Origin of the sequence: Microbacterium sp. MYb62 (assembly GCF_002979475.1) — a bacterium.
In the GTDB taxonomy this organism is placed as follows: Bacteria; Actinomycetota; Actinomycetes; order Actinomycetales; family Microbacteriaceae; genus Microbacterium.
Genome location: NZ_PCOY01000026.1, coordinates 1 through 53,220, shown reverse-complemented (window position 1 = coordinate 53,220; position 53,220 = coordinate 1). Strand labels below are relative to the sequence as shown.

The window sequence follows — 53,220 nt, the reverse complement described above, 5'->3', positions numbered from 1 at the left end:
TGTTGAGTTCTCAAGGATCGGATGCTCCCACGACCCAGCCATCACAGCCAGGCCCGCAGGGCAACTTCTCTATCTTAGCCACCCTCTCTCGCTTGTCAAATCGGCGCGCCGTGCGAATCTTCGATCCGCTGCGCAGCTGATGACAGCCGCAGATGGGGTGGATCTCCCATCCTAGACGCAAGCGCCTGAACTCTCAAGTGAGAGCGGATCGGGAGGTGGTTCTCCGCTTGAGGGGGGTGAAGCTCTTGGCTCCTCCGCTTCCCTGTGGGGCGAACAAGTAATAAGTTACGCGGATCCCGGGGTTCTGGCAAATCGAGCCATACTGCCCGGGCGTGTCGTCGCACGCCCCCTGTCGGTTTCCTCCGGGTCACGGGTGATTTCCGAGGCCTGGGACCGTCGGGAGTACGATCGCCCCATGCATATCCCCGCGGATGACCGGCCGCATCCGCCTCCGCCGGGAGCCGACGGTATCGGGGATATCAATCGCCCGACGGCGGGCGAAGGACTGCTCGATCGCGTGCGGGGCGAGCTCGACCTCCCCGCGTGGGGTGAGCGGTCTCGCCGGGGCGTCGCCGTCCCGCTGCCTTCACGGCTGGCGACCGCAGATCTCGCCTGGGCGAGTGTCGCCGCCGCCATGCTCGCGGCCGGGCGCTCCCCCGCGGCGCTCGACCCCGACCGGGTGGCCACCGCCTATCGGAGCGACCGCGTGCTGATGATCGACGGTTCCGCTCCCCCGGTGTGGTCACCCTTCTCCGGGTTCTGGCGCACGACCGACGGCTGGATCCGCACGCATGGGAACTACCCGCATCATGCGCGCGGTCTGCGCGCGGGCCTGCTGCTGCCCGACGACGCGGATGCCGGCACCGTTCGCGAAGCCCTCGCCATGCGGACGACAGCGGATGCCGTCATCGGCATCATGAGCGCCGGCGGATTGGCGGTCCAGGTCTCGGCCGAGACCCCCGCCACCGATCGGGTGCTCCGCGAGGGTCCTCTCCTCGACATCCGCCGGGTCGACGCCTCACGGCATCCGGGCTCGCGGGCCGCGCGTGCGACCGCGGTGCGTCGCGCCGAGCTCCCACTGCAGGGCATCCGCGTGCTGGATCTGACCAGGGTCATCGCCGGCCCGGTCTGCACCCGGACTCTCGCACTTCTGGGCGCCGACGTGCTGCGCATCGATCCCCCGCACCTCCCTGAGCCCGGGTGGCAGCATCTCGACACCGGGCACGGCAAGCGCTCTTCACTGCTGGACGCCCGATCCCTCCGCTTCCAGGAGCTGCTCGCGGAGGCGGATGCCGTCGTCCTCGGGTACCGCCCCGTCGCTCTCGCCCGTCTGGGGCTGCAGCCGGAGATGCTCGCCCGCCGGCATCCGGGACTGGTCGTGGCGCAGCTCAGCGCGTGGGGAGCAGCGGAACCGGACCGCGCCGGATTCGACAGCCTCGTCCAGGCCGCGTCGGGGATCGCGATCATCGAGTCACCCGACGGCGTGCGCCCCGGAGCTCTCCCCGCACAGGCGTTGGACCACAGTGCCGGGTACCTCCTCGCGGCGGCGGTGACCACGTTGCTCGAACGTCGCTCCCGGGAAGGCGGGTCCTGGTATGTCGGCACCTCGCTCCGCCGCGTCGCCGCGGAGCTGCTCGGGATGCCGCGTCGTCGAGAACCCGGCCCCGACGTCGAACGGGATTTCCGGCCGCATCTCGCGCAGTTCCACGTCGACGGTCGAACCGTCGTCACGTCGCGTCCGGCGTTGGCGGGTCTCGAGTTCGAAGCGCCGCACGCCTGGGGGTCGGATCAGCCCGTCTGGTGACGACGTCCGCGCACCGAGATCACGAGACACAGCACGAAGGTGGCGGCTCCCCAGAGCGCGCATGCCGGAGGAAGCACCCGATAGGCGAGGTGCTGAACGGTGAACTCCGCGTCGAACGGGCCGAACGCGACGTAACCCCCGACCCACGCGGCGACGAGGATCACCGGGAGCGACACCCACCACGCGACACGCACACCGCGTGGCAGCGACGGCGTGACGCCGGGACGCGCATCGCGACGACGCAACCACAGCAGCGCCCAGACCCCGATGATGACGAGGCCGATCACGCTCGACCCGTGCTGGAGCCATTTGAATCCGGGAAGCGGACCCCACATCGCATCGAGGCCGGGGAGCAGCTCCACACCCGCGCGCCCCTCGTGCGTGAAGAGGTCCCACAGGATGTGCGAGAGCACGCCGATCACGAACGATACCGCGAGCAGGATCGGGTACGAGTGCTTCTGCCCGACGCCGACCGCCGCCCCCGCGGCCGTGACACCACGCTCGGTCCAGTCCTCGGGGAGACGTCGCGCGAGCCACACCGGAGCGAGCGCGGGAACCGCCGGACGCAGGACGACGCGCCACACCAGGAACAGGGCGAAGGCGAGAAGCGCCGTCCACAGCACATTGCCGAAGGTGTGCGTGAACGAGTAGTTCAGCCCGATGCCGCGCACGAACAGCGGCAGGTCCGGCGTCATGGCGCCGATCGCGATCGCAGCGGGCACCAGCGGCGTCCTCACGAACGGCAGCGCGACGAGTGCGTGACTGGGAGTGAACGGCATCCGTCTCTGCTATCCGACGACCGCAGGCTCAACCGAGGAAGACGCCGGCGAGCGTCTTCTTGCCGCGGCGGAGCACGGAGACTCCGCCGGGAAGAGTGCCCTGGACCGTGGCCGCCTCGTCGTCGACACGTTCTCCGTCGAGAGTGACACCGCCCTGACCGATCGCGCGTCTCGCCTCGGAGAGGCTCGCCACGAGACCGGTCGCGACCAGTGCTTCGACGACCGGAGTGCCGATGACGATCGTTGCGTTCGGAAGCTCTTCCAGCGCGGTGCGGAGGGTGTCCGCATCGAGCGCCGTCAGGTCACCCTGTCCGAACAGCGCCTCGGATGCCGCGATCACCGCCGCGGTCGCGTCGACGCCGTGCACCGTCGCGACCACTTCGAGCGCGAGCCGCTTCTGGGCCGCACGACGGAACGGCTCCGTCGCCACGAGCTCCGCGTACTCCTCGATCTCGGCTCTGCTGAGGAACGTGAAGACCTTCAGGCGATCGACCACGTCGACGTCAGCGGTGCTCAACCAGAACTGGTACATCCGGTACGGGCTGCACATCTCGGGGTCGAGCCAGATCGCGTTGCCCTCGCTCTTGCCGAACTTGGTGCCGTCGCTGTTGGTGATCAGCGGGGTGCCGATGGCGTGCGCGGATGCCCCCTCGGCGCGACGGATCAGGTCGGTGCCGCTGGTGAGGTTGCCCCACTGGTCGGATCCGCCGGTCTGCAGCACGCAGTCGTACTGGCGGTACAACTCGAGGAAGTCCATCCCCTGCAGGATCTGGTAGCTGAACTCGGTGTAGCTGATGCCCTCGTCGGAGTTGAGCCTCGCGGCGACCGCGTCCTTCTTCAGCATCGTGCCGACGCGGTAGTACTTGCCGATCTCACGCAGGAAATCGATCGCGCTCAGCGGCGCCGTCCAGTCGAGGTTGTTGACGATTCGCGCGGCGTTGTCGCCCTCGAAGCTGAGGTAGCGCTCCACCTGGGCACGCAGGCGACCGACCCATTCCTCGACGGTCTCCCTGGTGTTCAGCGTGCGCTCCGCCGTGGGGCGGGGGTCGCCGATGAGTCCCGTCGATCCGCCGACGAGTCCGAGGGGCTTGTGGCCGGCCAGCTGGATGCGACGCAGGGTCAGCAACTGCACGAGGTTGCCGAGGTGCAGGCTCGGAGCCGTCGGATCGAACCCGCAGTAGTACGTGATCGGGTCTCCCGCGAGCAGGGCGCGCAGCGCCTCCTGGTCGGTGGACACATGGACCAGGCCACGCCACACGAGTTCGTCCCACACGTTCTCGAACGTGGGATCGATCGCCTGGGGTGCGGTCGTCAGATCGGGAGTTGACACGCGTTCCAGGCTATCAGCGCGCCGCCGCTCAGCTGTGCGCGGCCCACCACACGAGGAAGGCGGCGCCGAGCGCGATCACCCAGCTCACCAGGCTGCCCACGAGGAAGTACTCGGCGCGGGCGCCGGTCTCCCCGTCGCGGGAGATCTCCGGGAACCGGACGATGCCCTTCGCCGCGAGCATCGCAGCCAGGATCGGATACGCGGCCGCCAGCGTGAGGATCAGCACCAGGACGCGCTCCAGCGGTCCGATCAGCCGTCCGCCCTGAAAACCGCCGCGCGGATCGGAGGGCCTCGAGGTCTCCTCGCCGGCATCGTCGATCCCGGCGACCGCAGCCTCGGTCTCGGGAACGGGCGTCGGCGCAGGCGTCGGCACGGGTGCCGGCGTCGACGCCGGGTCTGCAGGACGCCAGGTGTGTTCGCCGTCGAGCGCCGCACGCACCACGAGGTTCGAGGATTCGAGGAGGAAGACCCCGGCGCCCAGCGCGAGCATCGCGAGATCGAAGGACACCTCTCCGAACGGCGATCGCAGGTGCCAGACGGCTCCGATCAGTCCGGAGTCCGTGCGGGCACCGAGCCAGACGACCGCACCGATGCTGACGGCGGCGAGCAGGACCGCGGGCCAGAAGCCCAGCGGCGCCGGGCGTTCGGTGGGCATGCACCACACCCACAGCGCTCCCGCGATGAGTGCGGCCACCATGGGCAGCAGCGCATCGCTCACGCTGCCGAGCAGAAGCAGGATCACGGCGGCGGCGAGGTATCCGATCCACCGGCGCGGAACGAACTGACGCACCAGGTCGGCCGCGCCGATCGACAGGAGGATGAAGCCTGCGACGATCATGCGCCCTCTCCTCGGAGCGCGGCGATCCCCTCGATCAGGGCGGCGGTTCCGGCGTTGCGCAGCGACTTCGACACGCTCGGCTGGGTGATGCCCTCCTGCGCCGCGAGCTCCTGTTGCGACCGGCCGAGGACGCGTCCGTAGGTGAGGCGACGCTCCCGCTCGTTCATCGCCCCGACGAGCTCGTCGCGCACGAGGAGGTAGGCGTTCGAGGCGGCGATCGTGCTCTCCATGACCTCATCCTGCCCCGGGGATCCGACAATCCATGTCCGCGTACGCGGCACGGCGCGACCCTCGCGCGCATGCACGGTCTCGATCGCTGCTCTGGCGGCGTACCAACCCGGCCCGTCCGCCAGCTCGCCGTGCACGGATTCCACCGGCCGCACCTCCCCCACTCCGATGCCGAAGCGGAAGGCGATGCCGTCGGGCAGGCGCAGCTGGATCATCAGGAGCGAGACCATCGCGTCGCCCAGATCGAGGTAGACGCCCTGCTGCTCGTCCCCCACGGTGGGCGTGAGCGGCCGGGTCGCGAGCGGGAGATCGGCCTCGACGCCGGCGATCGTCTCATCCAGCACGCGCTGCGCCACCGTGCGATCGTCGAGCTTGCGAGAGCCGACGATGTCCGCGAGAACGGCGATGACCATGCCATAACCGTAGCATGAATAACTCTCGACTTATGCCGTATTTAGCTATATCTTGAGAACATGCCTGAATCGCACATCATCTCGTGGTCCGAGGGCACCTGGACCCACGCCCCCGTCTCGTCGTCCGCAGCGCCCGGCCATGCCGACCATCTCGACGTCACAGCCGCCGAAGGCAGCGACGCGTGGCGCCGAACCGCGTACGGCTTCGTGCACGACTCCGAGCACGCTCTGCTCGCCCCCTTCCCCGTGGGCGAGGCGATGGAGGTCTCGTTCCGCGCCCCGTGGGACGGCCAGTTCGACCAGGCGGGCGTGTTCGTGCGGATCGATGACGAGCACTGGGTGAAGACCGGACTCGAATACGCGGACGACCACCTCGGGCTCGGCGCCGTGGTCACCGACGGGAGCTCCGACTGGTCGGTCGGACACGTCGACGACTGGCACGACAGCGAGATCACCGTCCGGGTCAGCCGCTGGGCGGATGCCGTGATCGTACGGGCACGCGCCGACGACGGCCCCTGGCGCCTGGTCCGCGTCGCCCCGTTCGACGGGCAGGCCGCGGCATCGGCCGGGCCGTTCCTCGCGGCGCCGACCCGTGCCGGACTCACCGTGCGGTTCACCCGCTGGGAACGATCGGCGGCCGACACCGAGCTGCACTGAGCCCGAGCGGCCGCCGACGGATCGCGGTCTACAGGCCGAGAGCGTGCGCGGCCGCCTGCGCGCGGGCCACGAGCTCGGCGCGCTGCTCCGCGACCCGGGCCGGGGCGGTGCCGCCGACGCCGGTCCGGGACGCCACCGAACCCTCGATCGTGAGCACTTCGCGCACTTCGGGCACGAGATGCGGCGACACCGACAGCAGCAGCTCGTCCGAGGCGTCCTCCAGGCCGATCCCCTGCTCCTCGCAGGCGCGCACGAGCGCGCCGGAGATCTCGTGGGCGTCGCGGAACGGCACTCGACGCTTCACGAGCCATTCCGCGACGTCCGTCGCGAGGGAGAAGCCCTGCGGTGCCAGCGCCGCCATCCGCGCGGTGTCGAAACGCAGCGTCGCGATCATGCCCGCGAACGCGGGGAGCACGACCTCGAGCGTCTGCACCGAGTCGAAGACGGGCTCCTTGTCCTCCTGCAGATCGCGGTTGTATGCGAGCGGGAGGCCCTTGAGCGTCGCCAGCAGTCCCGAGAGGTTGCCGATGAGCCGACCCGACTTGCCCCGGGCCAGCTCGGCGATGTCGGGGTTCTTCTTCTGCGGCATGATGCTCGAACCGGTCGAGTATCCGTCGTCGAGCGTGACGAATCCGAACTCGCGGGTGTTCCAGAGGATGATCTCCTCGGACAGCCGCGAGATGTCGACACCGGTCATCGCGGTGATGAAGGCGAACTCCGCCACCACGTCACGGGCTGCCGTGCCGTCGAGCGAGTTCTCGGCCGGGCGGTCGAGGCCCAGCTCGGTCGCCACGAGAGCGGGATCGAGCCCGAGGGTGGAACCGGCCAGCGCTCCCCCACCATAGGGCGAGACACCGGCGCGGCGACGCCAGTCCACGAGCCGTTCGAGCTCGCGCACCAGCGGCCAGCCGTGCGCCTGCAGGTGGTGGGCGAGCAGCACCGGCTGCGCGTGCTGCAGGTGCGTGCGTCCGGGGAGGATCGCCGTCGGATGCGCCTCGGCCTGGGCGACCAGCGCGTCGATCACCCGCAGGATGTCGCGCGCGATGACCCGTGCGTGGTCGATCAGGTACATGCGCACGAGGGTGGCGATCTGGTCGTTGCGGCTGCGGCCTGCGCGCAGGCGTCCGCCCAGCTCCGGACCGAGCTCGGCGATCAGCGCCTGCTCGAGCGCGCCGTGCACGTCCTCGTCGGTCGGCACCGGACGCAGGGTGCCGTCGGAGACCTTGCCGGCCACGGCATCCAGTCCCTCGTGCATACGCCGCGCCTCATCGGGTTCGAGATACCCGGCGGCCTCGAGCGCGGTGGCGTGCGCATGCGAGCCGGCGATGTCGTACGGCGCGAGGATCCAGTCGAAGTGCGTGGAGCGGCTGAGCTCCACCAGCTCGGGCGAGGGCCCGGTGGCGAAGCGGGCGCCCCAGAGCGCGCCCTCATTGGTGCCTTCGTGCGTCGACTCGCTCATCAGGCGTCCTTCTTGCCGAGCAGCCAGACCAGGAGGGCCTTCTGCGCGTGCAGCCGGTTCTCCGCCTCGTCCCAGACCACGCTCTGCGGACCGTCGATCACGCTGGAGTCGACTTCGTAGCCACGGTCGGCCGGGAGACAGTGGATGAAGATCGCCTCGGGGTCGGCGAGGGTCATCGTCTCGGGGGTGACCTTGTAGCCGCCGAGATCGCGGATGCGTGCGAGCTTCTCCTCTTCCTTGCCCATCGACACCCAGGTGTCGGTGACGACGACGTCGGCACCGGCAGCAGCCTCGACCGGATCGGTGTAGAGGGTGATCGAACCGTCGGTCTCGGCAGCACGGCGATCGGCGGCCTCGATGACGTCGGCGCGCGGGGCGTAGTCCTCCGGCGAGGCGATGCGCACGTGCATGCCCGCCGTCACGCCTGCCAGGGCGTAGGAGTGCGCCATGTTGCTCTGTCCGTCGCCGAGGAAGGTGAGCGTGAGCCCCTTCAGATCGCCCTTGTGCTCACGGATCGTCAGCAGGTCGGCGAGCAGCTGGCACGGGTGGAAGTCATCCGACAGCGCATTGATGACCGGCACGCGCGTGCCTGCGGCCATCTCCTCGAGGCCGGACTGCGCGTAGGTGCGCCACACGATGGCGGCGACCTGACGCTCGAGCACGCGCGCGGTGTCGGAGGGCGTCTCCTTGCCGCCGAGCTGGCTGCTCGCGGTCGAGATGATCAGCGGTGAACCGCCGAGATCGGCGATGCCCACCGCGAACGAGACGCGGGTGCGCGTCGAGGACTTGTCGAAGATGACCGCGACCGTCTGCGGACCGGCGAGGCTCTTGTCGGCCCAGCGGTCCTTCTTCAGTTCGATCGCGAGATCGAGGATCTCGGCCTGCTCGGCAGGGGTCAGGTCGTCGTCACGCAGCAGGTGGCGGGTCATGCGGATACCTTTCCGGCAACAGAGGCCTGGACGTCGGCGAGGGAGGCCGTGAACAGCTCGCGGAACTCGGTGAGCTCGGCGTCGCCGATGGTGAGGGCCGGCGCGATGCGAACCGTCTCGGGGTTGGCGGCGTTGACGATGAGGCCGCGCTCCTGAGCGGCCGCGACGACCGCGCCGGCGACCGGAGCGGTGAGCGCGACGCCGACGAGCAGACCACGTCCGCGCACGCCGTCGATCAGCGGGGAGTCGATGCCGAGGAGGATCTCGCGCAGCTCCGCGCCGCGGCGGGCCGCGTTCTCCACCAGGCCGGCGCTCTCGATCTCGGCGAGCACGGCGTCGGCGACAGCGGTCGCGAGCGGGTTGCCGCCGAAGGTCGAGCCGTGCGAGCCCGGGGTGAAGAGCGCACTGGCGGCGCCGTAGGTGACCAGCGCGCCGATCGGGAAACCGCCGCCGATGCCCTTCGCGAGGGTGATCGCATCGGGCGTGATGCCCTCGTGGCTGAATCCGAACCATTCGCCCGTGCGGCCCGCGCCGGTCTGGATCTCGTCCACGATCAGCAGCGCGCCATGAGCGAGGGTCAGGGAGCGGGCAGCCGCGAGGTAGCCCTCCGGGAGTTCGACGACTCCGGCTTCGCCCTGGATCGGCTCGACGATGACGGCGGCGACGCGGCCGTCCATCGCGGCCTCCAGCGCCTCGATCGTGGCCGGGATGTGCTCCACACCGGCGGGCATCGGCTCGAACGGCGCGCGCATCGATGCCTTCGCGGTCAGGGCGAGGGATCCCATGGTGCGGCCGTGGAAGCCGTTCTCGAGCGCCAGGATGCGCGGCCGTTCGGCGCCCCCGTGCAGACGGGCGAGCTTGAAGGCGGCTTCGTTGGCCTCGGCGCCCGAGTTCGAGAAGAACACCCGCCCGTCGATGCCGGCACCCGCGAGACGCTTGAGCCGTGCGGCGAGTGCGAGCTGGGGCGGGGTGGCGAAGTAGTTCGACACGTGGGCGAGCGTGGCCGCCTGGGTCGAGACCGCTTCGACGAAGGCGGGGTGTGCATGGCCCAGCGAGGTGACGGCGATCCCGGCGAGGAAGTCGAGGTGGCGTCGATCGTCGGCGTCCCACAGGTACGAGCCTTCGCCGCGGACCAGCATCGCGAGCCGATCCCCCGCGTTGAGCACCAGATCGCGTGCCGCATCGTCCTGCCAGACGGTCATCCCGTCACCTCCGTCTTTCCCAGAACCACTTCGGTTCCGATTCCTTTGCTGGTGAAAAGTTCGACGAGCACCGAGTGCGGCACCCGGCCGTCGATGATCGCGGCGGCGTCCACTCCGCCCTCGACCGCATCGAGGCATGCCCGCATCTTCGGGATCATCCCCGACTCGAGCGTCGGCAGCATCTCGATGAGAGCTTCCGAGGTGAGGTGCGAGACGAGCGAGTCACGGCGGGGCCAGTCGGCGTAGAGCCCCGGCACATCCGTGAGGATCACGAGCTTGCGCGCGTGCAACGACACCGCGAGAGCCGCGGCCGCGGCATCGGCGTTCACGTTGAGCGACTGGCCGGGGTGGTCGAGATCGGGCGCGATGCTCGACACCACCGGGATGCGGCCGGCCGCGAGGTGATCGAGCACCGGCGTCGGATCGACTTCGACGACATCGCCGACCCGGCCGAGATCGACCTCTTCGCCGTCGATCACGACACCGCGGCGGCGTCCGCCGAAGAGTCCGGCATCCTCCCCGCTGAGCCCCGTCGCGATCGGACCGTGCGAGTTGATCTTGGTCACGAGCTGCGGGTTGACCTGGCCGGTGAGCACCATCCGCACGACGCTGATCGCCTCGGTGTTGGTGACGCGATAGCCGCCCTTGAACTCACTGGGGATCTCGAGGCGCTGCAGCATGTCCGATATCTGCGGGCCGCCGCCGTGCACGACGACCGGCAGCACTCCGACGTAGCGGAGGTAGGCGATGTCCTGCGCGAAGGCGTCCTGCAGCTCCTCCGACACCATGGCGTTCCCGCCGTACTTGATCACGACGATCTGGTCGCGGAACTTCTTCAGCCACGGCAGCGACTCGATGAGGGTGGTGGCCTTCTGGGCGGCGACCTCGGCCGGGGTGTCCTGGATGTCGGTCATGAGGCGTACGCGCTGTTCTCGTGCACGTACTCGTGGGTGAGGTCGTTCGTCAGCACGGTGGCGGTCGCCTCGCCGAGCCTGAGGTCGATCACGAGGTGAGTGGCGCGCGGGGTGAGGTCGACCTCCTCCCGAGGACGGTCGGGGCCGCCCTCGGTGCAGACACGGACGCCGTTCATCCAGACATCGACGTCGTACGGGTCGAACTGCGCATTCGTGGTGCCGATCGCGGCGAGCACGCGTCCCCAGTTCGGGTCGTTGCCGAAGATCGCCGCCTTGAAGAGGTTGTTGCGCGCGACGGACCGGCCCACCTCGACGGCATCCTGCTCGGACACCGCATGCTGCACCTCGATCGTGATGTCGTGGCTCGCGCCCTCGGCGTCGCCCTGCAGCTTGACCGCGAGTTCCCGGCACAGCTCGGTGAGGGCGGCCGTGAAGTCATCGAGGTCGGGCGCGACCTCGGACGCGCCGTTGGCGAGGAGCGTCACCTGGTCGTTCGTCGACATGCAGCCGTCGGAGTCGAGCCGGTCGAAGGTCTGGCCCGTCGCGCGGCGCAGCGCCTCATCGGCCTGGAGGGGCTCGAGGACCGCGTCGGTCGTGATCACCACGAGCATCGTGGCGAGGCCGGGGGCGAGCATGCCCGCGCCCTTCGCCATGCCGCCGATCGTCCAACCGTCGCGGCTGATCACGGCGGTCTTCGCCACGGTGTCGGTGGTCATGATGGCGTGCGCGGCACTCTCGCCGCCGTCGGCGTCGAGCTCGGCGATCGCCTGCTCGGTCCCGGAGAGCACCCGCGAGCGGAAGGTCTCGTCACCGGTGCCGATGAGACCGGTGGAGCAGATCAGCACGTCGCCGGCGCTGACTCCCAGGAGCTCGGCCGCCTTCTCGGCGGTCTGATGGGTGGTCTGGAACCCGAAGGCCCCGGTGAAGCAGTTCGCGCCTCCGGAGTTGAGCACGACGGCCTCGACCACCCGGTCGGCGACGGCCTGCTGCGACCAGATGATCGGATTGGCCTTGGCACGGTTGCTCGTGAAGACGGCGGCACCGACCTTGCGCGGTCCGCGGTTGACGACGACGGCGACATCCGGCTTGCCGGTCGACTTGAGCCCTGCGGCGACACCGGCCGCCTCGAATCCTGTGGGGGCGGTGACGCTCATTGCATTGCCTCGACGTTCATGGTGCGACTCCGTTGACTGAGAGGGCGCGGTTCTCGGGAAGCCCCAGCGCGATGTTCATGGATTGGATGGCAGCGCCTGCGGTGCCCTTGACGAGATTGTCGACCGCGGTGACCACGGTCACCCGATTCGCCGCACGATCGACCGCGAGGCCGATCAGCGCGGTGTTGGCGCCGAGCACGTCGGCGGTGCGCGGGAAACGTCCCTCCGGCAGCAGCTGCACGAAAGTCTCGTCGCCGTAGGCGCTCTGCCACGCGTCACGGATCCGCGCGTCGGTCGCCCCCTCGACGATCGGCGCGGTCGAGGTGGCGAGGATCCCCCGCGACATCGGGACCAGCACCGGCGTGAAGGAGATCCGGATGCCGTCGCCGTCCGCCCCGGAGGCCGCGGCGAGCGCCTGGCGGATCTCGGGGATGTGCCGGTGAGTCCCTCCGACCGCGTAGGGGTTCGCTGTGCCGAGGATCTCGCTGCCGAGCAGGTTCGTCTTGAGGCTCTTGCCCGCACCGGACGGGCCGACGGCCAGCACGGAGACGATGTCGGAGGGATCGATCACGCCGGCGGCGACGCCGGGGGCGAGGCTGAGGCTCACGGTCGAGGCGTTGCAGCCGGGGGCGGCGATGCGCGTCGCCCCGCGCAGGTTCTCGCGCTGCTTGACACCGTCGACCAGGAGCTCCGGGACGCCGTACGTCCACGGCTCGTGGAAGGCGCCGCCGTAGAACGCGTCCCAGGCCGACGACGACGTGAGGCGGTGGTCGGCGCCCGCGTCGATCACGAGCGGAGCGTCGCCCAGGGCATCGGTGTACTGCCCGGACTGCCCGTGCGGGAGCGCGAGGAACACGATGTCATGGCCGGAGAGGATCTCGGGCGTCGTGTCCTGCAGGGTGAGATGTGCGAGGGAGCGCAGGTGCGGCTGGTGATCGACGAGAGGCTGTCCGGCGTTCGAATGCGCCGTGACGGTGCGGATCTCCATGTCGGGATGATCGGCCAGGAGGCGGAGGATCTCGCCGCCCGCGTAGCCGGATGCGCCGGAGACGGCGACGGAATACGTCATGCTTCTACCTTAACGGTCGGGCCCTCGAGGAACTCGGGACCGGGGACGGGGCCGGAGGCGGCGACACCGGCGCTCGACCGCTGTGCGTGCACAGACAGGAGGGCGGGGTCGCCTACAGTCGGCGGCCGCGGCGTCGGCGCACAGCGATGACGCTCGGAGCGAGCGTCGAAGAAGCGGTGGCGGCCGAAGGCATGTCGCGACAGTAGCGCGGCCCCGGCAGCCACCGCAAATCCGTTCCGTCATCCGAGGCGCTACGGCGCCAGCGGTGCCGCGAAGAACGCCAGCTCGTGCGCGCTGGATACATCGAACGCCCGCTGCATCCGCGCCCTTGTCGCGGCATCCGCCCTCGCAGCGGCTTCGGAGGCGTAGGCGATCGCGATCCGCGTGGCCTCCTCGAACGCGGGATCGGCGTACGTCGCCAGCCAAGAGGCATAGGGATGCTGCGCATCGCACGCGTACTCGCCGAACTCCCCCGCATGCAGGCGTCGGCCGAGGTCGGTGTAGAGCCAGAAGCACGGGAGCACCGCGGCGACGATCTCGGCGTAGTCGCCGCCGAACGCGACCGAGCGCAGGTGATCGAGGTAGGCGGTGGTCGCGGACACCGGCTCCGCCGCGAAGGTCGCCGCGCTCACGCCCTGCGAGGGGGTCAGCCAGGACGCATGCAGCTCGAGTTCGCCCACGATCGCGCCGTGTGCGGATTCGGCCCAGAAGGCCTGCTCGGCAGACGTCGGGGCGAGCCGGGCGGCTTCGGCGAGAACCCGGGCGTACTCGCGCAGATACAGTGCGTCCTGCGCCAGATAGGACAGGAACGGGTCCCGCTCGAGCGAGCCGTCGGCGAGCGCGCGGATGAACGGCAGCCGGTCGATCGCCGTGCGTACATCGGCGACGCCTTGCCACCAGTCGGCGGCGATGTCGTTCGCCTCTCGGCGCACCTCGGTTCCCGCGCGCTCCCAGAGCCCGGCGAAGTGGTTGATCGGACCGTTCCCGCCGCCGACTCGCAGCGCCTCTCCGGCACGGAGCGACTCGCGGAGCCAGGTTCGGGCGCCGCGCACCGCGTCGCCCGCCTCCTCCCCCCGAGCGAGCAGCGTCGCGAGCGCCGACGACAGCGAGCAGCCGGTGCCGTGCGTGTTCCCGGTCGGGACGCGGGGCCCGGTGAACTCCTCGCGCAGCCCTCGACGCGCGTCGACCAGCGCATCCGGGGCTTCGTCACCGGTGAGATGGCCCCCTGTGACGAGGATCGCGGTCCCGACCTCTGCCGACAGGAGCTCGGCTGCGGAGAGCGCGTCCGCCCAGTCGACGATCTCGCGTCCGGACAGCACCGCGAGCTCAGCGAGGTTCGGGGTGATCAGAGTCGCCCGGCCCAGCAGAGCGCGCAGCTCCCGCTCGGCATCCGGATCCAGCAGCCGATCGCCGGAGGTGGCGACCATCACCGGATCGAGCACCACGATCGGCGGTCGCACGACGTCGAGCCACGCCCCCACCGTGCGGACCACGTCGGCATCGGCCAGCATCCCGATCTTCACGGCATCGATCGTGATGTCGTCCGACACCGCATCGAGCTGGGTACGGAGGAATTCCGTCGGCGGCACGTGCACCGCGCGCACGCCCTGCGTGTTCTGCGCGGTCAGCGCGGTGAGGACGGCCATGCCGTATCCGCCGTTCGCGGCGATGGATTTGAGGTCGGCCTGGATTCCGGCACCTCCCGACGGGTCGCTCCCCGCGATGCTGAGCACCCGCGGCACGGAACCCGCGAGCCATCGGCGTCGGAACTCGCCGGCTCTCGCGGCCGGATCGGCGGCGGTGCACAGCGCCGAGACGACGGCGAGCCCGGCCGCACCGACGGCACGGAGGGATTCCGTGTCGTCGATGCCGACGCCGCCGATCGCCACGCACGGCAGCGGGCTGGTCGCCACGAAGTCCCGGAAGCCGTCGACGCCGAGAGGGGTCGGGTGATCCGGCTTGGTGGTCGTGGGGCGGATCACTCCGACGCCCAGGTAGTCGACCGTCCCCGCGGGCAGCGCGCCGACGGCATCGAGGTGCGCACGGGTGTTCGCGGTGAGACCGATCAGCGCATCCGGTCCGAGAGCCTCGCGCGCCCGCAGCACCGACGCATCGCCCTGCCCGAGATGCACGCCGTCGACTCGTGCCCCCCGCTCGCGGGCGGCGACCGCCGCGTCCAGCCGGTCGTTCACGACGAGCAGCGCACGGCCGTCGATCGCCGTCGACAGTGCGACCAGCTGATCGACCGTCTCGGCATCGGTCGCGTCCTTGTCGCGCAGCTGCACGATCCGCACACCGCCGTCGACGGCGCGTCTGACGGTCTCGACCACACCGCGGTCTCCGCAGAGTGCCGCGTCCGTGACGAGGTAGAGCGAGAGATCGGCGTTCACCGCGCGCCTCCCTCGACGCGGGCATCGGCGACGATGTCGTCGGCGCTCAGCGTGGCGAGCGCGTCCAGCAGAGCGACGGCGAAGCTGCCGGGTCCGGTGGATGTCGCCGCGGCGTGCTCCGCAGCGATCGTGTAGACGAGGCTCGCGGCGGCGACGGCGCTGAACGCGTCGTGCTCCGTCGTCCTGGCAGCACCGAGGAATGCGGCCATCACGGCTCCGAGGGCGCACCCTCCCCCGGTGACCCTGGTCAGCAACTCGTGTCCGTTCGACAGGCGGAGCACCCGCTCGCCGTCGGTGATGAGGTCCACCGGCCCCGACACGGCGACCACGCTGCCGTGACGTCGCGCGAGCGAGGCGGCGGCGTCGGCGGCGGCATCCGTGGTGTCGGTGGCATCCACACCGCGACCACCTGCACTGAGCCCGGCGAGCGCGAGGATCTCGGAGGCGTTCCCGCGGATCGCGGTCGGGCGCTGCTCGACCAGCACGTGGGCGAGCGCGGTGCGCACCGGGAGAGCGCCGATGGCGACCGGGTCGAGCACCCAGGGCGTGCCGGATGCGGTGGCACCGGCGACCGCCTCGAGACTCGCCGCGCGCTGCTCCGGCGTCGGCGTCCCCAGATTGATCAGCACCCCCGAGGCGACGCCGGCGAACATCCCTGCCTCGTCGACGATGTCGACCATCGCCGGCGCTGCGCCGAGCGCGAGCAGCACGTTGGCGGTGAAGCCCGTGACGACCGTGTTGGTGATGCAGTGCGTCAACGGTGGCGTCTCGCGCAGCACCCCCCACAGGGTCGCGGCAGCGCCGGCGAGGTCGATGGTGGACTCAGGACGCAGAAGATCGCTCATCGCGACATCCCTTCGCTAGTACGAACTAGATCAGGTTCGACGGGTCTGTTCTCAGCCGCGGATCGCGGCACCCCGTGTCACTGCTCGAAGTCTAGCGATCCCTCAGCAACGCCAGCTCCTCCGCGCGCGTGAGTCCGGCACGACGTTCGCGGTCGACTCCCCGCTCACGCTCATCGGCGATGACGCGCTCGATCGTGTCGGCGAGGGGACGAAGCCGTCCACCGGTGCCGTGGAGGGCGGCGTTCGCGCGGGTCATGAAGCCCGTCATCTCCGACGGCAGCCACAGCGGCAGCGATCGCGGCCCCGCCCAGTACTCGACTCCTCGGCGGACGAGCCAGTCCTCCTCGGCGACGACCGTCTCCCCGCGGTGTCCGACCGCTTCGCGAACGGTCTGCAGCACGTCGGCGAGGGCGTGCCCGTCGCCGATCGCGTTGACCGCCCCGGTCGCGCCGGTGATGACGGTGTAGGCGGCGAGGTCGTCGACGTCGATCACCTGCACGCTCCGGGCGTCGAGCGGAGGCAGCAGCACCGGATCGGCGCCCGCTCGCGCGAAGGCCGCCGCCCAGTATCCGAACCGGTCGCTGGGGTCTCCGTCGCCCACGATGAGCCCCGGCCGCACGACGAGAGCCCGCTCTCCCAGCGTCGCGACCGCGTCCTCGGCCGCCACCTTCTGCGCCCCGTACTCGTACTCGTCGCCGGGGCGGGCGGCCGGATGCCGTGGCGCCGACTCGTCCGCGCCGACGGTCGTGTCGTCCGAGTACACGGACATCGACGACACGTAGGTCCACCGCGCGGCCCGATCGCCGAGGGCCTGGACCGCTCGCTCGACATGCGCGGCCTGCGACGAGATGTCGACGACCTGATCCCAGTCGCGCCGCGCGAGTTCTGCATAGACCTCGGGGTCGTCACGGTCACCGCGCACGAGCACGGCACCGTCCGGCGCGGGACGCCCGCCCCGGGCGAGACAGGTCACTGTCGCTCCGGTGTCGAGCCATCTGTCGGCGATCCGGCCCGAGAGCCATCCCGTGCCGCCGAGGATCAGAACATCCGTCATGCCTCCATGTCATCAGGTTGCGGGTGTCCCGCGGAAGCCCTTCCGCCCAGAGCAGAGCGGAGCGGTTCAGCACAGGGCGGAGCGGGTCAGAACAGGGCGGAGCGGGTCAGAACAGAGCAGAGCGGATCAGCGCAGGCCCCGTCGCGTGCCGAGTTCGTCGAGGCCCGCGAGGATCGGAACGGGCCACGTCGGATCGGGTCGCCAGTCACGCCACTCGCCGTCGAACGGCCAGTCCCCCGCGTCGAACGAGGCGATGGCGGCATCGGCGTGCCTCTCGATCTGCGCGGCCTGCTCGGAGCTGAGCCGCCCCTGCTCGATGGCGGCGACGAGCTCGTCCTCGTCTTTGAGATGGATGCCGCCGTCCGGATCGATCTCGACGTCGAGCACGTGATCCGACGAGAAGGTGTCGTGATCGGTGCGCAGGTGCGCGTTCTCGAGGTTCACGTACCACCCGGCGAACACCCAGTCCTGGCCGGTCGTCTCGCTCCAGAAGAGCCAGATCGACCAGGGCATGCCGGCAGGGGCGATGCGCAGCACACCGTTCCCCCACCACTCCTCGACGATGCGTGTCCTGGCCTCCAGCCAGCGCCGGGCGAGAGGCACCGAGCGCACGCGCTGTCCGTCCGGTGCGCCCTGCGACTCCTGCAGCGTTCCCGGCGCGAGCCACGCGACGAGGCCGCGTCCGTCATCGCGCACGACACGCATCGGGGAGATCGTCGACGGCTCGCCCGGCTGCCAGCCGGGTTTCCGGTAATGCCAGTCGATCTGCGCGCCGGGCGCGAGGAACGGCCCTTCTCCGAGGGGCCGCGCGTCGTCCGGGACGGCTGCCGGAGTGCTCTGGGGGAGGATGCTCACCCCGTCACGCTACTCCGGCGCCGCCCCGGATCGTTCGCGAAGCGACACGGTTCGTCCCCGTCGTGCTCAGTCGCGCAGTGCTGCTCCGAGACGCTCCGCGGCGACGGCGACTCCGGCGAGCTTGGCCTCGGTGGCCTCCGCTGCGGTGAGCGTGCGGTCGTCGGCGCGGAACCGCAGGGCGAACGTCAGGCTCTTGGAGCCCTCGGGAACGCCCTCGCCGCGGTAGTCGTCCACGAGGCGCACGGACTCGAGCAGCGCGCCTGCGCCCTCGGCGAGTGCCGCCTGCACGTCGGCGGCGGGAACCTCCGCCGGCAGCGTGAGCGAGACGTCCTGTGTGGCCGCGGGGAACGTCGACAGCGAGGCCGCGACGACCCGACCGCCGGCGAGCGACAGGATGCGGTCGAGATCGAGCTCGAGCACTGTCGCGCGACCGGGGAGGTCGGCGGCTTCGGCCACGGCGGGGTGCAGCTCGCCGACGTAGCCGACCTCTTCGCCCGCCACGTGGAGCGATCCGGTGCGTCCGGGGTGGAGGGCGGCGCGCTCGGCCTGCACGACGTCGATCTCGACGCCGGCCGCCGCTGCGACCACGCGGACCGCGTCCAGTGCTTCGACGAGGCCGGCGGCCTCGGCGGGGCGACCGGGCTGACGCGGCGCGACGTGACCCGTCAGCAGCGCCGAGAGGAACCGGTGCTGCGGCGGGATCGAGGCGTTCAGGGCCGCGAGCGTCTCGTCGGACGGGCGCTCGCCCAGCGGCGGCACGTCATCCGTGCCGTACTCCACTCCCGGCTCGGGCAGGAACACGGCACCGGTCTCGAAGATCGCGAGGTCGGTCAGCCCCCGCGAGATGTTGCGGTGCGCGGTCTGCAGCAGACCGGGGATGAGCGATCGACGCAGGAACGGCGCCTGCCCGTCGAGCGGGTTCGCCAGGCGGATGCTCGGCAGATGCTCTCCCGACGCGGAACCGTGCAGGTCGTTCTGTGCGTCGGTGGTGAACGGGAACGACGGCGTCTCGACGAGCCCCGCGGCGGCCAGAGCATCCGCCACGCGGCGTCGCCCCTGCTGGTGCGCGGTGAGTCCACGACCCGAAGGGGGCGTCGGCAGGACCGCGGGGATGCGGTCGAGGCCGTGGATGCGCGCGACCTCTTCGGCCAGCGTCCACTTGTCGGTGAGGTCGGGGCGCCAGGTCGGCGGGATCACTGTCCAGCCGGACCCCTCATCGGACGCGGTGACATCGGCGCCGATCGTGGTCAGCGCGCCGGTGATCTCGTCGTCGGTGTAGTCGACGCCGATGAGCCCCGGCACGAAGTCGGCGGGAAGCTCGATCTCGCCGACGAAGACCTCGGCGAACAGCGCACCGCCCTCCTCGGTGAGCGTGCCACCCGCAAGCTCGACCATGAGGTCGGCAGCACGGCGTGCGGCCACGAACGGGATCAGCGGATCGACGCCGCGCTCGAAGCGCTTGGACGCCTCGCTGGGCAGCTTGTGCCGGCGCGCCGAACGGGCGATCGTCGTCGGGTCGAAGTTCGCGGCCTCGATGAGCACGTTCCGCGTGGTCTCGCTCATCTCGGTCGTGCCGCCGCCCATGACGCCGGCGAGGCCGATGGGACCGGACTCGTCCGTGATGAGCAGATCCTCGGCATGCAGCGAGCGCTCGACGCCGTCGAGTGTCGTCATCTTCTCGCCGGGCGTCGCCCGGCGCACCGTGATTCCACCGGTGAGCTTGTCGAGGTCGTAGCCGTGCAGCGGCTGGCCGAGCTCGAGCATCACGTAGTTGGTGATGTCGATCAGCACGCCCAGCGGGCGCATGCCCGCGAGGCTGAGGCGCGCGATCATCCACGGCGGTGTCGGGCGGGAGGGGTCGACGCCGCGGACGACACGGGTCACGAACTCGCTCGCGCCGACTCGTCCGCGCACGGGGGCGATGTCGTCGACGACCGTCGTGTGGCCCGTGCCCGGCTGCAGCTCGGCGAAGTCGCGCTCGGCGGGGTCACGGAAGGTCGCCCCGGTCGCATGGGCGTATTCGCGGGCCACCCCGCGTAGGGAGAACGCGTAGCCGCGGTCGGGGGTGACGTTGATCTCCACCGCCACGTCATCGAGACCCAGCAGTGCGATCGCATCGGTGCCGACGGGCGCATCGATGCCGAGGTCCGACAGCACGACGATGCCGTTGTGCTCGTCGCCGAGGCCGAGCTCGCGCGCGGAGGCGATCATACCGTCCGAGACGTGACCGTAGGTCTTGCGCGCCGCGATGGGGAACGGTCCGGGCAGCACCGCGCCGGGAAGCGTCACGACGACCTTGTCCCCCGCGACGAAGTTGTGCGCACCGCAGACGATGCCGCGGATGCCGCCGTTCTCCTCGCCCACGTCGACCTGGCACCAGTTGATCGTCTTGCCATTGGACTGCGGCTCGGCCTCGATCGAGACGACCTGACCGACGACCACGGGACCGGAGATCTCGAAGCGGTGCACGTCCTCCTCTTCGAAGCCGACGGTCACCAGCGCATCGAGGACGTCCTCGGGCGTGGCATCCGCTGCCAGATCGACGTACTCACGCAGCCACGAAAGCGGGACGCGCATCACACCACCATCCCGTACTGCTCGCTGAATCGGACATCGCCCTCGGCCATGTCGCGCATGTCCTGGACGTCGCTGCGGAACATCAGGCCCCGCTCGATGCCCATGCCGAACGCGAAGCCGCTGTACACCTCCGGATCGATCCCCGCCGCGCGGAGCACGTTCGGGTTGACCATGCCGCAGCCGCCCCACTCGATCCAGCGCGCGCCGCCCTTGAAGGTCGGGTGCCACAGGTCGAGCTCGGCGGACGGCTCGGTGAAGGGGAAGTAGTTGGTGCGGAAGCGCGTCTTGGCCTCGGGGCCGAACAGCTGCTTCGCGAAGTGGTCGAGCGTGCCCTTGAGGTGCGCCATCGTGATTCCCTTGTCGATCACGAGGCCCTCGAACTGTGTGAACACCGGCAGATGCGTGGCATCGAACTCGTCGGTGCGGTACACCCGGCCGGGGCACAGCACGTAGATCGGCACCTCGCGGTCGAGCATCGAGCGCACCTGCACGGGGCTCGTGTGCGTGCGCATCACGAGGTGGCGCGAGGTCGGGTCGACGTAGAACGTGTCCTGCTCCTGGCGGGCGGGGTGGTCGACGTCGAAGTTCAGGGCGTCGAAGTTGAACCACTCGTGCTCGAGCTCCGGCCCCTCCGCGATCTCCCATCCCATGCCGACGAAGATGTCGCAGACCTGGTCCTGGAGGAGCGTGAGCGGGTGCCGGGCGCCGACGCGCGTGCGCGAGGGCACGGCGGTGATGTCGACGCGCTCGGCCTCGAGCCGCGCGGCGACCTCGGCGGCTGCCAGCTCGGCCTCCTTGGCGGCGAGCGCCTGCGTCACCTGCCCGCGTCCCTGACCCACGAGCTTGCCGAAAGCGGCCTTGTTCTCGGGGGCGACCTGTCGCATCGAGGCGTTCAGGACCGCGAGCGGCGATCCGTCGGCGACATGGGCGGCGCGGGCCGCTTTCAACTCGGCGGTGTCGGCGGCTGCGGCGATCGCCGCGAGGGCGTCGGCGACAGCGGCTTCGACCGCTTCCGGGGTGATTTCAGGAGACTCTGACACGAGAATCGAGTCTACCGGGGGCGCGTGGCTCGCTTTCGCGGATCAGCGCGATGCTCCTCCACCGGCGCCGCCCTCGTTCTGCAGGACGATGAGCGAGGTGTTCGTCTCGCCTCCGTGCTGGCGAGGATCGACCTCCGCCGGACCGGCCTTGGGTGAGCGCTTCGCCCGACGCTGCAGACGGTAGGCGATGTAGGAGAGGAGGAGGCACACGGCCACGTACATCGATCCGCCGACGATCGCCGCGGGGATCAGCGGGGAGCCGTAGGGCGCCTGGTTGCCGATCTGATTGATGACGTAGAGGAGCTCCTGGTACGTGATGATGAACCCGAGCGCGGTGTCCTTCAGCGCCACGACGAGCTGCGCGATGATCACCGGCATCATGGCCCGCACGGCCTGCGGAATCAGGATGAAGTACATCACGCCGGTCTTGCGCAGTCCGATCGCGTAGCCGGCTTCCTGCTGACCGCGGGGCAGCGACTCGATGCCGGCACGCAGCACCTCGGCGAGCACGGAGCCGTTGTAGACGATCAGGGCGATCACGACGGCCCAGTACGGCGGCATCTTCACGCCGATCACGGGAAGGCCGTAGTACAGCAGCATCATCAGGATGAGCACGGGCACCGCTCGCAGCACCTCGATGATCCACCGGACGGGCTCCCGCACCCAGGCGTGCTCCGACAGGCGCCCGATGCCGAGGACGAAGCCGAGGACGATGGACCCGACGCCGGCGGCCGCGAACGCGGTCAGCGTGGCCAACAGGCCTTCCCCGAATCGGACCCAGACGGCCGAGAACGTGAAGATGTTCCACTTCTCGGCGGAGAACTGTCCGGTGGCGAACAGCCTCCACACGACCCAGCCGAGCACGGCGAGGACGACGAGGACCGTGGCGGCTCCGATGAGGCGGTTGCGGGCGATGGCACGGGGGCCGGGGACGTCGAAAAGGACGGAACTCATCGCGCGATCCTCCACTTGTTCTCGAGAACGCGCTGCACCCAGGCGAGCAGCAGCACCAGCACCACGAAGACGACCATGACCCAGAGCAGCACGGCCAGAGCATTCTCACCCTGCTCGCTCAACGATGCCCGGATGGTGCCGAGGTTGGCGACGGAGAAGCCCGCAGCCACGGTGGTGTTCTTCATGAGAGCGATGAGAACGCTCATCATCGGCGGGACGACGGAACGCGTCGCCTGCGGCAGCACGACGTAGCGCATGACCTGCCCGAAGTTCAGGCCGATCGCACGTGCCGCCTCGGCCTGGCCGACCGGCACGGTGTTGATGCCGGCACGCAGCGCCTCGGCGACGTAGGTCGCGGTGTAGATACCGAGCGCGACGACCGCCAGAGGCAGCGGGTTCACCCGCTCCCCGAGCAGGATCGGGAGGCAGAACGCGAAGAAGAACATGACGAGGGTGAGCGGCGTGTTGCGGATCCAGTTCACATAGATGCCGCCGACGGCGCGTGCGATCGGAACCGGGGACACGCGTGCGGCCCCGACGATGAGTCCGAGAACCAGCGCGATGATGCCGCCGCCCAGGAACAGCACGATGGTTCCCCACAGTGCCTCTCCCCAGAGGTCGAGGTGGTCAGTGATGACTCCCACTGCTGCTCCTGTCGATTCGGGTTCTCGGGTGGTCCTGCCGATGAGCGGGGCGGTCGATGATGTCGACCGCCCCGCGGGAATCAACCGATCGGGTCGACCTCAGGCTGAGTCGCCTTGACGCCGGACGCACCGAGGTTGTTGTCGAAGATCTGCTGCCAGATGTCGCCACCGTCGGTCAGCTGGGTGTTGAAGTACTCGGCCAGAGCGTCATCGCCCTTGGCGAGGCCGATGCCGTATCGCTCCTCGCTGAACGGCTCGCCGACGACCTTGAGCTTGTCCGGGTCCTGAGCGGCATAGCCGATGAGGATCGCCTCGTCGGTCGTGACGGCATCCACCTGACCGTTCTTCAGGTCCTCGACGCACTTGGAGTAAGTGTCGTACTCCTTGGTCGGCACCTCGGGGTAGTTCGTCTTGATGTTCTGGATCGGCGTCGAGCCGGTCGCGGAACAGACGGTCGTCTCAGCGCTCAGGTCGTCCACGCTCTTGATGTCGCTGTCAGCGCCGACGAGGAGGCCCTGCCCCGTGAGGAAGTAGGGACCGGCGAAGGAGATCTGCTCCTTGCGCTTGTCGGTGATCGAGTAGGTGCCGACGTAGTAGTCGATGTCGCCGTTCACGATGGCCTGCTCGCGGTTCGCGGAGGCGATCGCCGTGAACTCGATCTTCTCCGGGTCGACCCCGAGCGATGCCGCCATCCAGCGGGCGATGTCCACGTCGAAACCGGTGCGGTCACCCGACACCGGGTCGAGGTAGCCGAGACCGGGCTGGTCCTCCTTGACGCCGACCTTGATCGTGCCCGAGGACGAGATCCGGTCGAACGTCGGGCTGCCGTCGATGCTGACGTCCTCCAGCACCGTCCACGGCGTGCTGCTCGAGGTCTCCTCTTCGCCGCCGTCTTCCGGGGCTCCCGTGCTCGACGGCGTGCCGCTGTTGCAGGCCGTGAGCGCCAGCATCGCCGCCGCCGCGATTCCGATGCCTGCCAGTGTCCGTGTGCGTCGCATGTGCGTCTCCTTCGTGTGCTGTGTGTGCAGGGTCTGTGTGGTCGGGTGCCGGGCGTCAGTGCGTGAGGAGCTTCGAGAGGAAGTCCTTGGCGCGGTCGCTCTTCGGGTGCGTGAAGAACTCCTCGGGAGTCGCCTCCTCCACGATCCGTCCGTCGGCCATGAAGACCACGCGGTCGGCCGCCTTCCGTGCGAAGCCCATCTCGTGCGTGACGACGATCATCGTCATCCCCTCATGGGCGAGTCCGACCATGACGTCGAGGACCTCGTTGATCATCTCGGGGTCGAGGGCGCTGGTGGGCTCGTCGAACAGCATGACCTTGGGCTGCATCGCGAGGGCACGGGCGATCGCGACGCGCTGCTGCTGACCGCCGGAGAGCTGTGCGGGGAGCTTCGAGGCCTGCTGGGCGACGCCGACGCGCTTGAGCAGCAGCATCGCCTCCGCCTCGGCGTCGGCCTTCTTGAGCCCGCGAACTTTGATCGGACCGAGGGTCACGTTCTCGAGGATCGTGAGGTGAGCGAAGAGGTTGAAGGACTGGAACACCATGCCGACGTCCGCGCGGAGGTGGGCGAGGCCCTTGCCCTCGGCCGGGAGCTCCTTGCCGTCGATACGGATCGTGCCACTCGTGATCGTCTCGAGCCGGTTGATCGTGCGGCAGAGGGTCGACTTGCCGGAACCGGACGGGCCGATCACGACGACGACCTCCCCCGAGTTGACGGTCAGGTCGATGTCGGCGAGCGCCTGGAAGTCGCCGTAGTGCTTCTGGACGTTCTCGACCACGACGAGCGGGGTATCAGAGGTCATCATTTCTCCAAACTAGCCACGTCGGACGCGGGTCTCCAGGTACCTCGGTGAGATTTACACGTTCGTAATCACCTGATCGCGGTACCAATGCCGCCTTGCATGGGTACCCCGCGGCCCGCCCCCACGGGCCGCGGGATCGTCCTGTCACCGCTTCCCCCGAAGACAGTCGGGCAACAGGCGACGATCGTGCGCGATCGACCTCACATTGGCAGAGCGTCGACCTCGGTGTCAGACTTCTTGAGGATTTCTTGAGCAGTCAGCCGCGCATATCCCGGTAGTAGTCGATCGCGCCGGGATGCAGCGGGACGGGGCCGGTGAAGATCGCCGAGCGCCGGTCCAGCAGCGCCGCCGTCGGCACCTCCCCCGCGATGCGCAGGCGGGCGTCGAACAGCCCGGCCAACACGTCGCGCACGACCCCGTCCGACGTCGACGACGCCGTGACCAGGTAGTTCGGGACCGCCATCGTCGGCGCGGAGGCCACCAGACCGTAGGTGCCGGCCGGCACGTCGGCCGGACGATACGCGTGCGAATAGCGCTCGTTCACCTCGTTGACCCAGTCCTGCTCGATCGGGAGCAGCCGCACCGACGCCATCTCGGAGAGCTCGGCGATCCCGGGGGTTGGCAGGCCTCCGACCCAGAAGAAGCCGTCGATCTCGCCGCGTTCCATCGCGCTGATCGACGCGCTGAGATCGAGCTGCGGGTCCCGGACGGAGGCGATGTCGACGCCGGCCGCATCGAGGATGCGCGCCGCGATCACGTTCACGCCGGAGTTCTCCGCGCCCAGCGAGATCGTGCGTCCCGTCAGATCGCCGAGGTCCTCGATCTCGGATCCGCCACGCACCACGACCTGCACGTACTCGTCGTACAGTCGAGCCAACGCCCGTACCGCAAGTGGCGCGTCGAAGGCGCCGGTCCCGGTCACCGCATCGGCCGCGGCATCGCCCTGCGCGAACCCGAGAAGCGCCTCTCCCGAGCCCACGCGGAGCAGGTTGTCGACGGAACCCGCCGTCTCCTGGGCGACCATCCTGATGTCGAGCGTCGTCGACAGCTCCTGGGCGAGGTGGCTCCCGTAGTCGTAGTAGACCCCGGTCGACCCGCCACTGGCGATCGTGTACTCCGCGTCCGTCCATTCGGTCGCACGCTGCGTGCACCCCGCCAGTGGCCCCGCCACGACGAGCGCGAGCAGGACGGCGATGATCCGTCGCGCGGCGGCCGTCACGGCGTCGTCCCGTCGTGGAGGGTGAGCACGACCATGAGCCCGACGCCGTCCGCCGAAGCGACCGACAGCTCACCGCCGACTGTGGCGAGCAGATCACTCGCGATGGCGAGGCCGAGCCCGGTTCCCGGCGTGTCACCCGTCTCGGTGCTGCGCCAGAATCGATCCGTCGCCGCCGCAGCCTGCTCCTCGGTCAACCCGGGACCGTGATCGCGGACCGTGATCCGACACACCTGGCCCTCCCGGTGCGCGCCGACCTCGATCTGAGCCCCGTCGGGCGAGTACTTCACGGCGTTGTCGATCACCGCATCCAGCGCACTCTCCACGATGGTGCGGTCGGTGACGCTCATCACCGACCGCTCCCCCGTCGATCGCAGCGCGATCCCCCGCGCCGATGCGACGTCGCGCCAGGCATCGAGACGGCGCGCGGAGAGTGTCGCGAGGTCGACAGCGGAGATCGCGGAATCCCCGCGCCCGCCCCGCGCGAGGCCGAGCAGCGTCTCGAGGATCCGCGTCATCCGCCGCCCTTCCTCCCTCGTCTCCTCGACGTCGTCCCTCCACTCCCCGCCGAGGCCCGTCGCGAGGTGCTCGACGCGCAGGAGGAGCGCGTTGAGCGGGTTGCGCAGTTCGTGCGAAGCATTCAGGGCGAACTCCTGCTGCCGCGTCATCACCCGTTCGATCTCATCGGCCATGCCGTTGAACACCTGCGCCATGCGTCGCAGCTCCGGCGGACCGGCATCCTCCTGCACCCGCGCGTCCATCTCGCCCCGCTCGATCGCCACCATCGCCTCGTCGAGCCGTCTGACCGGCGAGAGCACCCATTGGGCGAGCCGGAACACCAACAGGACCCCGAGAGCGATCAGCACGAGCGCGATGGCCGAGATCAGCATGATCTGCTGCAGGATCGCGGTACGGGGCGCATCGACGTCGCCGGCGACCATCACCGCGCCGATGACGTCGCCGTCATCGAACACCGGCTCCGCCAGAGCGGCATCGGCGACGGTCCAGGGGAAGACGGCGGCCGGCTGCTCGGCACGTCGACCGGAGAGCGCGAGCCTGACACGTTCGGCGTCCTCCTCCGCAAGCACGGCCGCGTCGCGATCATCCGACGCCCACACTCCGCCTCCGAGGTCGAACACCGTGACCTCGATCCCGTACACCTCCTGGAAGCGCTCGACCTCGGCATCGATCACGGCGGCGCTGCCGGAACGAAGCGCCTGACGTGCGCTCGTGACGAAGTACCCGAGGTCGCCGAGCTGCTGTGTGTAGAAAGCCTGCTGCACGCTGCGCGCCGCACTCCATCCGGCTGCGCCGCCGAGCGCGACCAGGATGGCCACGAGCGGAATCAGGAAGACGAGGACCAGGCGGCGGCGCATGGGTCAGGACCCCGCGAGCCGGTAGCCGACTCCCCGCACGGTCTCGATGACCCGGCGCGTTCCGGTCTTCTTCCGGATCGCGCCGACGTGCACCTCGAGCGAGTGCCCGAAACCTCGCCAGTCGGTGTTCCACACCTCCCGGATCAGGCGCTCCTTCGGCACCGCCACGCCAGGGTAGCGGGCGAGGACGGCGATGATGTCGAACTCCTTGCGGGTGAGCTCGATCGAAGATCCCTCCACGAGCACCTGACGCGCGACGAGGTCGATCTCCAGGTCCCCGCCCTGCAGCAGCACGCGCGCGTCGGACTCCGGTCGCATGGGGCGTGAACGTCGGGTCACGGCCTCGATCCTGGCGAGCAGTTCATGCACGTCGTAGGGCTTCACCACGAAGTCGTCGGCACCGGCGCGCAGCCCCTTGATGCGCTCGGCGACCTGATTGCGCGCGGTCACGATCACGATCGGAACCTCCGAGCGTCCTCGGATCCTGCGGCACAGATCGACGCCGTCGATGTCGGGGAGCCCGAGGTCGAGGAGGACCACCTCGGTGTCCGCACCGAGCAGGCCGAGGGCAGCCGCTCCGTCGGCAGCACGCACGGTGGCGTATCCAGACCGCGCGAGGAAAGCCTCCAGTGCGGACGCGACGCGGTCGTCGTCCTCGACGATCAGAATCCTCATCGACTCCGCTTCCTGCTTCCTTCGTCGGCTGGAGAACTCAGCCGAGAGACGTCGCCCGCTGCGCGAAGGCGCTCTCGTAGAGGCACACGCTGGCAGCGGTCGCCAGGTTCAGGGACTCGGCCTTCCCGAAGATCGGAAGCCTCAGCACCTGATCGGCGAGAGCGAGAGCATCGTCTTCGAGCCCGCGCGCTTCGTTGCCGAAGAGCCATCCGGTCGGCTCCGCGAGCACTCCCTCCGCGCGTGCCTCCAACAGGTCGTCGCCCTTCACGTCGGCCGCGAGGATACGCAGGCCTGCGGCGTGGGCACGCTTCACCACGTCGGCGAGGTCTCCCCCGACCGAGACGGGGAGGTGGAACAACGAGCCCGTCGTGGCCCGCACGACCTTCGGGTTGTACGGGTCGACAGTGCGTCCGGTCAGCACGACGGCGTCGGCGCCCGCCGCGTCCGCCGCGCGGATGATCGTCCCCAGATTCCCCGGGTCTCGCACCTCCTCACAGATCGCCACCAGACGGGGGGCCGCATCGAAGATGTCGCGCACCGACGTCGGCGTCTGCTGGACCACGGCGACCAGACCCTGCGGGGTGACCGTGTCGGCCATCGCATTGAGGACGTACTCGGTCACGTACTCGACGTCGATGTCGGCCTCCGCGGCTTTGGCGCGGATGTCGGGGTGCTTCTCCCAGCCGTTCGGGGTGGCGAACAGTTCGACGATCGCCTCGGGACGGTAGGTGAGCGCCTCGCGCACGGACTGCGGCCCTTCCAGAAGGAACAGGCCCGTCTCGGTTCGCGCACTGCGCTTGGTCAGCTTGGCGACGGCACGGACTCGGGGCGAACGGGGGTTCTCCAGCACGATCACAGTCTAGGGAACGCGCGGGTGGTTCCCGCACCATGGGGATAAGGTGCCTGCATGACGAACGATGCCGCGGCGAAGACTCCTCGTCGCCGGGTCGTCCTCTCGGTCCTGGCCGTCGTGACCATCGGTGTCGGGCTGGTCGTGCATCGCGGACTCCCCGGCACGATCGGGGACATCGCCGGCGACGCCCTCTACGCCGTGCTCGTCTACCTGCTGGTGGCAGTCATCGTGCCACGATGCTCCCGTGCGGCGGTCGCCGCCGTCGCGTTCGCGATCTGCACCGGCATCGAGCTGCTGCAGATGACCGGCCTCCCCCGCGAATGGGCGGCGGCCTTCCCCCCGATCGAACTGGTTCTCGGATCCGGCTTCGACCTGCGGGACATCGTCGTGTACGCCACGGCGGTGACGGCGGCATTCCTCATCGATCACGCCGTCGCTCTCGCGTCCGCCGGCGCCGCACGCAGAAACGCCACAGGGCGCCCTCCCGGAGGAGAGCGCCCTGTGTGAAGAGGTGCTTACGCAGCCGACTTCGGTGCGTTGACGTCGGAGGGCAGAGCCTTCTTCGCCGTCTCGACCAGCGACGTGAACGTGGCGGCGTCGTTGACCGCGAGGTCGGCGAGCATACGACGGTCGACCGTGACACCCGCGAGGCCGAGGCCCTGGATGAAGCGGTTGTACGTCATGCCGTTCTGGCGAGCCGCAGCGTTGATGCGCTGGATCCACAGGCGACGGAAGTCACCCTTGCGCTTGCGGCGGTCCCGGTACGAGTAGACCAGGGAGTGGATGACCTGCTCCTTGGCCTTCCTGTAGAGGCGCGAACGCTGTCCGCGGTAACCGGAGGCGCGCTCGAGGATGACCCGGCGCTTCTTGTGGGCGTTTACTGCCCGCTTGACTCTTGCCATTTTCCTGTGTTCCTATTCGTGCGTTCGGCGCGCGTCAGCGACCGAGAAGCTTCTTCGCGACCTTGGTGTCAGCCTTCGACAGCACCTGGTCCTGGTTCAGACGACGGGTACGACGGCTCGACTTGTGCTCGAGGTTGTGGCGCATTCCGGCCTGCTGCTTCTTCAGCTTTCCGCTGCCGGTGATCTTGAAGCGCTTCTTAGCACCCGAGTGGGTCTTCTGCTTCGGCATCTTCTCTTCCTTCGTATGGCGCCTTCTCAGGCGACGGTGTCAACCCGCGGTGCGGGAGTTCTGGGGGCGGAGCTACTCCGCCGGAGCGGCAGCCGGGGCGTCCGACTCGCTCTTGGCGTCGCGGGCGGCCTGCTTGTTCGCTGCGCGCTGCGCGTCGCGAACGGCGTTCTGCTCCTGCTTGGCCTCGGACTTGCTCTTGAGCGGAGCGACGACCATGACCATGTTGCGACCATCGATGGTCGGGTTCGACTCGACGGTGCCGAACTCGGCGACGTCCTCGGCGAACTTACGCAGCAGACGCACGCCCTGCTCGGGACGCGACTGCTCGCGACCGCGGAACAGGATCATGGCCTTGACCTTGTCACCGGCCTTGAGGAACCCCTCGGCGCGCTTGAGCTTGGTCGTGTAGTCGTGAGCCTCGATCTTCAGTCGGAAACGGACTTCCTTGAGGATCGTGTTCGCCTGGTTGCGGCGAGCTTCCTTTTCCTTCTGGGCGGCCTCGTACTTGAACTTGCCGTAGTCCATGATCTTGACGACGGGCGGCTTCGAGTTGGGGGCGACCTCGACGAGGTCGAGATCGGCTTCCTGCGCGAGGCGCAGCGCTGCCTCGATGCGGACGACGCCGATCTGCTCACCCGCGGGGCCGACGAGGCGGACCTCGGGGACGCGGATGCGCTCATTGGTACGGGGATCGCTGATGCGGAACTCCTTAGACGATGTGATTCGGCCACCGTGACGCTGTCTGCATCACGGGCGAAATCGGAATCGTCCCCGCCCACCGGCATTCAGACGCCGGCTCCGCACCCTTCCTGCCGGGTCCGTTCGGGGAACGGAGCCGGTGGAGTGCAAGACCCGGTAGCCTTGAACGGCAAGCGCGGGTGGGAAGTGAATCCTCTTTCGATCCGGAGCATGACGCTCCGAAGCCCGCCAAAGTCTAACAGAAAGCAAGGCGAAGTGACGAACCAGGCATCGGACGAGGCTGCACGCGAGCGCGAAGAGCGCTGGGCACGTCAGGAGGAAGCCGCATCGTCGGCCACCCGAGACATCGCCGACGTCCCCGCCGTCGAGGTGATCACCACCGCTGCCGTGCACCTCATGAGCGCCGCAGCCGTCAAGCTCGGTCTCGCCGACGATCCAGAGGCCGCCGCGCAGATCGACCTCGACGAGGCACGAAAGCTCATCAACGCCCTGGCCGGACTCATCACCGCCGGCGCCCCCGAGATCAGCGACATGCACGCGCGGTCGCTGCGCGACGGGCTCCGTTCGCTGCAGCTGGCGTTCCGCGAGGCATCGACGATCCCCGACCCCATCGGCAAGGGACCGGGCGAGAAATGGACCGGCCCGGTCACGTAGTACGTGGGGCGGTCGCGGTGATGCCGCCTTCGCTCGCAGAGCGGGTTCCCTCCCGCTTCGCGGGCCCCTCCCGATGCTCACTCGGGCGGCATCACTGCGCCCTTCACCTCACCATGACGGCGGAAGTCGGAGTATGGGATTCGTCGTCAAGGTGTGAGGACTAGGGGTTCTGCGGTCGAGGGGCCAGGGCAGGCGCCTCCGGTGCGGGTCCAGGCGATCGACTCTTCGGACTCGTGGATGAGGGTTCCCTGCGCGTCGAAGAGACGGATCTCGACGGTGTCCGGCGTGGCCATGTCGAACGCCAGGCTCCACGTACCGTCGTCTTGAGGCGTCGCCGCATACAGATTGGCCGCGGAGGTCGCATCTTCGCCCGGTGCTGGTGAGCATTTCGCCTCCACGCAGAACTGGAGGGCCGCGACGTCCGGGAACGCGCTCACGTCGAGGGTCACCGCGCTGAAGTACGCGATGGCCGGACACGCGGTGTAACAGCCCGTCGTCCCGGTCGCGACGCCTCCGAGGAGCGCGACGACGGCGAGGGCGCGCAGCTGACGGCGGGACATGGCCCGATCGTAGCGAACCCGTCAGAGACTGCGGCGAAGCTTCACCGTCAGGGAGTCCGCGAGGACGGCGATGCGGTCGTCGGATGCCCAGCGCTGGGCGAGACGCGAGAGCACGGCGTCGAGCACCTCACGCTCCAGACCGTCGACGAGCTCGAGGATCACGATCAGCTCCGGGCCGCGCAGGCGTGCGTCGGGGTCGCCTGAGGCAACTGCCACGTCGATCACGGCCAGCTCATGCGCGACGCTCTCCTGGAGGGCGGTGAACACCTCCGTCGACAAGAAGCTCGGCTCCCAGCGCTGCTCCTGGGCGATCGCCCAGACGGCGGGGCGGCGGATGACGAACTCGGTGTCGGAGGTCGGATCGAGCACGATGAGGTCGGTGTCGTCCGCCGACGCCGCCAGTGCCGCCCGAAGAGCCTCGACGGGAATCGGCCGAGCGGTGGGATCCCACTTCTGCATAGCCTCGACCGACGAGAAGACGGGCTGTACGCGACGCCCGTCCGGCGCGGCCACCGTCACGATCGACAGCTCCTGCGTCTTGTCGACGGCGAGGCCACTCGGCGCGATGCCCTCCTCGCCTTTCTCGGCGATGAGGGAGATCAGCACCCGAGCGGCGCGAAAGGCGTCGATGACCTCGACCTGACTGCCGTCGCCCGCGCGGAACCGGAGCAGCGCGGCAAGCAGGGCGGGGTCGGCGGAGCCGTCGTCCGCCGCATGCGGGTTCGACTCGAAGCTGCGCCCCTCCCAGGGGACGCCGGCGGAGTCGCCGTGGTTGTGCGGCTCGGGCCCGCAGGCGTGAGCGTCAGTCTCCGGCGACATCCAGAGCCTCAGCCAGCGTGAACGCACCGGCGTAGAGTGCCTTGCCGACGATCGCGCCTTCGACGCCGAGCGGCACGAGCTCGCGGAGTGCGGAGATGTCGTCCAGGCTCGAGATCCCGCCGGACGCGACGACCGGCTTCGGTGTGCGCGAGGTCACCTCGCGCAGCAGTTCGAGGTTCGGCCCCCGAAGAGTGCCGTCTTTCGTGACGTCGGTGACGACGTAGCGGCTGCAGCCGGCGTCTTCGAGGCGTTCGAGGACCTCCCAGAGGTCCCCACCCTCCTTCGTCCATCCGCGCGCCGCGAGAGTCGTGCCGCGGACGTCGAGGCCGACCGCGATCGCTTCGCCGTAACGGCCGATCACATCAGCCGCCCACTCCGGGTTCTCCAGCGCCGCCGTGCCGAGGTTGATCCGGGTGGCGCCGCTCTCCAGCGCAGCCTCCAAAGTCGCATCGTCGCGGATGCCCCCGGAGAGCTCGATGTTGACACCCTTGAACTGCTTGATGACCTTGCGCAGGATCGGACCGTTGCTGCCGCGACCGAAAGCGGCGTCGAGGTCCACGAGGTGGATCCACTTCGCACCCTGCGCGGCCCACTCCCCCGCGGCATCCAGTGGATCGCCGTAGCTCGTCTCGGTGCCGGCCTCACCCTGGGTCAGACGGACGGCCTTCCCCCCGGCGACGTCGACCGCGGGGAGGAGCGTGAGCGAGGGGGACTGCGCGAAGTCGTTCATGGATTCCTTGGATCGGGAAGCTCTCCGGCCCGGTGCGGGCACGAGAACCGAGGGTAGTCCGCCGGAGGGCGGGGAACAAAACGGATGACGCCTCCCGGCGTCGTCAGAGGCTCTCGACCCAGTTGCGCAGCAGCCGGATGCCCGCCTCGCCGGACTTCTCCGGGTGGAACTGGGTTGCCGAGAGCGGGCCGTTCTCGACGGCGGCGAGGAAGGGGTCGCCGTACGTCGTCCAGGTGAGGACCGGCTCGGGGAACGGCGGGATGACGTCGAGCTCCCAGGACTGCGCGGCGTAAGAGTGCACGAAGTAGAAGCGCTCCTGTTCGATGCCTCGGAACAGGATGCTGTCCGCGCCCGGCTCGACCGTGTTCCAGCCCATATGCGGCAGGACAGGGGCGTTGAGTTCGGTGACCGCTCCCGGCCACTCGCCGAGGCCGGCGGTGTCGTGTCCGCGCTCGACGCCGTGTTCGAACAGCACCTGCATGCCGACGCAGATTCCGAGCACCGGGCGCCCGCCGGCCAGGCGGCGATCGATGATCTCATCCCCTCCGTGTGCATGCAGCGCGTCGCGGACGGCCTGGAATGCGCCCACACCGGGGACGACGAGCCCGTCGGCCTCGAGCGCCGTGGCGCGGTCGCGCGTCAGCACGGCATCCGCACCGGCCGCGACCAACGCCTTGACGGCCGAGTGGACGTTGCCGGACTCGTAGTCGAAGACCGCGACGCGGGGCGCTGCGCTCACAGCGCGCCCTTGGTGGAGGGGATGCCGTCGACGAGCGGGTCCAGGGCCTTGGCCTCGCGGAACGCACGGGCGAACGCCTTGTACTCCGCCTCGGCGATGTGGTGCGGGTCGCGCCCGCCGAGGACGCGCACGTGCACGGTGAGGGCGGCATTGAAGGTGATGGCCTCGAAGGAGTGACGCACCAGCGAACCGGTGAAGTGCCCGCCGATGAGGTGGTGCTCGAAGCCCTCGGGCTCACCCGTGTGCACGAGATAGGGGCGGCCGGAGATGTCGACGACGGCCTGAGCGAGCGCCTCGTCGAGCGGCACGAGGGCATCACCGTAGCGGGAGATGCCCGACTTGTCGCCGAGCGCCTCGAGGATCGCCTGGCCGAGGACGATGGAGACGTCTTCGACCGTGTGGTGCGCGTCGATGTGCGTGTCACCGGACGCGCGCACGGTGAGGTCGGTCAACGAGTGCTTCGCGAACGCGGTGAGCATGTGGTCGAAGAACGGCACCGAGGTGTCGATGCGGCTCGCACCGGTGCCGTCGAGGTTCAGCTCGAGCTCGACGGTGGACTCCGACGTGCTGCGCACGCGGCTCGCGGTGCGCGGGGTCAGTGCGGGGGTGCTCATGAAGCCGATCCTATCGAGGCCAGGGCGTCGAGGAACGCGGTGGTCTCGGCCTCGGTCCCCGCGCTCACCCTGAGGTGTCCGGGGATGCCGACGTCGCGCACCAGAACCCCGCGGTCGTACAGCTGCTGCCAGGTCGCGCGAGGATCGGTCACCCCGCCGAACAGCACGAAGTTCGACCACGACTCGTGGGGGGTGTAGCCCAGCGCCTCGAGCGTCGCGGTGATCCGATCACGCTGCTCGACGATCTCCTCGACCATGCCGAGCATCACGTCGGCGTTGCGCAGCGCCGCGACCGCCGCGGCCTGCGTGAGCGTGCTCAGGTGATAGGGCAGACGGACGAGCCGCAGCGCGTCGACGAACGCCGGGTCCGCCGCGAGATAGCCGACCCGGGCTCCGGCGAAGGCGAAGGCCTTGCTCATCGTGCGGGAGATGGCGAGCCGCGGACGCCCCTCGAGCAGAGTCAGCGCCGAGACCGCATCCCGGGGCGCGAACTCCTGATAGGCCTCGTCGACGATCACGATGCCGCGCGACGCCTCGTAGACGGCTTCGATGACGTCGAGACCCAGCGGCGTGCCCGTCGGATTGTTGGGCGAACACAGAATGATCACGTCGGGGTCGGCGTCGCGCACCTGCTCCGCGGCCTCCTCCGGAGTGATCGTGTAGTCGGGCTGTCTCGTCCCGGCGATCCACCGGGCTCCGGTCCCCTGAGCGATCAACGGGTACATCGAGTACGTCGGCGAGAACCCGAAGACGGTCCGCCCGGGCCCTGCGAAGGCCTGCATGATGTGCTGAAGCACCTCGTTGGAGCCGTTGCCCGCCCAGATCTGCTCCGGCGAGAGACCGTGACCCAGGTACTCTGCGAACCCCTCCCGGAGAGTCGTGAACTCCCGGTCGGGGTATCGGTTGACGTCGCGGATCGCCACCGCGATGTCATCGAGGATGTCACTCGCCACCGCATCCGGGATCGGATGGGTGTTCTCGTTGACGTTGAGCGCGATGGGGAGGGGCGCCTGCGGTGCTCCGTAGGGAGTGAGTCCGCGGAGATCGTCACGTAGCGGGAGGTCGTTGAGGGAGAGGGTCACCCTTCCCATGCTAAGCCGCGCACTGAGCGGATGACGCAAAGTTGCCGTGCCCGGCTCGCCTGTCGTGGCTGCCTCCCTGCCGACCCGTGCTCAGTTCGAGTACTGCGCGGGAATCGCGAGTTCCTGGCCGATCTGGAGCTCGCCGCCGCGCAGCAGGTTCATCCGGCTGATCTCGCCGATGACGTCGCGCGGGTCGGCCTCGGGGGCCACGCCGGTCGCGATCGACCAGAGCGTGTCACCGGGCATGACCGTCACCGTCTCGACGCTCACCGCCGCCGCGTCGGCACCGGAGGCGATGGCATTGCCACCGCTGAGTGCGGCGAAAGCGATGCCGATCGCCAGCGGCACCGAGGCGATCGCGAGCAGCACAGCCCGGCCTCGCGCCGTCAACCGGAGTCTCGTCGCCGGGCGAGCCGGTGCCGGGATGACCGCTGCGGTGCTGAAGCTGATGCTGCTCATGTCGTGCTCCTTAGCCTGTCCCGGAGCGGTGAAGCTGCCGGGGAAGTTGGCGTAGCGTTCGCATTCCCGTCTCGGCCGGGAGCCGTGAATGCGAAGCTACGTACCGAAGATATCTTCGAGTTCGAACATCTGTCAAGTATTCTTCGAAACCAGACCGGGAATTCTGCCGACACGCTCGAACAGATCTTCCAGATCGGCCCGATTCTCGGATACGGTTTCGATAGGGACACCCCACCACGGGCCTCCGACATTCGAAGAGGGACGTCGGATCACGCACTGAAGGAGCACCATGAGCGAGAACTCTGCCCCCGAGTCGGAGGCACCGCGCACGCGTCGCCGGAAGAGCCTCAGCCCGAAGCAGATGGCGATCCTCGAGGTCATCCAGAACTCGATCGCACACCACGGGTATCCGCCGAGCATGCGTGAGATCGGCGACGCCGTCGGCCTCAAGTCCCTCTCCAGCGTCACCCACCAGCTCGGGCAGCTCGAACTCAGCGGCTACCTGCGACGCGACCCCGGCAAGACCAGAGCCATGGAGGTGCTGATCGACCTGCCGGGCACCAGCACCGAGAACCCGGCGGATGTCGCCACTCCCGTCGGCGACGCGGCCCTCGTCCCCCTGGTCGGACGCATCGCCGCCGGCGTGCCGATCACCGCCGACCAGCAAGTCGAGGAGATCTTCCCTCTCCCCCGCCAGCTGGTGGGCAAGGGCGACCTCTTCATGCTCAAGGTCTCCGGCGAGTCGATGATCGACGCCGCCATCTGCGACGGCGACTGGGTCGTCGTCCGTTCCCAGAGCAGCGCCGAGAACGGCGAGATCGTGGCAGCGATGCTCGACGGCGAGGCCACCGTCAAGGTGCTGCGCCGCCGCGACGGTCACACCTGGCTGCTCCCCCGCAACTCCGCATTCGAACCCATCCTCGGCGACGAGTCCGTGGTTCTCGGCAAGGTCGTGGCGGTCCTCCGCGCGGTCTGAGAGACGACACGCACGACGAAGGCCCTCCCGGGTTTCCGGGAGGGCCTTCGTCGCTTGCGCGGCGGATCAGGCCGCTACGCTCACGTCTTCACCGACACGGCGCGGGGTGATCGGGCCGCGGGGCCCCGCATGCGTGTGACGTCGTGCGTCATCGGCGCATAGGCTCGAAGCATGTCGTCGTCCCCCTACGGTTCCTGGCCCTCCCCCTTCTCCGCCGCGTCCGTCGCGGCGTCCTCACCACGCATCGACGGCGCCCGCTTCGTCGGCACGGAGATCTGGTGGGGCGAGTCGGTACCGGCCGAGAAGGGTCGCGTGACGGTGCGCAGCTCCTCCGGCGCCGAGGTTCTCCCCGCGCCGTGGAACGCCCGATCGCGGGTGCACGAGTACGGCGGAGGCGCATGGACGACCGACGACCGCGGCACGCTGTACTTCGTAGACGCCGGTGACCAGCGCGTCCGCCGCCTGGCTCCGGACTCGGCGCCTGTCGCCCTCACCCCGCCCGGTCCCTCACACGGAGGCCTTCGCCTGCAGAACGGCCGCCTGCTGGCCGTACGGGAAGACCTCTCGACGACCCCGCACACCCGTGCGATCGTGGAGATCCCGGTCGACGGGTCTGCGGCCGACGACGCCTCCGCCGTCCGCGTCATCGCGCAGGGCGAGGGCTTCTTCGCCCACCCCGCGCTCTCGCCCGACGGGACACGGGTCGCCTGGGTCGCGTGGGAGCGCGGACGGATGCCGTGGGAGGACGCGCAGGTGCACGTCGCGGACGCGGATGGCGGGCGGGCGCACACGATTCCCTCGCGGGCGGCCCTGCAGCCGGAGTGGATCACCGACGGGGAGCTCGTCTTCGCCGACGACCCCGACGGGCGCTGGGCGCTCCAGCGCATCACCCTCGACGGCACCACTCCCGTCGGTGCTTCCCGAGCCCTGGCTCCCGACGACTCCGACACCGGCTACGGCCTCTGGGTGCTCGGCAACCGCTGGTACCAGCCGCTCGATGACGGTCGGATCGTCGCGACGCGCACGAACGGACGCGACGAGATCGTCGTGATCGATGCCGACGGATTCGCAGTGACGCCGATCGACGTCGCCGCGGACGGACATGTGAGCGTCGACGCGGTCGACGGCTCCCGGGTGCTCCTCTCCGGCGACGGCTCACGCGTGACGGCCGGTCTGTGGTCGGTCGACATCGAATCAGGAGAGGTCGTCGCGGTGCGCGGCGGCGAGCCGGTCGACCAGCGGTGGATGCCCGCGTCGCTGCCGATCGAGGTCGACGGCCCGCACGGCGATGTGCATGCGTTCGCCTATCCTCCGGCGAACCCGGAGACCGCGGCGCCGGAGGGTGAACTGCCGCCGTACGTCGTGCTGGTGCACGGCGGTCCGACGGCGCACGTCACCGGTGCGACCTCGGCGGCGATCGCCTTCTACACGAGCCGCGGCATCGGCGTGCTCGATGTGAACTACGGAGGATCCACCGGCTACGGCCGTGCGTATCGCGAACGCCTGGACTGCGAGTGGGGCATCGTCGACGTCGACGACGTGATCGCCGCCGCCCGCGGTCTCGCGGACGCCGGTCTCGCCGATCCCGACCGCATCGCGATCCGAGGCGGCTCGGCCGGCGGATGGACCGTGCTGTCGGCACTGGTCCGCGGCGGTGCCTTCGCCGCCGGCATCAGCCGCTACGGTGTGGCCGACCTGCGGATGCTGGTCGCGGAGACACACGATTTCGAGGCATCGTACGTCGACGGACTGGTCGGCCGGCTCCCCGAGGACGAGCACCTGTACATCGAGCGTTCGCCGCTCACGCACACCGAGCGCATCGATGTCCCCGTGCTGCTCCTGCAGGGCGGGGAGGACCGGGTCGTGCCCCCGTCGCAGTCCGAGGCCATCCGCGATGCGCTCGCGGCGCGCGGCATCGACCACGAGTACGTGCTGTATCCCGCAGAGGGGCACGGTTTCCGCAGCGCCGAGACGATCGTCGATGCCCTCGAGCGCGAGCTGGTGTTCCTCGGCCGCGTCTTCGGCTTCGCACCGCGCCTGTGACGGCCGAGGGCTACTCCCCCACGCGATTGCGCAGGCGCATCGCACGATCCGCCTCGCGGGTGTCCTGCCGCTCGCGCAGGGTCTGGCGCTTGTCGTACTCGCGCTTTCCCTTCGCGAGGGCGATCTCGACCTTGGCGCGACCGTCCGAGAAATAGAGCTTCAGCGGGATCAGCGTGTATCCGCCCGCCGAGACCGCATGTGCGATCTTCTCGATCTCCGCCCGGTGCAGCAGCAGCTTGCGGATGCGCTTGGCGGAATGGTTCGTCCAGTGCCCCTGCGAGTACTCGGGGATGTGCACCGAGTCGAGGAAGACCTCGTTGCCCTTGACGAACGCGTAGCCGTCGCTGAGGTTGGCACGTCCCTGTCGCAGCGACTTGACCTCGGTGCCGGTGAGCACCATCCCCGCCTCGTACGACTTCTCGATCGTGTAGTCGTGACGTGCGCGACGATTGGTCGCGACGACCTTCTCTCCGCGTTCCCTGGGCATGATGCTCTCCTGTTGCCGTGATGAGCTCGACCGATCGTTCCGACCGAGCAGCCTTTCAGGATATCAGGTACGGAGCCAGCGCCGGATCGCGAAGCCGGCGGAGAGCGCGGCGAGGATCACGCCGATGCCGATCAGCACGGGGACCACGAACGCCGCATCCTGCATCGTCACCCACGTCGTGATGAACGGAACCCTCCCTCGCAGGTAGCCGTTCACACCGAAGTGCACGCCGGCGACGACGGCGACGCTGGCCAGAGCCGAGCCGAGGAACGCGGCGAACACGCCCTCCAGGACGAACGGTGTCTGGATGAACCGGTTGGAGGCCCCGACCAGACGCATGATGCCGATCTCCTTGCGCCGCGCGTACGCCGACAATCGGATGGTCGTGCCGATCAGCAAGGTCGCCGCGATGAGCATGAGGACGGCGATGCCGACGGCGATGTACGTCGCCACGGTCAACGCCGAGAACAGCGGTTCCAGATACTGCAGCTGATCCTTGACCTGCTCCACGCCTGCCTGTCCACTGAACGCCTCGGTGAGCACCTGAGACTGGCCGGGGTCCTTCATCGTGACGAAGAACACCTCGAACGCCTGGTCAGGGGTGAGCACGCTCGCCTGATCCGCGCCGAGCTGATCGACGAGCTTGGCGTAGGTCTCTTCCCTGGTGTCGAATGTCATCGAGCTGATGAGGGGCGCCAGAGCATCCCCTTCCAGCTGTGCCCGCACCGCGGCGACCTGCTCCTCGCTGGCCGCGCCGTCGACGCACGTGTCCGATTCGGAGACCGCGGAGCACATGTACACCGCGACCTGGGCGCGTTCCGCCCAGTATCCGCGCATGACGCCGATCTGCCCCTGCATCAGGATGGCCGCCCCCACGAAGGTCAACGACACGAACGTGACGAGGATGACGGAGATCACCATGGAGATGTTGCGCCGGAGCCCACCCAGGGCTTCGGTCAGGATGAGACCGATTCTCATGAGGTCGGGCCCACTTCCTGATCGTCTTCGTCGGACAGCCCGAGGCGATCCGCGACTCCGAGCTCGGCGACATCCACCGCCGGCAGGACGATCGGGTGGGTTCGCGGCCGGTTCGCGGCCGGAGGCTCGACGGCGGAAGGAGGCTCGACGACATCCGCCGCGGCATCGCCCCGCGGGGAATGCGCCGGCTCCGGGGGTTCGACCGTGCGCGGGGCCGGGGGAACCACCGTCTCGCCGTCGCGGTCCACAGCGGCGGCAGCCCTGCGCTGCGTGCTGAGCTCCTCCGCGAGGGCGGCGCGGACGACCGAGAGGTCGGCGGTCTGACGCTGCACCTCCTGCACGGCGGTGAGGGCGGCGGCCGCCGCGGCGCCGCGCACCTCCTCCGGCACGAGTCGCGGGATGTTGGACGTGTCACCGTAGCCGCCGTGCACCTCGTCGCGCACCATCTCACCGTCGCTGAGCTCGATCACACGACGCTGCATCTGGTCGACGAAGCCCGCTTCATGCGTGGCCATCAACACTGTGGTGCCGCCGGCGTTGATGCGGGCGAGCAGCTGCATGATGTCGACGGAGGTCGCGGGGTCGAGGTTTCCGGTCGGCTCGTCGGCGAGCAGCACCTGAGGGCGGTTCACGAGCGCCCGGGCGATCGCGACGCGCTGCTGCTCGCCACCGGAGAGCTCGTGCGGCATGCGCTTCTGCTTGCCGTCGAGTCCGACGAGCGCCAGGGCCTCGGGCACCGCCTGCTGGATGAAACCGCGCGAAGATCCCGTCACCTGCAGCGTGAAAGCCACGTTCTGGTAGACGGTCTTCGACGGCAGGAGACGGAAGTCCTGGAACACCGAACCGATATGGCGCCGGAAGTACGGCACCTTGCGATTGGCGAGCGAGCGCAGGTCGCGCCCGAGGACGGCGACCCGCCCCGACGTCGGCACGTCTTCGCGCAGGATGAGGCGCAGACAGGAGGACTTGCCGGAGCCCGAGGCGCCGACGAGAAAGACGAACTCCCCGCGCTGCACTTCGAAGTCGACACCGGAGAGGGCGGGCTTCGACGTCCCGCGGTAGCGTTTCGTGACGTTCTCGAACCGAATCATGGCCCTTCGAGCCTAAGTGCGCCCTTCCTGCTGGCCGCGAGCGACACCCCGAGCGGCGCGTCCGTCTCAGGAACGCGTGCGGGTCATCCCCTCTGAGGGGCCACGACCGCGTCGCCGCCCACTGCTATACATGATGATGCCGGTTGCGCCATCCGCAGCCGCTCACATCTTCGAGGGGGACTCATGACGACACCTGCAGGCTGGTACGACGACGGATCCGGTCGTCAGCGCTGGTGGGACGGCCAGCAGTGGACGGAGCACTTCGCTCCGGAGACCGCCGCGCCGGCGGCCACGGAGGTTCCGGCCGCCACGGAGATCCCCTCGGCGACGGAGATTCCGGCGACGGAGACTCCGGCGGCGGAGGACCTCCCGACCGCGGAGGAGCCTGCCGCACAGGACCCCTCGCTCGACGCATCCGCGATCGACCCGACCGACGAGGCCGCGCCGACGACGCCTCTCGGCGACGACCTCGGCGCATATGCCCCACCCACGGCTCCCGCATACCCTGCCGCGGTTCCCGCCGAGCCGGCCCCGGGGTACCCGGGTGCCACGCCGAGCTACCCCGGCGCCTACGCGTCGTCACCGTCCGGCTACCCGGCGACGGCCGCCTACGGGCAGCCCGAGCCGGAGGCTCCGCGAAAGCTCTCGGTCCTGGGACTGGTCGGACTCGGACTGTCCGTGCTCGGAACGATCCTGGTGTTCATCCCGCTGATCGGGATCGTCGGCTTCATCCTTCTCGGCGCCGGGTTCATCGTCTCCCTGATCTCGCTCTTCCTCAAGGGCAAGAAGTGGCCGGGCATCACCGGACTCATCCTGGCCGTCGTCGGCACGATCATCGGCATCATCGTGTCGATCTTCCTCGTCATCGCGATCGCTCAGAACGTGAGCGACGAGATCGAGAACCTGCCCAGCTCCTCCCCCTCGATCGAGGCGACGGCGCCGAGCGACACCGATGGCACCGATGGCACCGATGCCCCCGACGAGGGCGTCCGAGCGACCTCGCCCGAGGTCGCCGAAGGCCTGAAGGCGATCCTCCTCTCGACGGGCACCGAGGGCTTCACCGATGCCCAGGTCTCGTGCATCGCGGACGTCTTCGTCGCGTCCGACCTCGACAACGCGACGCTCCGCAAGATCGCCGACGGCGAGCTCACGGACGTCGACGCGGTATCCGGCTACAGCGAGGTGCTCACCGACACCGAGGCCCTCTCCGCGTGCTTCACGCTCTGACACGCTGACGACCGAGGAAGACAGACGGGGATCCTGATGACGACACCTGCCGGCTGGTACGACGACGGCTCGGGAAATCGACGATGGTGGGATGGTCTGCAGTGGACGGAGCACGTCGTCACGGGGGCGCCTCCGACTCCGACGGCGTCAGCCACCGCCGAACCGATCGAGTCAGCAGCCGCCGAGCCGACCGGGACGGCCACCACCGAACCGGCAGAGGCGGAACAGGACCAGGCGGCATCTCCGGTGGCGGCCGACCCCGATCCTGCACCGTTCGCATCCCCCGCACCCGAGGCCGCTCCCTTCGCCCCGCCGTACATGATGCCCTCCCAGGCGGAGTACGCACATGCGGGCACAGCAGCAGCGAATCCGGTCGGCGGATATCCGGGAGGCACGGGATACCCGGCCGGCGCGGGATACCCGCAGTCCGGCGTCGCCGGTGGAGCCCCCTGGCCCTCCCCTCCCGCGCAGCCGCCCCATTCCGGTATGCCGGTGGTCGGCATCATCGGTCTGGCCGTGGTGGTCGTCGGTGTGGTGTGTGCGTGCATTCCGGCGATCTCGATCGTCGGCTGGGCTCTCCTCGCCGTCGGTTTCGTGACCTCGCTCGTGTCGCTGTTCCTGCGGGGACGGAAGTGGCCGGGGATCGTCGGCCTGGCCGTCGCGGTGGTCGGCGCGATCCTCGCTCTCGCCGTCTCGTTCATCACGCTGGCCACGACCTCGTCCGCGGAAGGTGACGGCTGGTCGATCGCCGTCCCGAGCGAACAGCCACCGACGGATGAGGAGCCCTCCCCCGAGGCGAACGAGGATCCCTCTGCGATCGAGGGCGCCGAGATGGTGCCCTTCGGTGAGCTCGAGGTCGGCGACTGCCTCCCGCTGGTCGAGTACGGGGACGAGGATCAGATCTTCGACCTGCCGGTGGTTCCCTGCGAGCAGCCGCACACGGATGAGATCTCTCTCATCTTCGATGTCGAGGATGGCGAGTTCCCCGGTGATGACGCCCTCGCGGAGACGGCGTGGCAAGGCTGCGTCGCACACTTCGAGACGTTCGTCGGCATCCCCTATGAGGAATCCATGCTCGACCTCTACACGTACCAGCCGACCAGGGGCTCCTGGAGCCGCGCGGACGACCGCACTGTCTACTGCATCGTCTTCAGCTACGAGGACGTGACCGGCACCCTTCAGGGGGCGAACTACTGACAGGCGTCCGACGAAGAAGGCCCCCGGAACGATCCCGGGGGCCTTCTTCGTGGACTCAGTCCTCGATCTTGCGCTTGCGCCAGCGGATGCCCGCCGAGATGAAGTCGTCGAGATCGCCGTCGAAGACCGCAGCCGGGTTGCCCGACTCCTGGCCGGTGCGGAGATCCTTCACCAGCTGCTGACCGTAGAGGAAGTACGAGCGCATCTGATCGCCCCAGCTCGCGGTGATGTTACCCGCGAGCTCCTTCTTCTTCGCCGCCTCCTGCTCCTTCTGCAGCAGCAGGAGTCGGGTCTGCAGCACGCGCATCGCGGCAGCGCGGTTCTGGATCTGCGACTTCTCGTTCTGCATCGAGACGACGATGCCGGTCGGGAGGTGCGTCAGGCGCACGGCGGAGTCGGTCGTGTTGACCGACTGTCCACCGGGGCCCGAGGAACGGAAGACGTCGACGCGGATGTCGTTCTCCGGGATGTCGACCTCCGTCGCCTCTTCCATCAGCGGGATGACCTCGACCGCGGCGAACGATGTCTGGCGCTTGTCGGCCGAGCCGAACGGACTGATGCGGGCGAGGCGGTGCGTGCCGGCCTCGACCGAGATGGTGCCGAACGCGTAGGGGGCGTCGATCTCGAAGGTCGCGGACTTGATGCCCGCGCCCTCGGCGTAAGAGGTGTCCATGACCTTGACGGGATACTTGTGCCGCTCCGCCCAGCGCAGGTACATGCGCATCAGCATCTCGGCGAAGTCCGTGGCGTCGTCGCCACCCGCCCCGGAGCGGATCGTGATGATGGCCGCCCGCTCGTCGTACTCGCCGTCGAGGAGCGTCTGCACCTCGAGCTGGTTGATCAGGTCGGTGAGGGCGGCGAGCTCGGCGCGCGCCTCCTGAGCGGAATCTTCATCGCCCATCTCATTGGCGAGGCCGATGAGCACCTCGAGATCGTCGAGACGCTGCGCGATGCCGGTGATCCGGGCGAGCTCGGACTGACGGTGGCTGAGTGCGCTGGTCACCTTCTGCGCGTTCTCGGTGTCGTCCCAGAGGTCGGGGGCGCCGGCCTCCTCGCTGAGACGCGCGATGTCGTCGCGGAGACGGGAGACATCGACGACCTCGCTGATGTCGCCGAAGGTGTGCCTGAGCGCCTGGATTTCGGCGGAGAGATCTAGTTCGAGCATGACACCTCAGCCTAACGTGCCGCCTGCCCGCACGGGGACCCCCTCGTCCGGGACCTCCGAGCAACGGGAGTAGCGTGAAGCCGTGAGCAGTGCATCGACGGTCCTTCGCCAGTTCGGACCCATGGTGTACCTGCCGACGATCCTCTTCGCACTCGGCGAAGGCGCCGTGATCCCGCTCATCCCGGTGATCGCCGCCTCCATGGGAGCCGACGTGGCGTTCGCCGCCCTCGTGGCCTCCGCCCTCGTCATCGGCCAGCTGTGCGGCAATCTTCCTGCCGGATGGGCGGTGGGCAGGATCGGCGAGCGGTACACGATGGTGATCGCCGGCGTGATCGCGATCATCGCCGGCGTCGGGATGGTGTTCGCACCGACCCTCGGCGTGCTGGCGGCATCGGTCTTCCTGCTCGGGATCTGTGCCGCGGCCTTCGGCCTCGCCCGGCACGCGTTCATGACCACGCGCGTGCCTGTGGCCTTCCGTGCACGCTCCCTCTCGCTGCTTGGCGGCAGCTTCCGTCTCGGCATCTTCATCGGCCCCTTCGTCGCCGCGGGGCTCCTGCAGCTCTTCGGCAGCGAGAGCGCGGCGATCTGGTTCTTCCTCGGCTGCCTGGTCGTGATGGTGCTGCTCGTGCTCTTCGGCCCCGATCCCGAGAAGACGATCCCACCGGTGCGATCAGCCACCCACGAGCGCTACATGGAGGATTCGGGCGAAGCCGTGAGCGGATCGATCCCGACGATCGAGCGGGCGGGGATCTTCCAGACCATGTGGCACCAGCGCGGGGTGCTCGGACGCCTCGGACTGGCTGCCGCCTCGCTCTCCGCCGTCCGCTCCGCACGGCAGGTCGTGCTCCCGCTGTGGGGACTCTCCCTGGGATTGGACGCCTCGACCATCGCACTGGTGGTCGGCGTCTCCGGCGCGATCGACTTCGCCCTGTTCTATGCGAGCGGCCAGGTCATGGATCGCTTCGGCCGGCTGTGGGCGGCGATGCCCGCGATGGTGCTCATGGGCGCGGGGTTCCTCGCCCTGTCGTTCACACACGATCTGGATGCGGCGGTGCTGTGGTTCGGCATGTTCGCTGCGGTGCTCGGGGTCGGGAACGGCCTGTCCAGCGGCATCCTGCTGACGCTCGGCGCGGATGTCGCCCCGAAGCGGGAGCCTGCGGCCTTCCTCGGATCGTGGCGGACGCTGACGGACGCCGGCGGTGCGATCGCCCCGCTGCTCGTGTCGGCGATCACCGCCGTCGCCGCACTGCCGTTCGCCGCAGCCGCCATGGGCGTGATCGGCCTGGTCGGCGCCGCCGGGTTCCTGCGCTGGATCCCGCGATTCGTCCCGCGGGAGCGGCCGGCCTCCGACGACGACTCGTCCGAGAGAGAGGGAGAACCGGAGTGACGTCGATACTGGAGGTCGATGCCCACCGCCTGATCTCGACCTTCGTGCCTCGCTCCGAGCGGGACCGAGACGCGCAATCGGACTTCGCCTCCTTCTTCGGAGAAGACGGAGGTCCGGTGCATCGCGAGTCCGGACCGGATCATCTCACCGCATCGTGCGTGGTGTTCGATGACTCGCTCGAGCACACGTTGCTCGTCTTCCATCGCAAAGGGCAGTTCTGGGTGCAGCCGGGAGGCCACGTCGAGGAGGGCGACGACTCCGTCGTGAGCGGAGCGCTGCGGGAACTGCGCGAGGAGACGGGCATCGTGGTGCGGCCGCCGCTCGCATCACCCGCCTACGACCTCGACCATCACGGTCTGTCGTCCCGCTTCGGCGCCTGTGCCTCGCACCTCGACATCGGGATCGCCGTCGTGGTCGACCGCGATTCCGCGCTCCTCGTGAGCGAGGAATCGGAGGACGTGCGCTGGTGGCCGGTCGACGCGCTGCCGACGGCGGTGCCGCCACAGCTCGTCCCTCGGCTCGATGGGCTTCTCGTGCAGCTGCGCGACTCCCGCTGACCCGAGACCGCGTCACCGCAACGCCGTGCGACTCGTCGCCGTCGACTCCAGGGGAATGCCGTCTGGGACGAACACGGACACCAGCGGCGGATGCCACTCCGCAGCGACTGTGACGCGCGCCGAGACGCCGTCCGGTGCTCCGGCGGCGACCATCGAGACTTCCCCCGGCAGCGCATCCACCAGGGCGGCTGCCTGCTCCTCGACACCGGCATCCGTGAGCTCGGCACGGACGTCGCCGTCGCTCACCGTCAACGTGAACCCGTCCGCTCCGGCGAGCGCGGCGGCGTCGGCGAGCGCGTCGAGCCGCTTCTGCGAGATGTAGAGGTCCGTCGCGCACACGCACACGAAGATCACCGCGAGAGCGAGCAGAACGTATCCCAGGGTCAAAAGCAGCACGCTCCCCGTCTCGTCCTCGAACCCGCGACCGTCCCCGCGCACGTCGGCGACCTCGCTCCTCCCCACCGGCTGACCCCTCCCCGTCATTCGGCGCCCCATGATCGCGAGACCTTCTGGACCGCCTCGGCCTGGATCGGAATCGCCGTCGATCGGTCGAGACCGAACAGGTCGGGCACCAGCGGAAGCCGCACCCGCGTGGCGACGGTGACGATGATCGTGGCCCCGGCCGACGGACACTCGACCGCAGGCGGGGTGCAGGCGAGAGACAGGTCGACCGCATCCGGATCCAGGCCGTACTCGTCCACGATCCCCGCGAGCACGGCGTCGCTCCGGTCCGCGGCGACCTCGGCGTCGGGTGCGCGCGCGATCACACGTGCGATGTGACGCGCCGCGGCCTCCGCCCCCAGCGCCTGCTCCTGGATGGCCCCGAGCGTGATCACCAGATAGATGAGCGGCACCAGGAGGATGACACCGACGGCGATGAACTCCAGCGCCGCCGAGCCGTCGTCATCGATCCCCGAAGGTCTCTGCGGGCGCATGAGCCTCCACCTCCATCGCGAAGGGGACGCCGATCAGTCCGAGCAGCGGAAACGTGGTGCGGACGCGGACCTCGACCGTCTCGTCCGGCGGAGTCCCGGAGACGCCGGCGCTGATGTCTTCCGCATAGGCCCCGCCGACCGCGCGAGCGATGACGTCCCGGGTGCGTTCGATGCCTTCCTCCAATGTCGTATCGGCCAGGGCTGCGCGATAGGCACCCTCGACAGCGGCGTCGTGGACCACGTTGCGCACGTACACGGCGAACGCGAGTTGGAGCACGGCGAGGGTGAGGGCCGTCAGCAGCGTTCCCACCAGGAGGAACTCGACCGGGCTGGATCCGCGGTCGTCGGTGAGCCGGTGCCGCTCCCTCATCTCAGAGTCCCGACACCCGTTGGATCGCCTGCTCGAACAGCGAGGTCAACGCAGGGCCGGCGACAGCCCAGATGAGCACCACGAGCCCGGCCGTCATGAGTGTGATTGAGTCCTGTTCCCACCCTCCGGGGCCTCACCCCATCGGTGTGAGGCTCGCCTCCGTTCTTGCCGAAATAGGAGCACCCTGGGCGTGGAACGGAGATCTCATGACCAACGCAATCCCTGTGACCGTGGAGAGCTTCCCCCGGGCAGAGACAGACCGCATGTTCAAAGGCCTGGCGGAGAAAGCGGGCGGATCGAACCGGTGGCATCACGATCGTGAGCCAGGTTCGATCGATGATCAACGGGTGATCCGCCAGAACAGGGACACGCTCTACAGCCTGGCGATCGTCGACATCAGCGGTGGCGCGACACTGACTCTGCCAGATGCCGGCGAGCGGTACATGTCGGTGATGGTCGTGAACGAGGACCACTACATCAACAGGGTCTTTCACTCCGGCGGGACCTACGAGCTGACGGTGGACGAGTTCGATACGCCCTGGGTGCTCGTCGCTTCCCGCATCCTGGTCGACCCCGCGGATCCCGCCGACATCGAAGCGGTGAACGCGCTCCAGGACGGGTTGAAGATCGAGACCGGGTCCACGGCCGAGTTCAAGATGCCCGACTACGACACCGCCTCCTTCGATGAGGTGCGCGAGGCACTGCTGACGCTGTCGCGCCACCTGGGGAGGTTCGTGCACGGGTTCGGGAAGCGCACCGAGGTAAACCCCGTGCTGCACCTCATCGGAACAGCGAACGGGTGGGGCGGGCTCCCTGACGAGGAAGCCAGCTACGCCACCATCGAGCCACGCCTGCCCGTCGGCAACTACGAGCTCACCGTGCACGACGTCCCCGTCGACGCCTTCTGGTCGATCTCCGTGTACAACAAGGCGGGGTTCTTCGAGAAGAACGACAAGGGCGTCTACAGCATCAACAGCGTCACTGCCGTGAAGAACGACGACGGATCCACGACGATCAGATTCGGTGACGGGGATCTGCCCAACACGATCCCGATCATGGACGGCTGGAACTACGCCGTGCGCATGTACCGGCCACGGAAGGATATCCTCGACGGATCCTGGACATTCCCGCCAGTCGCGCCCTGAGCGACACCAGGGTGCAGCTCCTGTCATCAGTGTGACGAGCACCCATCCGGGGACGTCACCGGTCTCGTCGCCGGCGAATGCACGGGAACGGGAGGCGATGCCCTGCCAGGGATACCGGCGTTGGCGGGGAGTTCGTGGGGTCATGTTCTTCCTTTCGTAGGCGGTCGGCTCGGCGGCGGGTCAGCCGATCCCGAGCCGGAGGATGAAGAGTCCGGGGTACACGGCGAAGAGCACCGAGAGCGGCAGGATGAGGAAGACGAGGGGCAGGAGCATCAGGATCTCCTTTCTCCCCGCCTGCTCGATGAGCACGCGCTTCGCCTCTTCTCGTGCATCCCCCGCCTGCGCGTGCAGCACCGCGGCGAGCGGCGCCCCGTGCTCGAGTGCGGCGATGATCTGGTCGACGGCCCGCGACAGCCCCGGCAGCTGGAGGCGTCGGGACATCTCCCCCAGCGCGTCGACGAGCGGAGAACCGGTGCCGACCGCGAGCACCACTTCACGGAGTTCGGCGGTGAGCTCGCCGGAGCCGACGTCGGCCACACGGCGGAGGGAGTCGAGGAACCCTTCTCCTGCGGAGAGGCAGAGCGCCAGGAACTCCAGGGTCGTCGGAAGCTCGTCGGTGAGACGCACCCTTCGCGCCTTCGCGCGTGCGGAGAGCTGCACGTCGTAGGCCGCGGCGGCGGCCGCGCCGCAGAGGATCGGGATCAGGCTCGTCGGCACCGACCAGCGTCCCGCCAGCGCGAGCACGGTCAGAAGGACAGCCCCTGCTCCGATGCCGGACAGCCCCCATCCCAGCTGCCGACCGCGGAAGGAGGAAGGATCGGTCCGCACCCCGGCCTGCGCCAGACGCTGCCGGAGCGCGTCTCCGCCACCCAGCATCCGCTCGAACCCGTTCCGGAGACGATCCCACGGCGAGCGCCCGCTCATGGGGAGGATCCCTGCTGTCGGAAGGACGCCGCGAGGCATGTTCGCATCGGGCACCACATCACGCACATAAGGGCCGATGCGCGCGGCGAGGGAGGCGGCCCGCCAGCGGGGAAGCGCCGAGAGGATGCTCATCGCGCCGACGGCGAATCCGCCGCCGATCAGCACGGCGTTCGCGAGAGCGGAGAGGACGTTCATCCGAACCACCGCCGCGGTTCGGGAAGTCGTCCGATGCGGACCATGATCTGGAAGGCGATGATCGACACGGCGGCGCCCACGCAGATCACGAGCACCCCTTCAGGAGTTCCGTACGCCGCGGCACCTTCAGGACGCAGGACGAGGAGACCGAGGATGACCCACGGGGCGATGGCTCCGAGAACCGCAGCTCCACGGATCCACGACTGTCGAGCCTCGACCTCCCCCCGCAGCGCGGCATCGGCCCGCACCGAACTCGAGAGCGCGCGAAGCACGCTGATGAGCTCGGTACCGCCGACCTGACGCGCCATGCGCAGCGTCTCCGCGATCCGGTCCCCGATGGGATCGGCCAGCGTGGACTTGAGCCGATCGAGGCTCGTGTCGAACCTGCCGCTGGCACGCAGGTCTCTCGCGAACACCGCGAACGCCGGCCTCAGCATCTTCGGTGCGGATTCGGCCAGACTCGCCACAGCGTCGGGGAGCGACAGGCCGACACGTATCGAGGCGATCAGGAGGTCGCAGACATCGGGCCAGAGCTGACGCCGCAGCCGCCGCAACCGCTGCCGACGACCGCGCAGGAACAGGATCGGAGCAGCCGCCCCCGCCAGCCCCGCCAGCAGCGCGAGCACGGCGAGCCCCGTCACGAGCCAGACCACGGATGCGGTGACCAGGGCGGCGGCGAAGATCACGCTCACGAGCGTGCGCTGCGAGACCCCGTCGAGGCCCGCCTCCTCGATCAATCGGATCAGCCGTCCCTGTCTCGGGGCCGGTGCGGAGTCCGCACGCGGTGGCCACATCCAGGGCGAGAGGCAGAGGAGCACGCCCGCCGCGAGGGCCGCCCCGACGAGGACCGTCATGACGCGGCCTCGACGGGCCGCAGATCGCGTCGGCCGATGTCCGCGGATTCCCCCAGGCGCTCGGTCGCACGGTAGACCGTCCTCAGCCCTATGCGGCCGTCTTCGACGTGGCCGGTCGGGGAGATGATCTCCTGTACATGACGCCTCCCCGTGCGATCGCGGATGCAGTGCACGACCAGGTCGATCGACGCGGCGAGCGCAGGAGCGATGAACGCGCGATCGATGTTGCGTCCGGCGAGAAGCGGCAGGATGCTCAGCTTCTCGACGGCTTCGGTCGCCGAGTTCGCGTGCACCGTGCAGGCGCCGGGCACTCCGGTGTTGAGTGCGAGCACCAGATCGAGTGCCTCCGCGTCGCGCACCTCGCCGACGACCAGACGATCCGGTCGCATGCGCAACGCCTCTTTCACCAGTCGGCGCAGCGTGATCTCCCCCGTGCCCTCCAGGCTCGCCTGTCGCCCCTGCAGCGCCACCAGGTCGGGGCCGTCCACCGCCAGCTCGAAGGTCTCCTCCACCGTCACGATGCGCTGGGTATCGGTGCACGAAGCGAGCAGCGCGGCGAGCAGGGTGGTCTTCCCGGCGTGCGTCGCCCCCGACACGATCACGCTGCGGCCGTCGTTCATCGCCGCGCGAAGCATCTCGGCGATCGTGGCCGGCATCATGCCCCGGCCTGCCAGCGCATCGAGCGATCGGTATTTCGGGAGGAACTTCCGGATGTTCACCGCCCACCCGCCTCGCACGACATCGGCGATCGCCACGTGCAGGCGGGACCCGTCGGGCAGCGACGCATCGACGAAGGGCTGGCTGATGTCGACGCGACGTCCGGTGGACTGCAGCATCCGTTCGACGAGGTCACGCACCGCCGCGTCGTCGAGGCGAAGCGTCATCCGCTCCGCCGTGCCCTCCCGTGCGACGTGCACCTGGCCGGTGCCGTTCACCCAGATCTCCTCGATCTCCGGATCGTCCAGCAGCGGCTGCAGCGCCCCGAACCCGCCGAGCGAGGCCAGCACCTCGCGTACGCAGGCCACTTCATCGTCGATCAGGGCTTCTCCCCGCGCCAGGGCGAGGTCGTCATGCCGACGGACCTCGGCGTGGGTGAGGCGCCACGCGGCGTCGGGCTCTATCGACGGGTCGATGCCCTCCGCGCGCA

The 53,220-nt window shown here is 69.2% G+C and carries 55 protein-coding genes and 1 riboswitch; of the genes, 11 read left to right on the top strand and 44 right to left on the bottom strand.

The window, feature by feature from the left end:
- Positions 1–415: 415 nt before the first annotated feature.
- Positions 416–1,804, top strand: coding sequence for a CoA transferase (locus tag CQ042_RS18070; protein WP_181157618.1), 1,389 nt, complete (start codon positions 416–418; stop codon positions 1,802–1,804).
- Here the strand turns inward: CQ042_RS18070 and CQ042_RS18065 are convergent.
- From CQ042_RS18065 to CQ042_RS18050, 4 genes are read right to left on the bottom strand one after another with little or no spacing between them, the layout of a single operon-like run.
- Positions 1,789–2,583: a DUF4184 family protein gene (locus CQ042_RS18065; protein WP_105671832.1), complete on the bottom strand. Its 795-nt coding sequence runs from the start codon at positions 2,581–2,583 to the stop codon at positions 1,789–1,791. The two genes, CQ042_RS18070 and CQ042_RS18065, sit on opposite strands and share 16 nt — an antisense overlap.
- Before the next feature lie 28 nt (positions 2,584–2,611).
- Positions 2,612–3,913 carry a tyrosine--tRNA ligase gene (gene tyrS / locus CQ042_RS18060; protein WP_181157617.1) on the bottom strand — a complete coding sequence of 434 codons (1,302 nt, stop codon included), beginning with the start codon at positions 3,911–3,913 and terminating at the stop codon, positions 2,612–2,614.
- A 28-nt stretch (positions 3,914–3,941) separates the two neighbouring features.
- Positions 3,942–4,751, bottom strand: a complete 810-nt coding sequence (locus CQ042_RS18055) for a hypothetical protein (protein WP_105671830.1) — start codon at positions 4,749–4,751, stop codon at positions 3,942–3,944.
- Positions 4,748–5,392 (bottom strand): SatD family protein, encoded by a 645-nt coding sequence (locus CQ042_RS18050; protein ID WP_105671829.1) that lies wholly within the window; start codon positions 5,390–5,392, stop codon positions 4,748–4,750. The genes CQ042_RS18055 and CQ042_RS18050 overlap by 4 nt, the downstream gene beginning before the upstream one ends.
- 60 nt (positions 5,393–5,452) lie before the next feature.
- Here CQ042_RS18050 and CQ042_RS18045 point away from each other — a divergent pair, with 60 nt between their 5' ends.
- Positions 5,453–6,049 carry a DUF1349 domain-containing protein gene (locus tag CQ042_RS18045; protein ID WP_105671828.1) on the top strand — a complete coding sequence of 199 codons (597 nt, stop codon included), beginning with the start codon at positions 5,453–5,455 and terminating at the stop codon, positions 6,047–6,049.
- A gap of 28 nt (positions 6,050–6,077) precedes the next feature.
- On the opposite strand, the gene argH is transcribed toward CQ042_RS18045, so the two are convergent.
- The 20 genes from argH to CQ042_RS17945 all read right to left on the bottom strand — a co-directional run bounded on the left by argH (position 6,078) and on the right by CQ042_RS17945 (position 29,052).
- Complete coding sequence (gene argH, locus CQ042_RS18040; RefSeq protein WP_105671827.1) at positions 6,078–7,508, bottom strand: argininosuccinate lyase; 1,431 nt, start codon at positions 7,506–7,508, stop codon at positions 6,078–6,080.
- Positions 7,508–8,437, bottom strand: coding sequence for an ornithine carbamoyltransferase (gene argF, locus CQ042_RS18035; RefSeq protein ID WP_105671826.1), 930 nt, complete (start codon positions 8,435–8,437; stop codon positions 7,508–7,510). Before argF ends, argH begins: the two co-directional genes overlap by 1 nt.
- On the bottom strand, positions 8,434–9,639 hold the full coding sequence (locus CQ042_RS18030) for an acetylornithine transaminase (protein ID WP_105671825.1): 1,206 nt from the start codon (positions 9,637–9,639) through the stop codon (positions 8,434–8,436). The genes argF and CQ042_RS18030 overlap by 4 nt, the downstream gene beginning before the upstream one ends.
- Positions 9,636–10,553 (bottom strand): acetylglutamate kinase, encoded by a 918-nt coding sequence (argB, locus tag CQ042_RS18025; RefSeq protein ID WP_105671824.1) that lies wholly within the window; start codon positions 10,551–10,553, stop codon positions 9,636–9,638. The genes CQ042_RS18030 and argB overlap by 4 nt, the downstream gene beginning before the upstream one ends.
- On the bottom strand, positions 10,550–11,707 hold the full coding sequence (argJ, locus tag CQ042_RS18020) for a bifunctional glutamate N-acetyltransferase/amino-acid acetyltransferase ArgJ (RefSeq protein WP_105671823.1): 1,158 nt from the start codon (positions 11,705–11,707) through the stop codon (positions 10,550–10,552). Before argJ ends, argB begins: the two co-directional genes overlap by 4 nt.
- A gap of 16 nt (positions 11,708–11,723) precedes the next feature.
- A complete protein-coding gene (gene argC / locus CQ042_RS18015) occupies positions 11,724–12,776 on the bottom strand; it encodes an N-acetyl-gamma-glutamyl-phosphate reductase (RefSeq protein ID WP_105671822.1) in 1,053 nt (350 codons plus the stop codon).
- Positions 12,777–13,027: 251 nt separating this feature from the next.
- Complete coding sequence (locus CQ042_RS18010; protein WP_105671821.1) at positions 13,028–15,166, bottom strand: bifunctional hydroxymethylpyrimidine kinase/phosphomethylpyrimidine kinase; 2,139 nt, start codon at positions 15,164–15,166, stop codon at positions 13,028–13,030.
- Entirely contained in the window at positions 15,163–16,011 is an 849-nt protein-coding gene (thiM, locus tag CQ042_RS18005; RefSeq protein ID WP_105671837.1) for a hydroxyethylthiazole kinase, read from the bottom strand. The genes CQ042_RS18010 and thiM overlap by 4 nt, the downstream gene beginning before the upstream one ends.
- Positions 16,002–16,096, bottom strand: a riboswitch (TPP riboswitch). It overlaps the preceding gene by 10 nt.
- 6 nt (positions 16,097–16,102) lie before the next feature.
- A complete protein-coding gene (locus CQ042_RS18000; protein WP_105671820.1) occupies positions 16,103–17,065 on the bottom strand; it encodes an NAD-dependent epimerase/dehydratase family protein in 963 nt (320 codons plus the stop codon).
- Between the two features lie 126 nt (positions 17,066–17,191).
- A complete protein-coding gene (locus CQ042_RS17995; protein ID WP_105671819.1) occupies positions 17,192–17,920 on the bottom strand; it encodes a DUF402 domain-containing protein in 729 nt (242 codons plus the stop codon).
- A gap of 66 nt (positions 17,921–17,986) precedes the next feature.
- Positions 17,987–20,497, bottom strand: a complete 2,511-nt coding sequence (gene pheT, locus CQ042_RS17990) for a phenylalanine--tRNA ligase subunit beta (protein ID WP_105671818.1) — start codon at positions 20,495–20,497, stop codon at positions 17,987–17,989.
- Positions 20,497–21,537 (bottom strand): phenylalanine--tRNA ligase subunit alpha, encoded by a 1,041-nt coding sequence (gene pheS, locus CQ042_RS17985; protein WP_105671817.1) that lies wholly within the window; start codon positions 21,535–21,537, stop codon positions 20,497–20,499. Before pheS ends, pheT begins: the two co-directional genes overlap by 1 nt.
- A 42-nt stretch (positions 21,538–21,579) precedes the next feature.
- Positions 21,580–22,491: an amino acid ABC transporter permease gene (locus tag CQ042_RS17980; protein WP_105671816.1), complete on the bottom strand. Its 912-nt coding sequence runs from the start codon at positions 22,489–22,491 to the stop codon at positions 21,580–21,582.
- Complete coding sequence (locus tag CQ042_RS17975; protein WP_105671815.1) at positions 22,488–23,135, bottom strand: amino acid ABC transporter permease; 648 nt, start codon at positions 23,133–23,135, stop codon at positions 22,488–22,490. The genes CQ042_RS17980 and CQ042_RS17975 overlap by 4 nt, the downstream gene beginning before the upstream one ends.
- 80 nt (positions 23,136–23,215) lie before the next feature.
- Positions 23,216–24,133, bottom strand: coding sequence for a glutamate ABC transporter substrate-binding protein (locus CQ042_RS17970; RefSeq protein ID WP_105671814.1), 918 nt, complete (start codon positions 24,131–24,133; stop codon positions 23,216–23,218).
- Between the two features lie 55 nt (positions 24,134–24,188).
- Positions 24,189–24,935, bottom strand: coding sequence for an amino acid ABC transporter ATP-binding protein (locus CQ042_RS17965; protein WP_105671836.1), 747 nt, complete (start codon positions 24,933–24,935; stop codon positions 24,189–24,191).
- Positions 24,936–25,191: 256 nt separating this feature from the next.
- Positions 25,192–26,154, bottom strand: a complete 963-nt coding sequence (locus CQ042_RS17960; protein ID WP_105671813.1) for a TAXI family TRAP transporter solute-binding subunit — start codon at positions 26,152–26,154, stop codon at positions 25,192–25,194.
- Positions 26,151–27,527: an ATP-binding protein gene (locus tag CQ042_RS17955; protein ID WP_105671812.1), complete on the bottom strand. Its 1,377-nt coding sequence runs from the start codon at positions 27,525–27,527 to the stop codon at positions 26,151–26,153. Before CQ042_RS17955 ends, CQ042_RS17960 begins: the two co-directional genes overlap by 4 nt.
- 3 nt (positions 27,528–27,530) lie before the next feature.
- Entirely contained in the window at positions 27,531–28,202 is a 672-nt protein-coding gene (locus tag CQ042_RS17950; protein WP_105671811.1) for a response regulator transcription factor, read from the bottom strand.
- Positions 28,203–28,239: 37 nt separating this feature from the next.
- Complete coding sequence (locus CQ042_RS17945) at positions 28,240–29,052, bottom strand: RNA methyltransferase (RefSeq protein WP_105671835.1); 813 nt, start codon at positions 29,050–29,052, stop codon at positions 28,240–28,242.
- Between the two features lie 57 nt (positions 29,053–29,109).
- Between CQ042_RS17945 and CQ042_RS17940 the strand changes: the two genes are divergently transcribed.
- Entirely contained in the window at positions 29,110–29,562 is a 453-nt protein-coding gene (locus CQ042_RS17940) for a DUF2809 domain-containing protein (RefSeq protein ID WP_105671810.1), read from the top strand.
- 8 nt (positions 29,563–29,570) lie between these two features.
- Here the strand turns inward: CQ042_RS17940 and rplT are convergent, their stop codons facing one another.
- The 3 genes from rplT to infC form a co-directional block, all read right to left on the bottom strand.
- Complete coding sequence (rplT, locus tag CQ042_RS17935; protein ID WP_105671809.1) at positions 29,571–29,957, bottom strand: 50S ribosomal protein L20; 387 nt, start codon at positions 29,955–29,957, stop codon at positions 29,571–29,573.
- A gap of 34 nt (positions 29,958–29,991) precedes the next feature.
- Positions 29,992–30,186, bottom strand: coding sequence for a 50S ribosomal protein L35 (rpmI, locus tag CQ042_RS17930; protein ID WP_017828564.1), 195 nt, complete (start codon positions 30,184–30,186; stop codon positions 29,992–29,994).
- Positions 30,187–30,258: 72 nt separating this feature from the next.
- Positions 30,259–30,909 carry a translation initiation factor IF-3 gene (infC, locus tag CQ042_RS17925; RefSeq protein ID WP_308736989.1) on the bottom strand — a complete coding sequence of 217 codons (651 nt, stop codon included), beginning with the start codon at positions 30,907–30,909 and terminating at the stop codon, positions 30,259–30,261.
- 231 nt (positions 30,910–31,140) lie between these two features.
- Between infC and CQ042_RS17920 the strand changes: the two genes are divergently transcribed.
- Positions 31,141–31,539: a DUF1844 domain-containing protein gene (locus CQ042_RS17920; protein ID WP_105671807.1), complete on the top strand. Its 399-nt coding sequence runs from the start codon at positions 31,141–31,143 to the stop codon at positions 31,537–31,539.
- Positions 31,540–31,685: 146 nt separating this feature from the next.
- Here the strand turns inward: CQ042_RS17920 and CQ042_RS17915 are convergent, their stop codons facing one another.
- The 7 genes from CQ042_RS17915 to CQ042_RS17885 form a co-directional block, all read right to left on the bottom strand.
- Positions 31,686–32,099, bottom strand: a complete 414-nt coding sequence (locus CQ042_RS17915; RefSeq protein WP_105671806.1) for a hypothetical protein — start codon at positions 32,097–32,099, stop codon at positions 31,686–31,688.
- A gap of 21 nt (positions 32,100–32,120) precedes the next feature.
- The gene (locus CQ042_RS17910) at positions 32,121–32,918 is read right to left on the bottom strand and encodes an SseB family protein (RefSeq protein ID WP_105671805.1); all 798 of its coding nucleotides are present in this window, start codon (positions 32,916–32,918) and stop codon (positions 32,121–32,123) included.
- Positions 32,902–33,648, bottom strand: coding sequence for a bifunctional 1-(5-phosphoribosyl)-5-((5-phosphoribosylamino)methylideneamino)imidazole-4-carboxamide isomerase/phosphoribosylanthranilate isomerase PriA (gene priA / locus CQ042_RS17905; protein ID WP_105671804.1), 747 nt, complete (start codon positions 33,646–33,648; stop codon positions 32,902–32,904). The genes CQ042_RS17910 and priA overlap by 17 nt, the downstream gene beginning before the upstream one ends.
- Before the next feature lie 103 nt (positions 33,649–33,751).
- Positions 33,752–34,387 (bottom strand): imidazole glycerol phosphate synthase subunit HisH, encoded by a 636-nt coding sequence (hisH, locus tag CQ042_RS17900; RefSeq protein ID WP_105671803.1) that lies wholly within the window; start codon positions 34,385–34,387, stop codon positions 33,752–33,754.
- Entirely contained in the window at positions 34,384–35,001 is a 618-nt protein-coding gene (gene hisB / locus CQ042_RS17895) for an imidazoleglycerol-phosphate dehydratase HisB (protein WP_105671802.1), read from the bottom strand. Before hisB ends, hisH begins: the two co-directional genes overlap by 4 nt.
- On the bottom strand, positions 34,998–36,083 hold the full coding sequence (locus CQ042_RS17890) for a histidinol-phosphate transaminase (RefSeq protein WP_105671801.1): 1,086 nt from the start codon (positions 36,081–36,083) through the stop codon (positions 34,998–35,000). The genes hisB and CQ042_RS17890 overlap by 4 nt, the downstream gene beginning before the upstream one ends.
- 90 nt (positions 36,084–36,173) lie before the next feature.
- Positions 36,174–36,542, bottom strand: coding sequence for a LysM peptidoglycan-binding domain-containing protein (locus tag CQ042_RS17885; RefSeq protein ID WP_105671800.1), 369 nt, complete (start codon positions 36,540–36,542; stop codon positions 36,174–36,176).
- A 289-nt stretch (positions 36,543–36,831) separates the two neighbouring features.
- Between CQ042_RS17885 and lexA the strand changes: the two genes are divergently transcribed.
- Both lexA and CQ042_RS17875 read left to right on the top strand, forming a co-directional pair.
- Complete coding sequence (gene lexA / locus CQ042_RS17880; protein ID WP_105671799.1) at positions 36,832–37,518, top strand: transcriptional repressor LexA; 687 nt, start codon at positions 36,832–36,834, stop codon at positions 37,516–37,518.
- Between the two features lie 171 nt (positions 37,519–37,689).
- A complete protein-coding gene (locus CQ042_RS17875) occupies positions 37,690–39,561 on the top strand; it encodes a prolyl oligopeptidase family serine peptidase (RefSeq protein WP_105671798.1) in 1,872 nt (623 codons plus the stop codon).
- A gap of 10 nt (positions 39,562–39,571) precedes the next feature.
- On the opposite strand, the gene smpB is transcribed toward CQ042_RS17875, so the two are convergent.
- The 3 genes from smpB to ftsE all read right to left on the bottom strand — a co-directional run bounded on the left by smpB (position 39,572) and on the right by ftsE (position 42,117).
- A complete protein-coding gene (smpB, locus tag CQ042_RS17870; RefSeq protein WP_028503568.1) occupies positions 39,572–40,048 on the bottom strand; it encodes an SsrA-binding protein SmpB in 477 nt (158 codons plus the stop codon).
- 63 nt (positions 40,049–40,111) lie between these two features.
- Positions 40,112–41,026 (bottom strand): permease-like cell division protein FtsX, encoded by a 915-nt coding sequence (ftsX, locus tag CQ042_RS17865; RefSeq protein ID WP_105671797.1) that lies wholly within the window; start codon positions 41,024–41,026, stop codon positions 40,112–40,114.
- Positions 41,023–42,117, bottom strand: a complete 1,095-nt coding sequence (gene ftsE / locus CQ042_RS17860) for a cell division ATP-binding protein FtsE (protein WP_105671796.1) — start codon at positions 42,115–42,117, stop codon at positions 41,023–41,025. Before ftsE ends, ftsX begins: the two co-directional genes overlap by 4 nt.
- A 183-nt stretch (positions 42,118–42,300) precedes the next feature.
- Here ftsE and CQ042_RS17855 point away from each other — a divergent pair, with 183 nt between their 5' ends.
- Complete coding sequence (locus CQ042_RS17855; protein ID WP_105671795.1) at positions 42,301–43,344, top strand: DUF2510 domain-containing protein; 1,044 nt, start codon at positions 42,301–42,303, stop codon at positions 43,342–43,344.
- A gap of 36 nt (positions 43,345–43,380) precedes the next feature.
- Positions 43,381–44,541 carry a DUF2510 domain-containing protein gene (locus tag CQ042_RS17850; protein WP_105671794.1) on the top strand — a complete coding sequence of 387 codons (1,161 nt, stop codon included), beginning with the start codon at positions 43,381–43,383 and terminating at the stop codon, positions 44,539–44,541.
- 55 nt (positions 44,542–44,596) lie between these two features.
- Here the strand turns inward: CQ042_RS17850 and prfB are convergent, their stop codons facing one another.
- Positions 44,597–45,706, bottom strand: a complete 1,110-nt coding sequence (gene prfB, locus CQ042_RS17845; RefSeq protein WP_017828547.1) for a peptide chain release factor 2 — start codon at positions 45,704–45,706, stop codon at positions 44,597–44,599.
- Positions 45,707–45,827: 121 nt separating this feature from the next.
- On the opposite strand from prfB, the gene CQ042_RS17840 reads away from it, so the two are divergent.
- Positions 45,828–47,093, top strand: a complete 1,266-nt coding sequence (locus CQ042_RS17840) for an MFS transporter (protein WP_105671834.1) — start codon at positions 45,828–45,830, stop codon at positions 47,091–47,093.
- Positions 47,090–47,650, top strand: a complete 561-nt coding sequence (locus CQ042_RS17835) for an NUDIX hydrolase (RefSeq protein ID WP_181157615.1) — start codon at positions 47,090–47,092, stop codon at positions 47,648–47,650. The genes CQ042_RS17840 and CQ042_RS17835 overlap by 4 nt, the downstream gene beginning before the upstream one ends.
- Positions 47,651–47,662: 12 nt before the next feature.
- On the opposite strand, the gene CQ042_RS17830 is transcribed toward CQ042_RS17835, so the two are convergent.
- The 3 genes from CQ042_RS17830 to CQ042_RS17820 are packed head-to-tail and all read right to left on the bottom strand — an operon-like array spanning position 47,663 to position 48,955.
- A complete protein-coding gene (locus CQ042_RS17830; RefSeq protein WP_374954478.1) occupies positions 47,663–48,133 on the bottom strand; it encodes a pilus assembly protein TadG-related protein in 471 nt (156 codons plus the stop codon).
- Complete coding sequence (locus tag CQ042_RS17825) at positions 48,130–48,585, bottom strand: TadE family protein (RefSeq protein ID WP_105671792.1); 456 nt, start codon at positions 48,583–48,585, stop codon at positions 48,130–48,132. Before CQ042_RS17825 ends, CQ042_RS17830 begins: the two co-directional genes overlap by 4 nt.
- Complete coding sequence (locus tag CQ042_RS17820) at positions 48,554–48,955, bottom strand: TadE/TadG family type IV pilus assembly protein (protein WP_105671791.1); 402 nt, start codon at positions 48,953–48,955, stop codon at positions 48,554–48,556. The genes CQ042_RS17825 and CQ042_RS17820 overlap by 32 nt, the downstream gene beginning before the upstream one ends.
- 206 nt (positions 48,956–49,161) lie before the next feature.
- On the opposite strand from CQ042_RS17820, the gene CQ042_RS17815 reads away from it, so the two are divergent.
- Positions 49,162–50,100, top strand: coding sequence for a DUF1214 domain-containing protein (locus tag CQ042_RS17815; protein WP_105671790.1), 939 nt, complete (start codon positions 49,162–49,164; stop codon positions 50,098–50,100).
- A gap of 180 nt (positions 50,101–50,280) precedes the next feature.
- On the opposite strand, the gene CQ042_RS17810 is transcribed toward CQ042_RS17815, so the two are convergent.
- From CQ042_RS17810 to CQ042_RS17800, 3 genes are all read right to left on the bottom strand, one after another.
- Entirely contained in the window at positions 50,281–51,219 is a 939-nt protein-coding gene (locus CQ042_RS17810) for a type II secretion system F family protein (protein WP_105671789.1), read from the bottom strand.
- Positions 51,216–52,073, bottom strand: coding sequence for a type II secretion system F family protein (locus CQ042_RS17805; RefSeq protein WP_105671788.1), 858 nt, complete (start codon positions 52,071–52,073; stop codon positions 51,216–51,218). The genes CQ042_RS17810 and CQ042_RS17805 overlap by 4 nt, the downstream gene beginning before the upstream one ends.
- The coding region (locus CQ042_RS17800) for a CpaF family protein (protein ID WP_105671787.1) at positions 52,070–53,220 on the bottom strand (1,151 nt) is incomplete at its 5' end. The genes CQ042_RS17800 and CQ042_RS17805, both read right to left, overlap by 4 nt.

What these genes read in the sequence shown, in the direction of transcription:
- CQ042_RS17855 (WP_105671795.1), top strand. Translation starts at nt 42,301, where the DNA reads ATGACGACACCTGCAGGCTGGTACGACGACGGATCCGGTCGTCAGCGC.
- CQ042_RS17810 (WP_105671789.1), bottom strand. Translation starts at nt 51,219, where the DNA reads ATGAACGTCCTCTCCGCTCTCGCGAACGCCGTGCTGATCGGCGGCGGA.
- CQ042_RS18055 (WP_105671830.1), bottom strand. Translation starts at nt 4,751, where the DNA reads ATGATCGTCGCAGGCTTCATCCTCCTGTCGATCGGCGCGGCCGACCTG.
- rpmI (WP_017828564.1), bottom strand. Translation starts at nt 30,186, where the DNA reads ATGCCGAAGCAGAAGACCCACTCGGGTGCTAAGAAGCGCTTCAAGATC.
- hisB (WP_105671802.1), bottom strand. Translation starts at nt 35,001, where the DNA reads ATGAGCACCCCCGCACTGACCCCGCGCACCGCGAGCCGCGTGCGCAGC.
- lexA (WP_105671799.1), top strand. Translation starts at nt 36,832, where the DNA reads ATGAGCGAGAACTCTGCCCCCGAGTCGGAGGCACCGCGCACGCGTCGC.
- ftsX (WP_105671797.1), bottom strand. Translation starts at nt 41,026, where the DNA reads ATGAGAATCGGTCTCATCCTGACCGAAGCCCTGGGTGGGCTCCGGCGC.
- CQ042_RS17805 (WP_105671788.1), bottom strand. Translation starts at nt 52,073, where the DNA reads ATGACGGTCCTCGTCGGGGCGGCCCTCGCGGCGGGCGTGCTCCTCTGC.
- CQ042_RS17915 (WP_105671806.1), bottom strand. Translation starts at nt 32,099, where the DNA reads ATGTCCCGCCGTCAGCTGCGCGCCCTCGCCGTCGTCGCGCTCCTCGGA.
- CQ042_RS17970 (WP_105671814.1), bottom strand. Translation starts at nt 24,133, where the DNA reads ATGCGACGCACACGGACACTGGCAGGCATCGGAATCGCGGCGGCGGCG.
- CQ042_RS17875 (WP_105671798.1), top strand. Translation starts at nt 37,690, where the DNA reads ATGTCGTCGTCCCCCTACGGTTCCTGGCCCTCCCCCTTCTCCGCCGCG.
- priA (WP_105671804.1), bottom strand. Translation starts at nt 33,648, where the DNA reads ATGAACGACTTCGCGCAGTCCCCCTCGCTCACGCTCCTCCCCGCGGTC.
- CQ042_RS18050 (WP_105671829.1), bottom strand. Translation starts at nt 5,392, where the DNA reads ATGGTCATCGCCGTTCTCGCGGACATCGTCGGCTCTCGCAAGCTCGAC.
- CQ042_RS17885 (WP_105671800.1), bottom strand. Translation starts at nt 36,542, where the DNA reads ATGAGCAGCATCAGCTTCAGCACCGCAGCGGTCATCCCGGCACCGGCT.
- CQ042_RS18000 (WP_105671820.1), bottom strand. Translation starts at nt 17,065, where the DNA reads ATGACGGATGTTCTGATCCTCGGCGGCACGGGATGGCTCTCGGGCCGG.
- CQ042_RS18070 (WP_181157618.1), top strand. Translation starts at nt 416, where the DNA reads ATGCATATCCCCGCGGATGACCGGCCGCATCCGCCTCCGCCGGGAGCC.
- argJ (WP_105671823.1), bottom strand. Translation starts at nt 11,707, where the DNA reads ATGAGCGTCACCGCCCCCACAGGATTCGAGGCGGCCGGTGTCGCCGCA.
- CQ042_RS18045 (WP_105671828.1), top strand. Translation starts at nt 5,453, where the DNA reads ATGCCTGAATCGCACATCATCTCGTGGTCCGAGGGCACCTGGACCCAC.
- CQ042_RS17940 (WP_105671810.1), top strand. Translation starts at nt 29,110, where the DNA reads ATGACGAACGATGCCGCGGCGAAGACTCCTCGTCGCCGGGTCGTCCTC.
- argB (WP_105671824.1), bottom strand. Translation starts at nt 10,553, where the DNA reads ATGACCGACATCCAGGACACCCCGGCCGAGGTCGCCGCCCAGAAGGCC.
- argF (WP_105671826.1), bottom strand. Translation starts at nt 8,437, where the DNA reads ATGACCCGCCACCTGCTGCGTGACGACGACCTGACCCCTGCCGAGCAG.
- CQ042_RS17965 (WP_105671836.1), bottom strand. Translation starts at nt 24,935, where the DNA reads ATGACCTCTGATACCCCGCTCGTCGTGGTCGAGAACGTCCAGAAGCAC.
- CQ042_RS17830 (WP_374954478.1), bottom strand. Translation starts at nt 48,133, where the DNA reads ATGACGGGGAGGGGTCAGCCGGTGGGGAGGAGCGAGGTCGCCGACGTG.
- CQ042_RS17815 (WP_105671790.1), top strand. Translation starts at nt 49,162, where the DNA reads ATGACCAACGCAATCCCTGTGACCGTGGAGAGCTTCCCCCGGGCAGAG.
- CQ042_RS17840 (WP_105671834.1), top strand. Translation starts at nt 45,828, where the DNA reads ATGGTGTACCTGCCGACGATCCTCTTCGCACTCGGCGAAGGCGCCGTG.
- CQ042_RS17910 (WP_105671805.1), bottom strand. Translation starts at nt 32,918, where the DNA reads ATGTCGCCGGAGACTGACGCTCACGCCTGCGGGCCCGAGCCGCACAAC.
- argC (WP_105671822.1), bottom strand. Translation starts at nt 12,776, where the DNA reads ATGACGTATTCCGTCGCCGTCTCCGGCGCATCCGGCTACGCGGGCGGC.
- thiM (WP_105671837.1), bottom strand. Translation starts at nt 16,011, where the DNA reads ATGAGCGATCTTCTGCGTCCTGAGTCCACCATCGACCTCGCCGGCGCT.
- CQ042_RS17955 (WP_105671812.1), bottom strand. Translation starts at nt 27,527, where the DNA reads ATGCGCCGCCGCCTGGTCCTCGTCTTCCTGATTCCGCTCGTGGCCATC.
- smpB (WP_028503568.1), bottom strand. Translation starts at nt 40,048, where the DNA reads ATGCCCAGGGAACGCGGAGAGAAGGTCGTCGCGACCAATCGTCGCGCA.
- argH (WP_105671827.1), bottom strand. Translation starts at nt 7,508, where the DNA reads ATGAGCGAGTCGACGCACGAAGGCACCAATGAGGGCGCGCTCTGGGGC.
- prfB (WP_017828547.1), bottom strand. Translation starts at nt 45,706, where the DNA reads ATGCTCGAACTAGATCTCTCCGCCGAAATCCAGGCGCTCAGGCACACC.
- CQ042_RS17950 (WP_105671811.1), bottom strand. Translation starts at nt 28,202, where the DNA reads ATGAGGATTCTGATCGTCGAGGACGACGACCGCGTCGCGTCCGCACTG.
- rplT (WP_105671809.1), bottom strand. Translation starts at nt 29,957, where the DNA reads ATGGCAAGAGTCAAGCGGGCAGTAAACGCCCACAAGAAGCGCCGGGTC.
- pheT (WP_105671818.1), bottom strand. Translation starts at nt 20,497, where the DNA reads ATGCGCGTCCCGCTTTCGTGGCTGCGTGAGTACGTCGATCTGGCAGCG.
- ftsE (WP_105671796.1), bottom strand. Translation starts at nt 42,117, where the DNA reads ATGATTCGGTTCGAGAACGTCACGAAACGCTACCGCGGGACGTCGAAG.
- CQ042_RS17850 (WP_105671794.1), top strand. Translation starts at nt 43,381, where the DNA reads ATGACGACACCTGCCGGCTGGTACGACGACGGCTCGGGAAATCGACGA.
- CQ042_RS17825 (WP_105671792.1), bottom strand. Translation starts at nt 48,585, where the DNA reads ATGCGCCCGCAGAGACCTTCGGGGATCGATGACGACGGCTCGGCGGCG.
- CQ042_RS17820 (WP_105671791.1), bottom strand. Translation starts at nt 48,955, where the DNA reads ATGAGGGAGCGGCACCGGCTCACCGACGACCGCGGATCCAGCCCGGTC.
- CQ042_RS18065 (WP_105671832.1), bottom strand. Translation starts at nt 2,583, where the DNA reads ATGCCGTTCACTCCCAGTCACGCACTCGTCGCGCTGCCGTTCGTGAGG.
- CQ042_RS18030 (WP_105671825.1), bottom strand. Translation starts at nt 9,639, where the DNA reads ATGACCGTCTGGCAGGACGATGCGGCACGCGATCTGGTGCTCAACGCG.
- CQ042_RS17980 (WP_105671816.1), bottom strand. Translation starts at nt 22,491, where the DNA reads ATGAGTTCCGTCCTTTTCGACGTCCCCGGCCCCCGTGCCATCGCCCGC.